We start from the raw sequence: 54997 nt of genomic DNA, 5'->3' as shown, positions 1-54997 counted from the left end.
ACATGCCGTGAGCGTGGCCATGCAGGATTCCGGCGGCCCGTACGACTATCACCTGTCGCGGCACCTGTTGCGACTGGCGGGTGAACACGAGTTGCCGGTGCGCCGCGACCTGTTCCGCTATTACTTCAGCGACGCCCATTCGGCCGTCACCGCCGGTCACGACATCCGCACCGCGCTGCTCGCCTTCGGCTGCGACGCGACCCACGGCTACGAACGTACGCACATCGACAGCCTCGCGGCACTCAGTCGCTTGCTCGGGGCCTACATTCTGAGCCCGCCGGTGTTCGCCAGCGATGCACAACCGGCCAATGCTTCACTGGACCGATTCAGTCATCAGATCGAACACGAAACGCAGATGGAGAGCGACACCCGTGTGCCGTCGGTAGACAGCCTGGTGGGGCAACGCTCGGAGAGTTGAGTCTGGCCCTCGGCGGTCATTCGCCGTAGCATCCCGACATTGATTTAGCCGAGGTGCCCATGCTGATTCCCTACGACGCGCTAGAAGTCGACACCCTCACCCGCCTGATCGAAGATTTCGTCACCCGTGACGGTACCGACAACGGTGACGACACGCCGCTGGAAACCCGCGTGCTGCGGGTTCGCCAGGCACTGACCAAAGGTCAGGCGCTGATTGTCTTCGATCCGGAAAGCGAGCAATGCCAATTGATGCTCAAGCACGACGTGCCCAAGCACCTGTTCGACTGAAAACGGTCAGCGGCCCTTGCCGCTGGCCTGTTTGCGCTGGATCCGTTCGTAGACCTCGGCGCGATGCACGCCGACCTGCTCCGGCGCTTCGACGCCGAACCGCACACTGGAGCCGTTGACCGCCAGAACGCGCAGAGTGATGTTGTCGCCGATGGAAATCAGTTCACCGACAACACGGCTGAGTACAAGCATGGGAGGTGTCCTTCAAGGTTTGCGAGCCTTGAAGATGCGCGGGTTTCGACCGCCCTACAATGCACGCCGGGCAATTCAGTCATTCCCTACGCGCCAAGGCGCGCAAGCCTTCAGACGTTTCCTTCAGGCCTGCGAGATTCAGCTCGCGGAAAACCTCGGCCCGAACAGAATCACACTCGCCCCGATGACACACAACGCCACTCCGATCCAGTCCGAACCCAGCGGGCGGATGCGTTCGACCACCGCCAGCCAGCCAATCGAAGCAATGATGTAGATGCCACCGTATGCGGCATAGGCGCGACCGGCGTAGGTCGCTTCGACGCGCGTCAACAGCAGCGCGAACAGGGTGAGGCTGATCAGCGCCGGGATCACCCACAGGGCGCTCTTGCCCTGGCGCAACCACATCCAGAACGCGAAACAACCGGCGATTTCGAACAGCGCGGCGAGGAAAAACCACAGGTAGTTGAGCATGCAAAACATCTCGTCGGGGTGACTGTTGCGGCCACCCTAACGATGCGGCGAACGCGGGGCAAGTTCAGCCGTTGTTCTGTCTGGCCTTGGCGCGCATCTTTTCAGCCATCGCGGTCATTTCGTTGTAAAGCAATTGCGGGTTCTTCTGCTTGAGCGCCCAGGCCATGCGTCCTTGTTCGTGGGGCAGGATCATGAACTCACCGGCCGCGACTTGTTTGTAGATGTAGTCGGCAATATCGCTGGCGGTAATCGGCGAACTTTCCAGCAACTTGCCGACCTGGGCTTTCATCGCCGGCGTCGGGCCACGGAAAGAATCCAGCAGGTTGGTCTGGAAGAACGACGGGCAGACCACATGAACCCCGACTTCCTGTTGAGCCAGTTCGATCAACAGACTTTCCGACAGCGCCACCACGCCAGCCTTGGCCACGTTGTAGTTGCTCATCGCCGGGCCCTGCATGAGCGCGGCCATCGAGGCAATGTTGATGATCTTGCCCTTGCTCTGCTCCAGCAACGGCAGGAACGCCTTGCAGCCCTTGACCACGCCCATCAGGTTGATCGCGATCTGCCAGTCCCAGTCCTCCAGCGACAGCTCGCTGAAGAAACCGCCCGAGGCCACCCCGGCGTTGTTGACGATGATGTCGATGCCGCCAAGTTTCACTTCGCAGGCCTGGGCGAATGCGGTGAGCTGGCTGTAATCACGCACGTCGCAGCGCTGGATGAAGCCATCGCCGCCAGCCTCGCGAACGAGTTTCAGGGTCTCTTGCAAACCGGGCTCGCTGACGTCGGACAAGGCCAGTTGCCAGCCTTCACGCGCCCAGCGCAGCGCGATTTCGCGACCCAGGCCTGAGCCCGCGCCAGTGATCATCATGCGATTTTGCATAGCAGACAGCCTTGTTGTTCCGGGGAAGATGCGCGGAGTGTAGCGAAGGATCATCAGCGACCCACGCTCCATCAGATTGCTGAATGGCGAGGGCAAACCGCGACAACAAACGAAATAAGCACGCGAGCCAAATACCTTAAAAAAACATTGAATTTTCTTTCATGCGCACCAGTCGGAATTTGTAAGCCGTCTGGAATTAGTTCAACTTCCAGCCGCCCTTGAACACCAAGACTTCACAGACGCTATCAACAAGGAAATAGACATGGGCACAATTCTAATCATCATCCTGATCCTGTTGCTGATCGGTGGTCTGCCGGTCTTCCCGCACTCCAGAAGTTGGGGTTATGGCCCTTCGGGCATTATCGGTGTGGTGCTGGTAGTACTGTTGGTGCTGTTGTTACTCGGTCGGATATGACTGTTTGACCGACAAAAAAAGAGGCCCTTCAAAAGGGCCTCTTTTTTATTGCGCCGAATGATCAGTCCGGCTTGCCGTTAATCACACCGGCGGTATTGTCGAGCAGGCTCTTGGTAGCCGTCTGCAGGAACGCTTCGAGCTTGAGCTTCAGCTCGGCGGTGCGCGGTGCGTCCGGAATGATTTCGGCAGAAGGATTGGCGCCCAGTTGGTACTGATAGATCTTCGGTGCCATTTCCTTCTCTTTCGGCAGCACCAGAATCTGGTCGGCGGTGACAATGGCGGTGGTCTGCTCGCTGCCCGACGGCTTGATCACACCGAAACCGGTGTCACCCTGCGGCAGGTTCAGCAGATCGCGGCCCCAGCACTGATGGCGCACTTCGCCGCCGAGGCGACCCATGATGGTCGGCACGATGTCGATCTGGGTGCCCACAGTGTGGTCGCGGGTACCGAATTTCTCCTGGATGCCCGGTGCGATCATCAGCATCGGCACGTTGAAGCGGCCCAGGTCCATTTCGGTGATCTGACGCTCGTTGCCAAAACCGTGGTCGCCGACGATGACGAACAGGGTTTCCTTGAAGTACGGCTCCTTGCGGGCCTTCTCGAAGAACTGGCCCAGCGCCCAGTCAGCGTAACGCATGGCGGTCAGGTGCTCGTTGAGCGGGCCACGATCGGTGACGCGCTCGACCGGCAACGGCGTAGGCAAGGCATACGGCGTGTGGTTGGACAGGGTCTGCAGCAGCGCGTAGAACGGCTTGCCGTTTTCCCGCGCCTTGAGCTCCACCAGACCACGGTCGAACATGTCCTGGTCGGACACGCCCCAGGTCGGATCGGAGAACACCGGGTTCACGAAGTCGTTGCGGCCGACGAAGTTGGTCATGCCCTGGTTGCTGAAGAATCCGGACTGGTTGTCCCAGGCAAAGTCACCGTTGTAGACGTAGACATCGTCATAGTTGCGCGCGCTGAGCAACTGCGGCAGGCCGGACAGTTTGTGGCTGCCCTCCGGTGTCTGCATCAGATACTCGAAACCCGGCAGGTTCGGGAAGCAGGCCATGGTGGCGAACATGCCCTGGTGGGTATGGGTGCCGTTGGAGAAGAAGCGGTCGAACAGCAGGCCTTCCTTCGACAGCTTGTCGAGGTACGGCGTGATGTTGCCCGGCGCGCCCAGAGCACCGACCGAGTGACCGGCCATGCTTTCCATCAGGATCACGACGACGTTCTTGATCGGCAGGGTCTTGTCGGCAGGCGGCGTGTATTCACGACGCACGGCGGCGATATCGGCATCTACCAGTTTGTCGTCCGGCATCACCAGCATCTCGCGCACGACTTTCTGCGCCTGATCCTGCGGCAGCGTAGCTTTCCAGATGTTGTCGCGATCCTCGCCCATCCGGTCCTTGGCCGCCGCGATCAGCGACAGCGTGCCGTTGAGGCCGAGCTGGTTGGCGAAGTTCGAATCGGTGGTGTACACGTCACCCCAACGCAGCGGCGGGCCTTGACGCAGAGTGCCGCGAGCGGCGACCACGCAGATCAGCAGGCACACCACGAACACCGCCAGACGCGCATACCAAGGCGCCACTTGACGGGTGCCGACGTTGCCACCGCTGAACGGGCCACGTGGGCGGGTCAGACGGTCGGCGCCCTTGAACGCCAGGGTCAGGATCAACGTGCCCACGACCCACGCCAACAGGTAGCGCACCACCGGGAAACCGTACCAGAGCATGCTCATCACGGTTTTCGGATCTTCCTTCACGTACTGGAACACCAGGCCGTTGAGGCGCTGGTGGAACTCGCGATAGAAGTCCATCTCCATCAGGCCGAGGAACAGCGCGATGCTCGAAGCGACAGTCAGCCACAGACGGAAGAACCCGCGCGCCGCCATGGCCCGGGCACTGAACAGCGCCAGCACCAGCGGAATACAGACATACACCACCAGGCGAATATCGAAGCGCAGGCCGTTGGCGAAGGCTTCGAGGAACGTCGAGGCCGGGGTGTCGAGGATCATCTCGCGGTTGTAGACCAGCAGCGCGAGGCGCAGCACGGAAAACATCACCATCATGACCAGCGCGCACAGGAGCGTGTAGGCCAGATGCGATTTGACGGTCGGTTGCAGCAGGCGACTGGAAGATCGCTGCTGACTCAGGGCGTCCGGGTTTGCCATGTCGTTTTAGGACCCATTGGAAGTTGAAGTTGCAAAAATTCAGCTGCGCCCTGCCCTCTGTTGGCCGTTCCAGGCCCCGGGGCTTGCGCGGAGCGCAAATGTTGCACGATCACCGGCGGCATTGCCATTGATTAGTGCCCGCTGCCGGACGCTTTCATTCAAGGCACAGCGCATCGGGACAGGTGCAAACAGCGCGGGCGAATTGTCTTGGAGACTTTGTGAAAATTTCGTTCAACGCATATCCGGAAACACAATAAGCCTTGAAAACAAAACGCCCCGAATTCTTCGGGGCGTTTACAGATGAACGCGATATTTATTTCTCGGCGCGTTCTTTCAAGGCTTTCAGGGTGTTGAACGGTGCATCGACCACAAACTTGTTGGCGATCATCGACGGCACGCTGCCACCTGGCTCGGTGTGAACCTGATAAGTCACTTCAACCTGATCGCCCTTTGGCACGAACTTCCAGAAACCTTTGACCTGCGCGACCCGCACAAAGCCCTTCTCTTCGGGCAGGTACTTCGGCAAGCCTTCCAGATTGCGGGTCAGGCTGCCATCGGCGCCTTCAACAGTGGTGATATGCAGGATGGAGTCGCGCGGAGTGACCGGCCATGGCGTGTTGAACTGAGTGTAGGTCCAGCTCTGGTCACCTTCGTGCTTGAGCAGTTTCTGGGTCTTGCACTCGTGAATCCAGGCGCACGCACCGGAAACGTCTTCCTGCAAGGCGCGCAGTTTAGCGATGGTGGTCTTCATCAAGGTCACGCCCTGATAAGACTTGTAGTCCGAACCCGGCACTTCGCTCAGGGAGACCTTGATGCCGTCCTCGTTCTTGGCGACTTTCCAGTCTTCAGCCTGGGCGGCCGAGGTGGCCAGCACGGCAGTCAAACCACACAACACAGCGATACGATGCAGCGAACCCATAGTCTTATTCCTTATTGTTGAAGTTCCGTTCGTTTGACACATCACGCCGCCGTCATCTGCTCCCACCAACCGAGCAGTCTGATCGCGTCTTCCTGGCTGCTGCCGCAGACGTCGGGATCGGCCTTGAAGCCTGAACAGACCGCCGGACGCTCCGGTCGGCCGAAAATGTTGCACAGGTTATCGACCGACAACTGAACGCAGCGTTCACCGGCAGGTTTGCCATCGGGCATGCCTGGAATCGGCGAACTGATGGAGGGGGCAATGCAGCAGGCGCCACAGCCTTCACGGCATTTCATGACGACGCGTTCCTCGCAGCGGGCAATGTGTTAAAGGGACGCGGAACAGGGTAACCGCTTAAACGGCTGTTTTAAATTCCCTGAACCGGGGTTTTTACGCAGAAACGAAAGTGACTGACCAGTCTCCGACAAAGCGTCTGGTCTGCGGGTCACCGATGGGGACGATTTATTGCTTGAACTCGAAATCCAGCGCCGCGCCTTCGACTTCCCGACGCTCCTCATTGCGCAGCTGCAACTGCATTTCGTTGCTGAGCAAACGGCCGTTGAGCTGGAACCCGCTGTTCTTGTCGCCGAACATTTGCGGCAGGATCGGTTCGCGCTTGGGCAGCGTCACGGAGCCAGGCGGTTTCAATTCCTGGACCATGTCTTTGGGCAGACTCAAATCGAGCTTCGTGGACGGCAACGGCGTCTTGGCCACTTCTTTCGCCGACTTGGACTTGGAAGCGACCGGAGCGCGCTTCTTGGCTGGAACAGCCTTTTTCTGCGGTTCTTTCTTCGCTGGAACGGCTTTCTTGACCGTGACCGTTTTTTTCGCGGTGGCTGCAGCCGGCGTCTTTTCCTGAGCCGCGGCCGCCGTCGCGCCAGGCACATGACCCATCATCAACAGGCAGAGCACAACCCAGGCGACAGAAAATTTCGCTTTCATGAACCCAACGAAGCTAACGGCAGAGGGCCATATGCTCGCCTGTTGGACGCCACATGACAAGCTCCGCCACTGTTTCAAAATCCGCCGGCCATCTCCTGGCAGAGCTGGGTCGCCAACATGCCAAGGGTCATCAGCGCCCGTTCCGCTTCACGATTCCACGGTATGCCGCAGTTCAACCGGATGCAGTGGTTAAACTGCTCGGTGTTGCTGAAAATCAGGCCCGGCGCAATGCTGATGCCCTGTTGCAGCGCCCGCACGTGCAATTCCTGGGTGTTGACCCGCCCCGGCAGACTGACCCACAGAATGAATCCGCCGGTCGGCCGGGTCATCTGTGTGCCTTCGGGAAAGTACTGCTGAACCGCCAGCTGGAACGCACTGAGATTTTTTCGGTATTCCTGGCGGATGTACCGTAAATGCCGGTCATAACCACCGTTTTCCAGGTAAGCCGCGATGGCCATTTGCGTGACACTGCACGCCGAATGGGTGCTGAAGGTCTGCAAGCGCTGAATTTCCTGCTGATACTTGCCGGCGATCATCCAGCCGATGCGCACACCGGGGGACAACGTCTTGGAAAAACTCGAGCAATAGATCACCCGATCGAGCCGGTCGTAGGCCTTGAGCGACTTGGTGCGGCCCTGCTCGAACATCAACTCGCCATAGATGTCGTCTTCGACAATCTGGATATCGAAGTCCGAGGCCAGTCTCAGCAGTTGTTTTTGACGCTCCTCTGGCATGGTGCCGCCGAGCGGATTACTCAGGCGCGTGGTCAGCACCAGCGCCTTGATCGACCATTGGTTGGCCGCCAGTTGCAGGGCTTCGAGGCTCATGCCGGTGGCGGGGTCGCTGGGGATCTCGATGACTTTCAGGCCCAGCAGATCCGCCAGTTGCAGCAGTCCGTAATAAGTCGGTGATTCGGCGGCGATCAGGTCGCCGGGGCGGGTCAGCACCCGCAACGACATCTGCAAGGCGTCGACGCAGCCGTGGGTGATCACCACTTCCGAGGGGTCAACGACCACGCCTGCATCGCGCATGCGAATTGCCACTTGCCGGCGCAACGGTTCGAAACCGGGGCTGAACATATAGCTGAACGCCCGAGGGCTGTGAAATCGGGTGACCTTGGCCAGTTGCTGATGCAGGGCACGCACTGGCAAGTAATCGACACTCGGCACCGCCGCTCCCAGCGGGAACACGCCTTCACGACGTGATTCGACCAATACTTGCTGAATGATGCTGCTGCGGGTGACCAGGCCTGGCCGTTCGACCCGGGCGATGTCCGGCGTGGGCGCCGTCAGTGCGGGAGTCTGGTGCACGTAGTAACCGGACTGCGGCCGCGCGCGGATCAGGCCCTGATCCTCGAGGTTGGCGTAAGCCTGCAGCACCGTGGCATGGCTGACGTTGAGCTGCGAACTCATCTTGCGCACCGAAGGCACGCGCTCGCCCGGTTGATAGACGCCACGGCGGATATCTTCGGCCAGCTGTTGAGCAATACGTTGGTAGAGCAAGAGATTGGTCATGACGCAGCACTCGATTTCACGGGCGTTTTATTCTTGTGTGAAACAATACCGGAACAGTTTGGAAGTGTACTGGGACAGTTGCCATATTAGTCAACCATACAGTGCTGTGTCGGTGAAATCTGTACTGCTTTGTGAGGTAATCGACAGACGTAAAAAAGCCCGGCGCTGCCTGACAGCCCGGGCTTTCCAGTAACGCCACCCTCAGCGGGCGGCGCCGAGCTGGCCTTTTTCGTCGGAGAACACGATTTCAACCCGACGATTCTGTGCACGCCCGCGCTCGGAAGCGTTGGCGTCCACCGGGTATTCGTCGCCGTAACCTTCGACCTGAATACGCTTTTCGTCGATGCCCAGATCCGTCAACACGTCTGCTACCGACTGCGCGCGATCGCGGGACAGTTTGAGGTTTTCCTGTTTGCCACCGGTGCTGTCGGTGTAACCCTCGATACGCACCACGCGTTTCGGGTTGAGTTGCAGGAACTGCACGATTTTCAGCACAATGCGGTTGGCCGAGTTTTTCAGTTCGGCTTCACCGGTGTCGAACAGCACGTCACCCAGGGTCATCACCAGACCACGGTCGGTCTGGGTAGTGGCCAGTGCAACGATCTGCTCTTCCAGCCATTTACCCTGCTGTTGCACGCTCAGCAGTTTGGACTCGCGCAGTGCCAGTTGCAGGCGTTGGCGCTCCAGTTCCAGCTTCGCTGCGCGCTCTTCGTTGAGGACCTGATTGGTGTGCTCACGGGCAATTTCGCTGTAGCGCTGACTCAGGTAGGCGTAATGCACCACGTCCGAGCCGCTGCCCCAGTACGTCGACAGTCGATCGGCACGGGCCAGGGACTCGCCGGCACGAATCACGTCTTTCGGCGCGATGCGCAGCACGTTGGAATCCTCCTTGACCTTCTGGAAATCGGTGCTGGCCTGCTGCAATGCGGATTCGCTGTGCTGACCGGCGCAGCCGCAAAGGCTGGCGCAACCGGCAAGGATCAGAGCGCCAATGGCTTTGGACTTCAGGCTCATTGGGCATCCCCCAGTTGCTTGCGCAGTCGGACGATGCGGGTATTGAGCACATTCACATGCTCTTCGCTCTTCTGGGTCAACACTTTGGCTTCCGCCAGACGTGCGTCGAGTTCGGCCTGTTCGAATCGCATTCGCGCATTTTTGTAAGACTCACCCGCCATACTGCCTTTGGCCCGGTTGAACTTGTCTTCTGCCAGTTTCATTTCCGGCACGTCTTCGGCGGTGGCGCCCACGGCTTTGGCTTGCTCAAGGGCCTGCTCGGTCAGGCGCATTTGTTCGTTGGGTGCCGGATCGCTCGCGCAACCGGCCAGGGCCAGAACGGCCATGGCCGCGAAAAGAAGTCGATTACTCACTAAAAATCCCTACTGTTTTGGGGCGCTGACAGGTGCTTGCGGTGGCTGTTGCTGCTGCGCCTTCCAGCGCTCGATGTTGCGTTGCAGCGCGGCTTCCGTCAGGCCGGACGCGGGCAATTCTGTCATCTTTTTGGCCAGCTGTCCGCGCAACCACGGATCGTTGCAGGCCGAGTTGTGCGAAACCGCCAGGAACAGACCAGGCCGATCGATAGGTTGTTCAAAGGCCAGCAGATCATTGGCCATACCCAGTGCCTGCGTGGCCGCCATGCCCGAATAGCGACCGGCCAGTACATATTCCACCTCGCCCAGCAGAAGTTTCTGAAACGCCTGGGTCAGGTTTGCCGTACGGGTCAGGGTCAATTGCTGCTCGGCGAAAGTGCCGAATGCCGGAGTCATTCGAGACTTTTCCGACAAGCCGCCGGTATGCCCGTGCAGATCAATGGCTTCGGTGTAAACCAGCGTCGAGCCTTTACGCGTCCATACCAGGTAATCGTTTTCCAGCAACGGCGGGTGAATGTAGTCGAAATTTTCCAGCTCATTGAAGGTCATCGGCGCGTCGGCCAGCATGTCCATGCGCCCGCTGCGCACTTCGTCGAGGGCCTGGGAACGCTTGCCGGCATACAGCAGTTCGACTTTGATGCCCAGATCCTTGGCCACCTGTTGCAACAGGTCGGCACTGGCACCGATCAGTTGTTTGGGATTCTGCGGATCCTGCCAGAGGTACGGCGGTGCATCCGGGCTGCCGGTCACGACGAGCCGCTCGCACTTGCCCGCCGCCACCGACAGGCCCGGCAACAATGCCAGCCCCAGTAACCACGAGCAGCCCAACCGACGATGCAGATCCATGGCGAAACGCTCCCACTCAAATCCGAGACAAAAAAAAGCCCGACCAAAAGGTCGGGCTCTTTATAAGTGAAGCAGCCGGATTAGACCAGCTTCTCCAGCTCAGGTACGGCTTCGAACAGATCCGCAACCAGGCCGTAATCGGCCACCTGGAAGATCGGTGCTTCTTCGTCCTTGTTGATCGCAACGATCACTTTGGAGTCTTTCATGCCGGCCAGGTGCTGGATCGCGCCGGAGATACCGACGGCGATGTACAGCTGTGGAGCAACGATCTTGCCGGTCTGCCCGACCTGCATGTCGTTCGGTACAAAACCTGCGTCGACCGCAGCGCGGGAAGCACCCACAGCGGCGCCCAGCTTGTCGGCCAGAGCGTACAGGTGCTTGAAGTTGTCGCCGTTCTGCATGCCACGGCCGCCGGAAACGACGATCTTGGCAGCGGTCAGCTCAGGACGATCGGACTTGGCCAGTTCCTCGCTGACAAAGCTGGAAGTGCCGGCGTTGTGAGCAGCAGCAACCGCTTCAACAGTAGCCGAACCGCCTTCAGCGGCAACCGGGTCGAAACCGGTGGCACGCACGGTGATCACTTTGATCGCAGCGGTCGATTGCACGGTAGCGATGGCGTTACCGGCGTAGATCGGACGCTTGAAGGTGTCAGCGCTTTCTACCGAGATGATCTCGGAGATCTGGTCAACGTCCAGCTGGGCGGCAACGCGCGGCAGGATGTTTTTGCCGTTGGAAGTGGCAGCAGCCAGGATGTGGCTGTAGCCAGCGCCCAGCTCTGCTACCAGCGGAGCGACGTTTTCCGGCAACTGATGCGCGTAGGCAGCATTGTCAGCGTTCAGGACTTTGCTCACGCCAGCGATTTTCGCAGCGGCTTCAGCCACGGCGCCAGCGCCCTGGCCCGCAACCAGAACGTGGATGTCGCCACCGATTTTGGCAGCGGCAGCAACGGTATTCAGAGTGGCCGGGGCCAGCACCTTGTTGTCGTGTTCGGCGATTACCAAGATAGTCATGATTAGATTACCTTCGCTTCGTTTTTCAGTTTCTCGACCAGTTCAGCCACCGACTTGACCTTGATGCCCGCGCTGCGTGCAGCCGGCGCTTCGACTTTCAGGGTCTTGTTGGTGGAGGCGGTGGAAACGCCCAAAGCATCCGGAGTCAGCGTCTCGAGAGGCTTCTTCTTGGCTTTCATGATGTTTGGCAGGGACGCATAACGCGGCTCGTTCAAACGCAGGTCGGTGGTGACGATCGCTGGCAGTTTCAGGGAAACGGTCTGCGCGCCGCCGTCGATTTCGCGGGTCACGGCGACGGTGTCACCGGAAACTTCGACTTTAGAGGCGAAAGTGCCCTGACCATAGCCGCTCAGTGCAGCGAGCATCTGGCCGGTCTGATTGTTGTCGCTGTCGATGGCCTGTTTGCCCAGGATCACCAGCTGAGGCTGTTCCTTGTCGACCACGGCCTTGAGCAGTTTGGCCACGGCCAGGGAAGTCAGGTCTTCAGCGGATTCGACGAGGATGGCGCGGTCGGCACCCAGAGCCAGTGCGGTACGCAGCTGTTCCTGAGCAGTGGACGGACCGATGGAGACGACGACGATTTCAGTCGCAACGCCTTTTTCTTTCAGGCGTACGGCTTCTTCCACTGCGATTTCGCAGAACGGGTTCATCGACATCTTGACGTTGGCGAGGTCTACGCCGGAATTGTCCGCCTTGACGCGAACCTTGACGTTGTAATCCACAACGCGTTTGACAGCTACAAGAACCTTCATGGATTCCTCGTTACTCTCCGGTGAAAAGAAAGTCGCCTAGGCGAACCTGGCGGTTGATGCTCATCGGGCACAAGGGCACCTCTAAAAACGCCGGCTGAGCGGGATGACCGTTCGTCAGTCGTGACCGACGAGTCATGCCGCGCCGCGGTGTGTAAACTGCGCGCCAAACCTGCGCTGCGCATCACCGGTTACCGCCTACGCCCTGTCTTTAGAGGTGCTCTTGAAACCACCATTCAGCCTACGGCGAGCGCAAAACCGCCCGTATCTTGACCGGAACGCCCATTCTGGTCAATACGCCAAAATGCCCTGTCATAAGCCGCGCTTCTTTGATTTCTCTGGCCTGGAGCCGATTCAAACAAACGTTTGTATTGGACGCTAAGAGTGGTGTAGATATAATGCGCCGCCTAGAGAGAAAGGTGGTTTGCCCATTATTAGCCTTGACGTTAACGTAAAGGCAATAACGGATACGACACCGAACCTCCAAATTAGAAAAAAACTGTTGAGCCTTGAGTAGGAGATAGCCTGTGGAACGCGAATACATGGAATTCGACGTGGTCATCGTCGGTGCCGGCCCCGCTGGCCTGTCCGCCGCCTGCCGTCTGAAGCAGAAGGCCGCCGAAGCCGGTAAGGAAATCAGCGTCTGCGTGGTCGAAAAAGGCTCGGAAGTCGGCGCGCACATCCTGTCCGGCGCCGTATTCGAACCACGGGCCCTGAACGAACTGTTCCCGGACTGGAAAGAACTCGGCGCTCCGCTGAACACGCCAGTCACCCGCGATGACATCTTCGTGCTGAAAAACGCCGAAAGCGCGCAGAAAATTCCTGACTTCTTTGTGCCCAAGACCATGCACAACGAAGGAAACTACATTATTTCCCTCGGCAACCTTTGCCGCTGGCTCGCTCAGCAGGCCGAAAACCTGGGCGTGGAAATCTACCCTGGCTTCGCCGCTCAGGAAGCGCTGATCGATGAAAACGGCATCGTGCGCGGGATCATCACCGGTGACCTCGGCGTCGACCGCGAAGGTCATCCGAAAGAAGGCCTGTACACCCCGGGCATGGAACTGCGTGGCAAATACACGCTGTTCGCCGAAGGCTGCCGTGGCCACATCGGCAAGCAACTGATCAAGCGCTACAACCTCGACAGCGACGCCGACGCCCAGCACTACGGCATCGGCCTGAAAGAAATCTGGGAAATCGACCCGGCCAAACATCAGCCAGGCCTGGTCGTACATACTGCCGGTTGGCCGATGGACATCATGGGCACCGAGAACACCGGCGGCTCCTTCCTCTATCACCTGGAAAACAACCAGGTGGTGGTCGGTCTGATCGTCGATCTTTCCTACAGCAACACCTACCTGTCGCCGTTCGACGAGTTCCAGCGCCTCAAGCATCACCCGGTACTGAAGCAATATCTGGAAGGCGGCAAGCGCATCAGCTATGGCGCACGTGCGATCTGCAAGGGCGGCCTGAACTCGCTGCCGAAAATGGTGTTCAAGGGCGGCGCATTGATCGGTTGCGACCTCGGCACCCTGAACTTCGCCAAGATCAAGGGCAGCCACACCGCGATGAAGTCCGGCATGCTCGCCGCTGAATCCGTGGCCGACGCGCTGTTCGCAGACAAGGACGGCACCGAAGAGCTGACCACTTATGTCGACGCGTTCAAGAAGAGCTGGCTCTACGAAGAACTGTTCGCCAGCCGCAACTTCGGCCCGGCGATCCACAAGTTCGGCGCCATCGTCGGCGGCGGTTTCAACTGGCTGGACCAGAACATCTTCGGCGGCAAACTGCCGTTCACCTTGCACGACACCAAGCCGGACTACGCCTGCCTCAAGCTCGCGGCCGACTGCAAGAAGATCGACTACCCGAAACCCGACGGCAAGATCAGCTTCGACAAGCTGAGCTCGGTGTTCATCTCCGGTACCAACCATGAAGAAGAACAACCGTGCCACCTGAAGCTCACCGACCCGAGCATCCCGCTGAGCAAGAATCTGCCGCTGTACGACGAACCGGCGCAGCGCTACTGCCCGGCCGGCGTTTATGAAGTGATCACCAAGGAAGACGGCGAGAAGCGCTTCCAGATCAACGCCCAGAACTGCGTGCACTGCAAGACCTGTGACATCAAGGACCCTTCGCAGAACATCACCTGGGTGACGCCGGAAGGCGCTGGCGGCCCGACCTACCCGAACATGTAAGTCGACCCGCTGGACACCAAGGCTCCCGAAACGGGGGCCTTTTTGTTGCCCGCGATTTGTACAGGATCACGCCGCGCGTTCATCCCCCGGACTGCGTTCGAAATAACGTTTGTACTCGCGACTGAACTGCGACGTGCTCTGATACCCCACCCGATGCGCCACCTGTGCAACCCCCAGCCCCTCGGCGATCAACAACGTCTGCGCCTTCAACAAACGTAAACGCTTCAAGTACTGCACCGGCGACAGCAGCGTGCTGCGTTTGAAGTGTTCGTGAAAGGTCGAAACGCTCATGTTCGCGCAACTGGCCAACGTCTCGACGTTCAAGGGCTCGGTGTAGTGCGAGTGCAAATGGCTGATCGAAGCCGCGATACGGGCAAACTGCCCCTGCTGCTCCACCAATGCCCGCAACACATCGGCCTGAGGTCCGCGCAACGCGACGAACAACAATTCACGCACCCGCGCCGGCCCCAGAATCTGGCACTCCAGCGTATCGTGCAGACAACGCAGCAGGCGCTCGACGCAACCGCGCATGTCATCGTCGAGCACCACCGAGGTCATCGATTCCGGTGTCTGCGCCGGAATATGCCGTCCCGGCGCCAGCCCCATGGCCAGCACCAGTTCACCGAGCAGCACCCGGTCGATCGCCACCGACACGCCAAGCAACGGTGCGTCCGGCAACGCATAGGTTTCGCACTCGAACGGCACCGGCAACGCCTGAATCAGATAATGCCCAGCGCCGTACTCCATGGTGCGCGGCCCCAGATACGCGAGCTTACTGCCCTGGGCGATGATCATCAGGCTCGGTTCATAAATATGCGGGCCACGGGCGACATCGCAACTGGCGCGCAACACCTGCACGCCCGGCAGCCCGGTCTGGCTGTAACCATCGCGCAGCGCCAGCGGTTCGATCAGCGAAACCAGGGTGGCGTTGGCGTCAAGGTGGCGGGTCAATTGCATCGGGTGGCTCTTCAGAAAAATCACGGAAAAAGGGATGAACGCATCATCGCAGATCCTTTTGCCAATGCGACCGATCAACCCCGCATGCCGGAGGATTAGGCATGACACCCGGAGGAATCGCCATGGCCGGACGACCGGGCGGCGCCCAGAATGCGCCGCCTCACCTGTCACTGCTTTTGCGAGGTTTCACATGTACACCGCCATTGGCTACGCCGCTCAAACGGCCACCACTCCCCTCGCCCCGATGAAGTTCGAACGCCGCAGCCCACGGGCCGACGACGTCGCCATCGAAATTCTGTACTGCGGCGTCTGCCACTCCGACATCCATCAGGCGCGCAACGAGTGGGGCATCGCCGTTTACCCGTTGATGCCCGGCCACGAGATCGTCGGAAAAGTCACCGCCGTCGGTGCGAATGTCACCAGGCACAAGGTAGGCGATCTGGTCGGCGTCGGCTGCATGGTCGACTCCTGCCGGACCTGCGAAGCCTGCCAGTCGAACCTGGAGCAATACTGCCTCGAAGGCCCGACCATGACTTATGCCACCCCGGATCGGGTCGATGGCAGCAACACCATGGGCGGTTATTCGGACAGCATCGTGGTCAGCGAGCACTTTGTGGTGCGCATCCCCGAGAAGCTGGATCTGGCAGCCGCCGCGCCGATTCTCTGCGCCGGCATCACCACCTATTCGCCGCTCAAGCACTATGGCGTGAAGGCCGGCGACAAGGTCGGGATCCTCGGCATGGGCGGCCTCGGCCATATGGGCATCAAGTTCGCCAAGGCTATGGGCGCTGAAGTGACGCTGTTCACCCGTTCGGCAAGCAAGGCTGAGGAAGGTCGTCGTCAGGGCGCCGATCACGTGATCGTCTCAACCGACGAGGAACAGATGAAAGCGGCGGCCGGTCGATTCGATTTCCTGCTGGACACCATTCCGGTGCAGCACGATCTGAACCCGTACCTCGATACCCTGCGCTTCGACGGCGTGCACATTCTGGTGGGCCTGATCGAACCGATCGATCCGCCGGTCCACGCCGCCAAACTGGTATTGGGCCGTCGCGTATTGGCCGGCTCGCTGATCGGTGGCGTCGCAGAAACCCAGGAAGTGCTGGATTTCTGCGCCGAGCACAACATCAGCTGCGACATCGAAATGCTCGATATCCGCCAGATCAACGAGGCTTACGCCCGCATGATCGCTGGCGATGTGAAGTACCGCTTCGTGATCGATATGGCGACTCTGAAGCTCTGATTCCTCAGACCTTCAAGCCAAGCTCCGCCGAGAGCCGGGCCGTGACCCCTTTGATCAGGGGAATCAGCTCGGCCATTTTCTCCAGCGGCATGTACGGCACGGTGCTGGCGATGCTGATGGCCGCGACGATGCGCTTGCTCGCGTCGCGGATCGGCGCCGCCACGCAACGGATCGACGGTTCGTTGTCTTCCAGGTCGAACGCGTAGCCGCCGGCCACGTATTCGGTCATCCGCTGCTCCATCTGCTCCCACGACTGCTGAGGGTGCTGCGGCCAGAACTGACTTTTCCCACCCGCCGGCAGGCTGATGTCGTACAGACGCTGCCAGTCCTGCGGTGCGTCATCCAGCATCAGCGCCTTGCCGATCCCGGTCCGCGCCAGCGGCATGCGATGGCCGACCCGCGAGCGCATTTCCGGGCCGTTGCGCCCCGGATTCTTCAGCAAATAAAGCACCTCGTCGCCTTCACGAATGCCCAGGTGAACGGTGTCGCCGGTCAGCGCCGACAACTCGTCCAGGTAAGGCCCGGCCAACGTCACCAGCGGTAACTCTTCGCGCGCCTGAAAACCCAGCTCAATCAGTTTCGGCCCCAGCAGATAACCGACTTGCGGCACGACGCGCAGGTAGCGCTCGTCCACCAGACAACTGGCCAGACGATGAGTGGTGCTGCGCGTGGTGCCGATCAGGCGGGCAATCTCTTTGAGATCGCGGGCGCCACTGGCGACGGCTTGCACTACACCCAACCCGCGCAGCAGGGTCTGGGTGCCGGTCGGCGCGGCGTCCTTGGCGGTTTTTGGGGCGTCTTCCTGCATATCCAGCCTTTAGCGTTGAGCGAGGGAACGGGCGGCATTATGGTCGCCCGACATAGCCGACTACAACTCGATGCGTTCGACCTTGCCCACCAGCAGCACGTAGGACAAAGCACCGATCAATGCCAGAACCGCGATGTAGGTGATTGCCGGGGCGAACGAATCACCACTGGCCAGGAAGCCGATGACAATCGGCGTGGCAATCGCCGACAGATTGCCGATGAAATTGAACACCCCACCGGTCAAGCCCAGCAAGCGCGCCGGTGCCAGTGTCGAGACCAGCGACCAGGTGATCGACGCCAGTCCGTTGCCGAAAAACGCCAACGCCAGGAAGGCAATCACCAGCGGCGTCGACTCAACGAAGTTGGCGCCGATGATCGAGGTGGAAATCAGCAGCCCGCCAATGATCGGCAACTTGCGCGCAAACCCGACGGTGCAACCACGACGAATCAGGAAGTCGGAAAAGAACCCGGAGCACAGCACGCCGATGAACGCGGCGAGAAACGGCAGCGACGCCAGCAGGCCGGACTTAATGAAGTCCATGCCGCGATATTTCACCAGATAGGTCGGGAACCACGTCAGGAAAAACCACAGCGTCGAGTTCAGGCAGAACTGGCCGAGGTAGATCCCCCACAACTTGCGTTTGCTGAGGACGATGCCGAGATCGGTCCAGCTGAATTTCGCCTTCACCTTGGCAGTTTCGGCTGCGATATCCACCAGGCCGCCGCCCTCGCGAATCAGGTCGATTTCGCTTTGGTTGGCACCTTTGAAATCACGCGGTTCGCGATACACCGCGTACCAGATCGCCGCCCACACGATGCCCACCGCACCGGTCACGATAAACACCATGTGCCAGCCAAATTCATGTTGCAGCCACGCCAGCACCGGGGTCAGAAACGCCAGCCCGACAAACTGCCCGGAGGTGTAGAAACCGATGGCCGTAGCCCGTTCACGCTCGGGGAACCAGGTCGTCACCACGCGGCTGTTGATCGGATACGCCGGCGCTTCCAGCGCACCGACCGCCATGCGCAGCACAAACAGCGCGATGAAACTGGCGGCGAAACCGAGCATCACGGTGGCCAGCGACCACAGCAGCAATGCGACGCTATAAAGGATGCGCGGCGGCACCCGGTCCACCAGCCAGCCGCCGGGGATCTGCATTGCGGCGTAGGTCCAGCCGAACGCAGAGAAGATCAGCCCGACGTGCACCGGGTCGATGCCCAGATCCGTCGTCAGTGCCGGGGCGGCAATCGACAGGTTGCTGCGGTCGAGGTAGTTGATGACCACGGTGATGAACAGCAACACCATGATGAAAAATCGCTTGCGGCTGGGCGTGACTGACGTCGCTTGCCCGGTGAGGGTTTGCGGTTGCATGGGGAGCGCCTCTTCTTATGTTTATTGAGGTCGAGGGTTGTTGGCGAGATCGTTCCCACGCTCTGCGTGGGAATGCAGCCCGGGACGCTCTGCGTCCCAAGAGCGGACGCAGAGCGTCCATTGAGGCATTCCCACGCGGAGCGTGGGAACGATCGCTTAGAAGGGAATCAGCGACTCACCACTCGGCAAAACTGCCATCGGCATGACGCCAGATCGGATTGCGCCAGCGGTGGCCGACCGCCGCGCGTTCGATGACGTATTCCTCGTTGATCTCGATCCCCAGTCCCGGGCCGTTGGGGATTTTCACAAAGCCTTTGTCGTAGTCGAACACCTGCGGATCCTTCACATAATCGAGCAGGTCATTGCTCTCGTTGTAATGGATGCCCAGGCTCTGCTCCTGGATAAACGCGTTGTAACAAGCGGCGTCCAGTTGCAGGCACGCCGCCAGCGCGATCGGCCCCAGCGGGCAATGCAGTGCCAGCGCCACGTCGTAGGCTTCGGCCATGTTGGCGATCTTGCGGGTCTCGGTGATGCCGCCGGCGTGGGACGCATCCGGCTGGATGATGTCGACGTAACCTTCGCTCAACACCCGTTTAAAGTCCCAGCGCGAAAACAGCCGCTCGCCGAGGGCAATCGGGGTGCTGGTCAGCGGTGCCAGTTCTTTCAGCGCTTCGTAGTTTTCGCTGAGCACCGGCTCTTCGATGAACATCAGCTTGTACGGGTCGAGCTCCTTCATCAGCACCTTGGCCATGGGTTTGTGCACCCGGCCATGGAAGTCGACGCCGATGCCGACGTTCGGCCCGACCGCATCGCGCACGGCGGCAACGTTGGCCAGCGCCAGATCGACTTTCTCGAAGGTATCGAGAAATTGCAGTTCTTCGGTGCCGTTCATTTTCACCGCCGTGAAACCACGGCCCACCGCCTCTTTCGCGGCCCGCGCGGTGTCCGCCGGACGGTCGCCGCCGATCCACGAATACACGCGGATCTTGTCCCGCACCTGACCGCCAAGCAGATCGCTGACCGACACACCGAGGGCCTTGCCCTTGATGTCCCAAAGCGCCTGGTCGATGCCGGCCAGTGCGCTCATATGGATTGCGCCGCCCCGGTAGAAGCCGCCGCGATACAGCACGGTCCAGATGTCTTCAATGTTGCGTGGGTCTTTGCCGATCAGGTAGTCGGACAATTCCTCAACCGCTGCGGCGACCGTGTGGGCGCGGCCCTCGACCACGGGCTCGCCCCAACCGGTCACACCCTCGTCGGTTTCGACCTTGAGGAAGCACCAGCGCGGCGGGACGATGAAGGTGGTGAGTCTGGTGATTTTCATCTCTTGTCTCTCTTGTTGGATGCAGCGCACGCAGCGCCGGAAAAGTCTTAGTGAAGGGCTTTCCAGGCCGCCACGTAGGCCTTGGCATTGGCCGCCACTTGCTCAGTCGTCATGCCCGGTTTGAACAGCCCGGAGCCGAGGCCGAAGCCTTTGACGCCAGCGTCGATGAACGCCTGCATGTTGTCCGGCGTGATGCCGCCGACCGGCGCCAGAATCGTCCCGACCGGCAACACCGCCAGCCAGGCTTTCACCACCGCAGGTCCCATCTGCTCGGCCGGGAACAGCTTGAGAATGTCCGCGCCCTCCTCCAGTGCCGCGAAGGCTTCAGTCGGTGTGGCAACACCCGGCGACAGGTAAAGCCCCGCCGCTTTTGCAGCCCGCAACACCTTGGCATCGCTGTGGGGCATGACAATGACCTGGCCGCCAGCCTCCTTCACCCGTTCGACCTGTTCCGGGGTCAGCACCGTGCCGGCACCGATCAGGCAATCGGCGGGCAGGGTCTTGCGCAGGGTGCGAATGCTTTCGTACGGCGCGGGGGAATTGAGCGGTACTTCGATGACGCGAAATCCGGCGGCATACAGGACTTCTCCGACAGCGGCGGCTTCCTGCGGATGCAGGCCGCGCAGGATCGCGATCAGACCGTTTTGCGCCAGTGCTTGCTTGAGCATGTCAGGCCTCCAGTCAGGGTTAACGGGGTGAGGAATCGATCAGTCCGGCGGCGAGCGCCAGTTGCCACAGACCACGCTCGGTGGCTTGCTCGGCCAGAGTCACCCGGGCGAAACCACAGGCGTCGAGGGCCCGGCTGTAACGGGCGCACAATTGCGCGTTGCCGATGAGGATGATCGAAGGAAGATGTGCGCTGTTGCGCCGGCGTCGTTGCACTGCGGCCAGCGCCGACAGTTCATGGCCGATCAACAGGCCGGACAGATAATCCGGTTGCGCGGTGGCGCTGAGTTCACCGGTCAGGCCCAGACTGCGGGCGCTGAACAGGGTCGACAGCACGCCTGTCTCGCCCTCTGCCGACAACGCCACTTGCACGCCGCGATCAAATGCCTCGGCGTCGAACGTCGCGCTGTGCTGTTGGGTACGACCGAGAATGCTGTGTTCGCTGAGCACGGCGAACACTTCGCCGGTCATGAAGGTATCGAAACGGGTGATGCAGCCGTCGGCCACTTCCACCCATTTTGAATGACTGCCCGGCAGGCCGATCAGCAGATCATGGGTCGCCTCGAGCGGCAGATTCTGCAGGACGCCGAGGACCTGGGTTTCTTCGCCGCGCATCACGTTCGGCAGTGCCGAGCGCTGAATCACACCCGGCACGATATGCACATTTACACCGCGAAGACTGCGAACGGTTTGCAGGGATTTTCCGAGATCGGCCACATTGGCCGGCGTATCGCGGTAGGACGCTTCGCGCCAGCCCTGAGCGCTGCCGACCATGCCGCAGGCAATCACCGGCAAGCCGGGCTGCGCATCGAGCCAGTCGCCGCATGCCTCGTCGAACGCCAGTTCAAAACCCTCGGCGCATTCACGACCGTTGATGACCCGCGGCGTCTTCGGCAACTGCATGATCCCGAACGACAGCGACCGCTGCGCCAGCACCTGCCCGCCCGCCCCAAGTTTGTAAGCACGTAGTGAGGTCGTCCCCCAATCGAGCGCGATCAATTGCGCCAGCATCGCTTCACCTGTTTTGTTATTGGCAGTGAGTGAGCTGGACTATAAACCCGGGCACAACAAAATCTCAATATATAAATATCATTCCCACATTATGGGATGAGGCAAAAAAAATATCGCAGGCAGAAACAGCGCCTACAGAGAAATTCAATTTCCCTGCAGGAATCGTCTCGGGCTGCGATATTCCTGGCGCGGCTCAGTTGCCCTCGGCAAACTCGCGCAATACCTTGCCATCCATGCGGTAACGCACCCACTCTTCCTGCGGCTGGGCGCCGAGGGATTTGTAGAATTCGATGGCCGGGGTGTTCCAGTCCAGCACGCTCCATTCGAAGCGGCCGCAGTCGTTGGCGCAGGCTATTTTCGCGAGATGGCGCAGCAGGGTTTTGCCGGCGCCGCCGCCCCGTTGTTCCGGGGTAATGTAGAGGTCTTCGAGGTACAGGCAGTTGCTGCCCAGCCAGGTCGAATAGCTGAAGAAGAACACCGCAAAACCGATTGGCAGACCATCGCGCAGGCAGATCAGGCCATGGGCGGTGGCGCCTTCGCTGAACAGACTGCGCTCGATGTCGGCGACGCTGGCGATAACTTCGTGACGGGCCTTTTCGAAGTCTGCCAATTCGGTGATGAACGCGAGGATTTGCGGAGCATCGCTGGGGGTCGCCGGGCGGATTTCGATCGTCATGGACGGGCCTTGTCGGAAAAAGGAAAACGCCATACTAAGGTGCCGCGCGGCGCTCGTCACATGGCAATCCAAACACTACCCTACTCAATCACAGAAACACGGCGATCCGTGTGGGAGCGAGCTTGCTCGCGAAGGCGTCCCGCCAGTCGATGGAGGTATTGCCTGTGCCGAGGTCTTCGTCGGATCGCCGCCCGGAGCAAGCTCGCTCCCGCAAGGATTGTTGTTTGCTTTATAGGACATGCATGAACACGATCGCTTTCGAACCCCTGGCCTCACTCGCCGCCGAACTGCTACCCCATGCGCTGGAACCGTCGGAGGACGGCGCTCATGATCTGTCGCACCTGCAACGGGTGTGGCACAACGTGCGCACTTTGCAGGCCGAGGAAGGTGGCGACCTTGAGGTGCTGCTGGCGGCGGTGTTGCTGCACGATTGCGTCGCGGTGGAAAAGAACTCGCCGCTACGTTCACAGGCTTCACGCCTGGCAGCGAAAAAAGCATCAACGGTATTGGCAAACCTGAACTGGCCCGAAGCCAAAATCAGCGCCATCATCCACGCCATCGAAGCCCACAGTTTTTCCGCCAACATCACCCCGCTCACCCTCGAAGCCCGACTGTTGCAGGACGCCGACCGTCTCGACTCCCTCGGCCTGCTCGGCGTTGCCCGCACCTTCTACACCGCCGGACGTATGGGCAGCGCGCTGTACGACCCGAACGATCCCGAGGCTCGGGAAAGGGACTACGACGACACGCGATTCTGCCTCGATCATTTCCAGACCAAACTGCTGCACCTCGCCGACGGTTTCCAGACCGCTGCCGGTCAGCGTCTGGCGCAAATCCGTCATCAGCGCCTGAAGGGTTTCATGGAGCAATTCAAGGAAGAGATCGGCCTCGAAAGCACTCAGCCCTTCTGAACCGTTCGTCGATCATCAGGCACCAATCTTTCACGAGGGCAGACCAACATGAGGTAAGGATTTCAATCACTGGAGACACCCTATGATCCCGTCAAGGTTGACTGCGCTCGTATTCGCAACCCTCCTCAGTCCTGCGGCATTCGCCGCCTCGACCACCGCCGCCGGCACCGGGCCGACCGATCCGGTCACCCAGCCCAGAGCACCCGCCATCAACAGTGCCCCCGGTATGAATACCGACGGTTCGGGTGTACCGCTGATCAACCAGCCACCCGCGACGGGAACCGATCCTCGCACCCAGGGCAGCGATCCCGGCCGCCAGGGCGGGATGAATACCCCCGACGCTCCGGCCGCCCCCGACAACGCCGGTCCCGGCGTCGGCTCGAAAACCACCACGGGTGGTTCGGGCTCTGAAGGCGCAGGACAGTGATCCGTACTTCATCCACGCAACGTGTCTTATCCACTTCCCTGAAGAGGTAACCATGAACGTCGATAAAAACCTGGAAAAAGAAGTCCTCACCCGCCTGTTGCATGCCCACCCAAGCGGCCTCGGTAAAGAGGTGCTGGACAATTATCGCGGCGAGAAAGTCGTGGCCGGTGCCCTCGCCGCCCTGCAGGAGCGTGGACTGATTCACCACGGCCACATCACTTGCAATGAAGCGGGAGAGCATTCGCTGAATCTGCCGATCAAGCTCAGCGCTGCAGGTGTGGAAGCGGCGCGTAAGCTCGATAACTGACGCTTCCGGTCACTGGCGCAAGCAGTGTTCGGATGCATTGCCTGCGCCGGTCATTCCGAGATTCATTCAGCCACCAGGAGACCTGCCATGCCTCGTGGAAGCAAAGCCAAATACACTGCCGAGCAAAAGCGCAAGGCCGCGCACATCGAAGACAGCTATGAACAGAAAGGCGTTCCGAAGGACGAAGCTGAAGCGCGAGCCTGGGCGACGGTAAACAAACAGTCCGGCGGCGGTGAGAAAGCCGGTGGCTCCGGACGCCGAAAACCCGCCAGCGCCAAGGCCGACGATCGCAAGGAATCGGCGCGACGCGCGACTGTAAGCCGTGAGGGACATTCGCGCGATAGCAAGGCTTCACGCGAAGTGCAAACGGTCGAGAGCCTGCGCAAGGAGGCCCGGGAGCGGAAAATCCCCGGGCGTTCATCGATGCGTAAAGATGAGTTGATTGCGGCGTTGCGCAGAGCCGGTTAGGTCCAGACTGGATGTAACGGCTGAAGGGCTTATCGCTGGCAAGCCAGCGATTGCGATCGTTCAGTCAGTGCATTTTTTGCTGATCAGCACATCAACCTCGGCAGTGCCAGGAGCGGTCGCCGGGCCCCATCGGGTGACGGCCAACGCAGCCGCAGCGTTGGCGCGCCTTGCGGCCTGGTGAGCGGTCAGTCCCTGCGCCAACCCGGCCATGAACACACCGGCATGCGCATCACCCGCGCCATTGCTGTCCACGGCTTGTACCTTGAAACCCGGTACGTGCTGGCGTTCGCCCCGCTGATGAATCCAGCAACCTTGCGGGCCGTCGCGCACGACCATCAGCACTTCCTGCGGCAGGTGCACGGTCAATCGGTCCAGCGCGGTTTCGATGTCGGCTGCGCCAGTGAAGCGCAACGCCTCGACGCGGTTGCTGGTCCACACATCAATGCGCGGCAACAACGCCTGCATCATCGATGAGTCCGGAGTTTCCACCAGCGGCCCCGGATCGAACACCACGTTGATCGCCTTCGGCAACGCCAGCGTCCAGTCCAGCAACGCCTTGGCCTTGCCGCTGTGCAGCAGGCTGTAGCCGCTGACGTAGACGTAGTCCCCCGGCTCGGCGGCGATGCTGTTCAGCTCCGCCGCCGTCACTTCACCTTCTGCGCCGATGTAGGAAATGAAACTGCGTTCCGCCGACGCATCGGTCAGCGCCACGCAGATCCCGGTGTCGCGTTCTGCAGGCTGTTGGATACCGATGCGGATGCCTTCGGCGTTCATCGCCTGGCGCGCCAGATCGCCGAACCGACCGTTGCCGTGGCGACCGAGATAGACCACCGGCATGCCATTACGCGCAGCGGCAGCCATTACATTGAAGCCGCCGCCAGCTTCGAAACTGGCGGACTGCGCCAGCACGTCACCACCGATTGGCGGCAGCGCATCCACGGCCATGACCAGGTCGATGATGACCTGGCCGGTGTGCAACATCTTAGGCATGAGCATTCTCGGATTGCGCAGCGCGGCGATCTCTCGCCCCGCCGAGTACGAAGTAAATGCCGCCGGCGACCACGAACGTCACAATCCAGCCGAGGCCGTTGTGGCCCAGCCACGAGTCGGACAGGAAGCCCTTGAACCAGACGTTTTCAGCCGTGGTGCCGATGGTGGTGAAACTGAAGCCCAGCACGATCGCAATCGCCCACGCGCCGAATGCGCGCCACTCGATGCCGCCGTTGTACCAATAGGCGCTGCTCGGGCTGACGTCGAGCAGGTCTTTGGGGCTGTAGTAGTGACGATGAATCAGATCGACCACGAAGATCCCGACCCATGCGGTGATCGGCACGGCCAGCAACGAAATGAAGGTGATGAACGGGCCGTAGAAACTGTCGGCGATCAGCATGAAGTAGATCGAACCGGCGAAAATCGCAACGATATCGACCACCACCGCGTACACGCGTTTGACTTTCAGGCCGAGGGTCAGCGTGGTCAAACCGGCGGAGTACACCGACAGGTTGTTCGACAGCAACAGACCGCCGAACGCGGTGATCAGGTACGGCACGGCCATCCAGGTCGGCAGCATGTCGCGGATCGCCACGATCGGGTCAGTCGCCGAAGCGAGGTCGTTGTTGCCGACCGACAACAGGCCGCCGAGGGTAATCAGCAGCACCAGTGGAATCCCCGCGCCGAACGCTGCCGACGCCACCAGGCGCACGGCTTTAACGCTGCGATGCTGATAACGCGACATGTCGGCGCCGGCATTGGCCCAGCCGATCCCGGTGCCGGCCGCCATGGTGCCGATACCGATGATCATCGCGCTCATCGGCGCCGGGGTGGCGTTGAACACCGCGCTCCAGTCGATGGTCGCGCAGAGGAAGCCACCGACCAGAATGTTCAGCGCGCCGAACACGTAAGTCGCCCACTTCTGGATCACCAGCAAAGTGGCGTGGCCAAGGCCGGACACCGACAAGGTCAGCAGCACGAAAATCGCGATGAAGATCAAAGTCAGCACCGGTGCGCTTTTGGCTTCCACCGGCGAGCCGAACAGGATCGAGCACAACGACAACAGCACAAACGCCGCCGTGGTTGTGTTGACGGTTTCCCAGCCCAGGCGCGACATCAGCGACACCAGCGTCGGGCCGATATTGCCGCGCACCCCGAAGATCGCCCGCGACAGGGTCAGGCTCGGCGCACGACCGCGACGGCCGGCAATCGAGATGATCCCCACTACCGCGAACGAACCGGCAGCGCCGAGGATCGCGACAATGATCGCCTGCCAGATCGCCAGGCCGCGAAACGCAACCAGCGTGGCGCCCAGCGGCAGGCCGAGGATGGAAATATTGGCAGCAAACCAGACCCAGAACAGTTGCAGCGGATGGCCGTTGCACTCGCCTTCCGGCACCGGTTCGATGCCCCGGGTTTCCAGTTGCCCGACACTTTGCCCGGCGTTCGATGAACTCATGAAAAATGCTCCTGTTTGCCTTTATTGTGGTTGTGGCAATGACGCAGAACGACTAGACATCCCGCCCTTCCTGGGCCTGTCTGCGCGATCCATTGCGGGTGAATATCAGCGCAAGGCCAACAGCCCTGTCACCAACGGCTCAAGCTCCAGATCGTTGACGGCCTTCACCGTTTCAATCATCGGTGCCGGCCAGCTCTGCAGGCCCAGGCAGGCCCCGAGCATGGCGCCGAGAATCGCGGCGATGGTGTCGGTGTCACCCCCCAGGCTCGCGGCCATGCACAGCGCATCGAACGGCGTCATTTCACCGACCGCGACTTGCTGCGCGAGGGCGAACGAGACCACCACCGATTCCTGCGAGGCCACCGAGGTGCCGATCACGTCGTACAGCAGATCCGCGAGCAACACCGGATCGCTCTCGACACTGATGCTGCGCGCCCAACTGATCCGCGACGCGATGCGCCCGCCGGCCACCCAGTGCCCGTGCGCTTCCGCTTGCTGGGCAATCTGTTGACCGAGGTTCAGCGCCTCGCCCAGATCCAGGCCGTTGATGCCGGCCGAGACCACCGCCGCCACCGCCGCCGCGCTGGAAATCCCCAGCGTGGTGTTGTGAGTGACCTGACACGCTTGCACCACCGCCGCGATAAAGCGCTCGGGATTGGCGACATCCGCCGCGATTCCCACCGGGGTGATGCGCATCGCTGCGCCGTTGGTGGTCCCATAGCGCCCGGCCTCTTCCGGCGAATGGCCGGCGAGGATCATTTCGATCGCACGTTTGGTCGACGGGCCGAGCAAGTCCTGCGAGCCCTTGGCCTGCATCTCGGCTTCCCATTCGATCAGCCGTTGCGCCAGCACCGCCGGCTCGATCCGGCCGCGACCTTCGACCAGCAATTCGCCGACCAGAATCGCCTGTTCGGTGTCATCGGTGATCGAGCCCTTGGGCATGTTCGCGGCAATCGGTTGCAACGGGCCGGCGTCTTGCAGATCGGTGATCTGGCCGAAGCGCTGCCTGATGGTTTCGCGGTTCAGGGATTGCGTCGGCATCCCCAGCGCATCGCCGAGGGCCAGGCCGTAAAACGCGCCCAAGGCACGGTCAAGGGCGGTCATTTCGATTCTCCGAATTGCAGGTGCAGACGAAAATGCACCGGGTCGAGCAGGCTTTCGACCTGTTCCATGAAACGGTTCTGCCGGTCGTAGGTGGTGCGCAATGCCTTGAGGAACACCGTGCCTTCCGGACGACCGAGCAGTTCGGCGTCCACCGCGTTGAGCGGTTCGGCGCCGATCCATTGATCGCCGCGCTCGCCGATATAGCCGTAAGCGGCCAGGGTGATGGTCAGGGAATTGTCGATCAGGCCGACCCGCGGCAAGCTTTCCAGGCCTCCGGAGGCGGGCATCAGAGAGCGTTCAAGGGACACCGCCGTGCCATCGTTGGAACGGCGGCGACGTTCGAGAAGAATGAATTGATCGGAGCCGAAACGCGCAAGCAGATCCGCGCGAGTCACGGCTTCCAGACGCAGCACGTCGGTATTGATCATCGCCCCGCTGTCGGCCAGGGCCTGGGCCCAGCCGCTGCGCTGATCGAGCACCATCCCGTCAAATGTGACGATCGAGCCGACCCCGCTTTGCGTGGCGATGTAATTGCGCCGCTTCAATTCGGCCAGCGCTTCGCGCAACGTGCCTCGGCTGACGTTGAATTCCTGAGCCAACTGATGCTCGCCAGGCAACAGAAAACCGTCCTCCATGAGGCCGCTTTCGATGCGTCGGACGAGCTCGTCGACCACCCGTTGTTTCTTGTCAAATCGTACCTGTCTAATCATGTACAAATTGATAACCGAAACAAGACAGGACGAGCAAGGAGTATTTATCCGGGAGTGACGGAAGGTTCGGTAGAAAAGGTTAACTGTGGGACCTGACTTGCTCGCGATAAGGCCTGCACATCCGACATCAACGTGCCGGATCTACCGCTATCGCGAGCAAGTTCGCTCCCATAGGGTATTGCGGATTACCGTTGCTTGAGTCGGTCGATAACCACAGCCAACAGCAGAATCGAACCCCGAATCACGTACTGATAAAACGTGTCGATATTCTTCAGGTTCATCGCATTCTCGATAATCGCCAGAATCAACACCCCGGCAATCACATGCCGGATCATCCCGATCCCGCCGCTCAACGAAACCCCGCCCAGCACGCAAGCCGAAATCACCGTCAGCTCGAAACCCTGCCCGATCATCGGCTGCCCGGACGTCATCCGCGACGCCAGAATCACTCCCGCCAGCGCACCGATCACACCATGCACCGCAAAGATGATGATCTTCGTGCGATCAACATTCACCCCCGCCAGCAGAGCCGCTTCCTGGTTGCCACCGATGGCCATGGTGTTGCGCCCGTAGGTCGTGTAGTTCAGCAACCAGCCGAAAAACAGGAAGCAGACAATGGTGATCAGGATCGGCACCGGCACGCCGAACAACTGGCCGTTACCGAACACGAAAAACGATTCCTGGGACACCCCCACCGCTTTGCCATTGGCAAAAATGTAAGCCAGGCCACGGACGATCTGCATGGTCGCCAGCGTCGTGATCAGCGCATTGACCCGCAACTTGGCGATCACGATACCGTTGATCAAGCCGACGATCAGGCCCATCACCAGCGCGGCGCTGACGCCGAGGAACACGCTGTTGGTATCGCGCATCACCACCGCCGCAACCACCCCGGCGCAGGCAATCACCGAACCTACCGACAAGTCGAAATGCCCCGACGCCAGGCAGTACAACATGGTGCATGCCGCGATGCCGGTGGTGGAAATCGCCAGGCCCAGGCCACGCATGTTCAGCGGCGAGAGGAAGTTGTCGATCAGCAAAGTGCAGGCGAGAAAAATCCCCACCGCTGCCAGCAACATGACCCAGTCATCGAGGAAGCGCCGCATATCCAGAGGTTTGCGCGCGGTCGGCAGGGTTTCGTTTTGGGTTGTCATCATAGTCACCTCTCAGTTCGCCACGCCGTCAGCGCGGTGGCGCGGCAAAGCCAGTTGCAGCAGGTTGGATTCGTTGGCCTGGTCGCGGCTGACTTCGCCACGCAGGGCGCCCTCGCACAGCACCAGAATGCGGTCGGAAATGCCCATCACTTCCATCAGATCGCTGGACACCACGATTACCGAAATACCATCGGCGGCCAGGTTATGGATGATCTGGTAGATCTCGGCCTTGGCGCCGATGTCGATGCCCCGGGTCGGCTCGTCGAGCAGCAGGACTTTCATCGGCATCGACAGCCAGCGGCCGAGAATCGCCTTCTGCTGATTGCCGCCGGACAGGAACTTGATCTGTTGCCCGGCGTGGGGCGTTTTCACTTTCAGGGCCTTGATCTGTTTGTCGGCGTTACCCTTTTCCCAGATCCCGCGCAGCAGGCAACCGAGCCCGGAGTTCGCGCCGCGCGCACTGATGTTGATGTTCTCGGCGACACTGGCCAGCGGGATGATGCCCTCTTTCTTGCGATCCTCCGGGCACAGCAGAATCCCGGCGGCAATCGCATCCCGAGGCGACCGCAGCTTCAGTTCATGGCCGCGCAATTCCAGGCGTCCGGCGGTGTTTCGCTCCAGACCGCTGAGCAGCCGGAACAACTCGGTGCGCCCGGCCCCGACCAACCCGAACAGCCCCAGAATCTCGCCTTTGTGCGCATCGAAACTGATCGGCTCGCGCAGGCCCGGGCCGAGCAAACCATCGACTCTCAGCGCCACGGCACCGCGCGGGCGGCCGCGATAATCGTAGATGTCCTGAATGTCGCGCCCGACCATGCAGGTCACCAGTTGATCGTGGGTCAGCTGGCTCATGTCGTCGAAAGTGCGCACGTAGCGACCGTCCTTGAACACCGTCACCGCGTCGCAGATACGGAACACTTCCTCCATGCGATGGGAGACGTAGAGCACCACTTTGCCCTCGTCGCGCAGTCGGCCGATGATCGCCATCAAGCGGTCGATTTCCCGCGCCGAGAGACTGCTGGTCGGTTCGTCAAAAGCAATCACATGGGCGCCACGGGACAGTGCCTTGGCGATTTCGACCAGTTGCCGCTGGCCGAGGGACAGGCGTCCGACCTTGGTCTGCGGGTCGATTTCATCGGCCAGCCCCTTGAGACAAGCCAAGGCCTGCTGACGCAGCGCGCCGCGATTGATCAAGCCGAAACTGGCCGGCAGATGACCGAGGAACAGGTTCTCGGCCACGGTCATTTCCGGCACCAGATGCAGCTCCTGGTGAATCACCGCCACGCCGCTGCCGATGCTGTCGGCAGTGCACTTGAAGGCCATCGTCCGCTCGCCGATCTGCAACTCGCCGCTGCTCGGGATGTAGGCGCCGCCGAGGATTTTCAGCAGGGTCGATTTGCCGGCGCCGTTCTCGCCCATCAGGGCGTGAACCTGCCCCGGGTGCGCGACGAAACTGATGCCGTCCAGCGCCTTCACGCCCGGAAAGGTCTTGCCGATCCCGTTGAAACGCAGGCTGCCACTGGCGCTGTGTTCTTGTGTCTGTACTTGCGCGTGCATTTAAGCCACCTCATCACACCGTTCAAGCGGCCCGGCTGCCCGGGCCGCCGCTGCCGTCAGTTCCACAGGCCGATCTTCTCCAGCTCCTGCTTGAAGTTGTCGCGGGTGATCAGAGTGACGTCGTCCATCGCGGTGTACTTCGGCGGTTCCTTGCCGGTGGTGACCCACTCAAACATCATCTCGGCAGTCTTGTAGCCTTCGATGTGCGGGCTCGGCAGCATCGAACCGTAGAAGCCGCTGTTGGGCTTTTTCAGCTCGCCGATGGCGTCGGTGCCGTTGATGCCGATACCGATCACGTTGGCGGCGGCAAACCCGGCGGCTTCGGTGGCGCGCACGCCGCCCAGCACGGTGTTGTCGTTCATACCGCCGATGATCAGGTTCTTCGCCGCGCTCGGCAGCTTGACCAGCGCCGAGTTGGTGGCGTCCATGCTGCCCGGTACGTCGAGGGTTTTCAGGGCGGCGGTCAGGATGTGCTCTTTCGGCAAGCCGGCGTCTTCGAGCGCTTTCATCGAACCGTCGGTGCGTTTCTTGCCGGTGTCGAGTTCGTTGTAGGTGTTGACCACCGCGTAGGTGTCCTTCCAGTCCCAGTTACGCTTTTTCGCCTCGGCGGCCATGGCAGCGCCCTGCTTCTGGCCGACTTCGAACGCGGCCATGCCGAGGTACGGCACGTCTTCCATGAACTTGCCATTGGCGTCGACAAAACGGTCGTCGACGGCAATGACTTTCAGATCATTGAGCTTGGCCTTCGCCATGATCGCAGGGCCGAGGGACACGTCCGGCGGGCAGATGACGAAGCCCTTGGCGCCGTTGGCCGCAAGGCTGTCGATGGCCGAGAGGGTTTTCTCGCCGTCCGGCACGGCGATCTTGATCAGCTCGAAGCCTTTGTCCTTGGCAGCTTTCTCGGCGAAGGCCCATTCAGTCTGGAACCATGGCTCTTCGGCCTGCTTGACCAGGAAACCGATTTTCACAGGGTCAGCGGCCAGCAGCGAACTGCTCAGGCTGAACGCAGTAACCGCCAGCGCGGTACTGCAAAGGGTACGAATCCCGAAACGACGTTTCATAAGCAGACTCCTTGTTATTTTTCTTGAGCGTTATTTGAAAAGCGTTACAGCGGTCGAAGCGTTTGCCGCAAATCATGACGACAATAGTCATATCGTATGATGATTGGATTTCAGGCAGACGTTCCGCCTGAAATCCGCTTTTTCAGTCGTGGTACATCACCGAGCGACCACCATCGATGGTGATGCACGAGGCGTTGATGAACGGCGCTTCGTCGCTGGCCAGGAACACGGCGGTCATCGCCACTTCAATCGGCTGACCGATGCGTTTCGGTGGATGCAGATCAAAGGCGCGCTGGCGTTCGGCGTGCGGATCGGCGAAACCGTTCCAGTAATCGACGTTGAGCTGGGTCTCGATGTAGCCAGGGGCAATGGCGTTGACGCGAATGCCCTTCGGCGCGTACTCGATGCCCAACGCGCGGGTCAGTCCGAGCAAGCCGTGCTTGGCCACCGGGTACGGGAAGCAGCCGGGAATGATGTTCGTGGAATGGGTCGAGGCAATATTTATGATGCTGCCGATGCCTTGCTCGATCATCTGCGGCAGCACGGCCTTGCAGCCATACCAGGCGCCGTCGAGGTCGATGGCGAAACAGCGTTTCCAGTCTTCTTCGGTCATCTCCAGCGGATCGCGGAACACGTTGACCCCGGCGCAGTTGACCAGCACGTCGATACGACCGTGCAGTTCGATGGCCAGTCTGGCCATGGCGTGCAGATCCTCCTGACGCGATACGTCGGCCTTGATCGCATGCACATCGGCGCCCTGCTCGCGCCAGTGTGCGGCGACTTTCTCGACCTTTTCAGCCTGGATATCGCTGATCACCAGTTTGGCCTGCTGGGAGGCGAAGGTTGCGACGATCGCTTCGCCGATGCCTTGGGCGGCGCCGGTCAGCAACACAACCTTGTTTTTCAGGCGCTCACCTTTCGGCGGCTCGGGCACCGGTGGCAGGGACAGAGGTTCAGCCATGAATCAGGACTCCTGTTCGAAAGCATAAAAAAACCGGGCATCTGACGATGTCCGGTCTGGAAGGCTTCTGGAACAAAACAGGCGAGCGCACGCCGCGGAACCGGAACGGCCCGAAGCGCTGACTCCGCTGTGGAGTGCGATGGAAATTCGCTGCATCACTTCACCTGTTTTGTTCTTTTTAAGTGTGAGTGCGTGTTACTGCTGGAGCCGACTATAAACCCGACCGCCAAATAATCTCAATATATAATTTTGCGTCCCATATTTTGGGATTTAACTGGAAAATCGCGTACACAGCTTTCCGGAGACATCCACCTGCAGCGACAGCACGGCACCGTCCAGCGGATGGTTCAGCGGACTTTTGGCGCTGGTGATGTAAAGGGTTTTCAGGTCTGCGCCGCCGAATACGCAACTGGTCGGGCGACTGATCGGCAGGTCGATCTTGCGGTCGATGTGCCCATCCGGCGTCAAACGCAGCAGGCAACTGCCGTCCCAGCGGGCGTTCCACACGTAGCCTTCGGCGTCCATCGCCGAACCGTCCGGGCCACCGTGCTGATCGGCGCTGTACCAAGGCTGAGCAGTGTCGAGGTTGCCGTCGGTGTGAATGAAATAGCGGTACAACGTGCTGTCGAGGCTGTCGCCGAACAGCAGCGTGGTGCCGTCGTCACTCCAGAGCAGCGTGTTGGGAATGCCCAGGTTGCGCAGCAATGGCGTGACCCTTTTATCCGGATCAATCCGGAACAGCCCGCCGGAACGTCGAGTGATCGGCAGATCCTCGCCCCGTTCGCCGATGTTGTTTTGCATGGTGCCGAGCCACAAGCGGCCCTGGCCATCGCAACGTGCTTCGTTGGCGCGGTTGCCCGGTTGCGGATCGGCGACGCAGAACAGCGTCAGTCGCGGCTCAAGTCCGGGGGAGTCCAGATCGAGCCGGTAGACGCCGCTGCTCAGGGTCACCAGTGCGTCGCCGCTGGCGCAGGGAATGAACGCCGAAACGTGCTCCGGCATCTGCCAGATCTGCACGTTTTGCCCGATCAGCCGCAGCGCCTGCTTGCCGGCGATGTCGACCCAGTACAGCGCCTGGGTCGGCGCGTCCCAGAACGGTCCCTCGCCCAGTTGCGCCCGATGCTCTGTTACCGCAGTCCACGTCATGCAACCTCCTGTCTTGTTGTTTTTGTCAGCTGGCTTTTTTGTCGGCCATTACCTGCGGGTAAAACCGCTTGATGGCCAGGTCGGCATTGTCGATCAGGGTCATGCAGGCCCATACACCGCGCGCGGCATCCCGGGCGGCGATGGCGTCGGCCATGTCTTTATGGATGGGCAGAGTGCGGCGCAATTCATCGGGGTCGGCCGCAGAAACTTCGAAGGACACCGCGAGCAACGCGCCGAGGGCCGGCACCATCTGCTCGATGAATTGATTGTGGCTGGCAGCGAGAATGCATTCGTGGAAGAACTGGTCGGCGCGGTTGTAGTCGATGCCGCTGTCCACCGCCCGCTCCAGCGCGTTGTAGGCCTGCCGCACGGCTTGCACCTGTTCGACGGTCGCCCGCTCACAGGCCCAGCGCACCGCCATCGGTTCGATGGTGCGGCGCAGGTCGAGCAAGTCATCGACAAAGTTTTCCGGCAGGCCGCTGCGTGACAGCCAGCCGACGACTTGCGGATCGAACAGGTTCCAGCGCTTGATCGGCAGCACTCGCGTGCCGACTTTCGGCCCGACTTCCAGCATCCCTTTTGCGACGAGGGTCTTGATGGCTTCGCGGATCACGGTGCGGCTGACCCCGAGCTGCTCGCCCAGATCGGCCTCGACCTTGATCGCCTGCCCCGGTTTGACCTGGCCGGCGGCAATCCAGGCGCCCAGCCAGTCAACCGTTGATGCGTGAAAACTGCTCGACATGGACACCCCGAAGCCGTTCGCTGTGGGTGCCTAAGCTAATCATCATACGATTGAGAGTCAACGACAAAAAACCGCAGCCTGCTTCCACAGACTGCGGTTTTTCAAGGTTCGAGGCCGATGCGAAAGAACTCGCCGCCACTCCAGACACCAAGCCAGCGCTGCCCATCGATTTCACGGCTGACTGCCAGCTCGACCAATTGGTAGAACACGTTGCGGTGGATCAGCGCCTCGAGATTGGTGCGCACATGCACGTAGGGCGCGGGTTCTTGCGTTGCGGGATCAATCTCGACGCGGATCGGATGTTCCGCGCCGGCTTCGGTGGTTTCATCGACATTGGTCGTGAAGCGAAGCCGTTGCGCCTCGCCCTCGCCTTCCACCTCGACGGCAATCGCCACAAACGGCGCGTCGTCGACCTTGATCCCGACTTTCTCTACTGGAGTGATCAGGAAATAGTCATCGCCATCGCGGCGGATGATCGTGGAGAACAGTTTGACCATCGGCTTGCGCCCGATCGGGGTACCCAGGTAGTACCAGGTGCCGTCGCGGGCGATGCGCATGTCGATGTCGCCGCAGAAATCCGGGTTCCACAAGTGCACCGGCGGCAAGCCTTTGGTTTTGGGGATTTGCCCCAGCAGGTCATTGGCTTTTTGCGGGCCACTCATGGCGTACTCCTTGAATTACTGGTCCCCGACGCCCAGCAGGCTGCGCGCGTACTGCGCAAGCGGTGGGCCGATCAGGTCTTCGGGTTTGTTGTCGTGGAACGTCAGTAAACCGCCACGACTCTTGATCCGTGCAGTATCAATCAAATACTGGGTGCTGGTCTCGATCAACATGATCTGAATCACGCCGCCATCGATGCCGAGACGATCAACGGCTTCCTGATCCAGCCACTCATCGGAGTTGCCGATGCGGTCGTCGGCCTTGGCGAAACGCGTGTACAGCAGGTAGTGGGCACCGGCGTCGCGGGCCTCGCCCATCGCCTGGTCAAGGCCTTCCGGCGCACGGGCGCGGCGGACCATCGGGAAGTATTCGACGAAGCCTTTGAAGGCCTCTTCGGCCACCACGTTGGGACGCGGGTAAGAACCGCCCGGCGGTGCGAACGAGCCTTGCGCGATGTAGATGAACGAATCCGGCTGAATGCGGAAATTGTTTACGCGACGGCTGTCGCTGTGGTCCAGCAAGCCCGCGTCGCTCATCTGGTAGCGAGTCCCTTCGGCCATGTCACTGACAGTCATACAGCCGCCCAGCGCCAAAACGGCCAGCAGCAAAACCAGGCTACGCATCCTAATCCTCCAGAAGCCGGTGACGGAAAACCGGCGAATGGCCGTAGGATGCAGCTTTTGCGCCAGTCCTTGGAAATGTGCAGGTATCCGCTTTGAAACAGGGCTTTTTGTGGCGAAGGACTCAGCCGCCGATGATCTTCATGACGGTGGCGCCGCCGGAGAATGCGACTTCCTGCTTGTCACCCAGCGCCTTGACCAGCAGTCGCTGCAGCGCCGGTAGCGCCTCGTGACGTGGTTTGTCGAGCAGGTCACCGACGTAGTGGCGGTTGCTCGACGACAGACAACCATGCAGCCATCCGGTGGACGAGAGGCGCAGGCGCGAGCAGGTTCGGCAGAACGGCACGCTTTCGTTGGCAATCACGCCGAAGTTACCCCGACCGGGAATCGCATAACGAACCGCCGTGGCGTCCACCGGCGCGTCGGTTTGCGCGTACTCGTAATGCTCGCCGATCAGGCTCAGCAGTTGTTGCAGGCTGACGAACTGTTGCAGAAAGGCGTTGGAGTCAGTGGCCAGGTGGCCCATGCGCATCAGCTCGATGAAGCGCAGCTCGAAACCACGCTCGAGGCAGTAATCGAGCAGCGGCATCACCTGGTCGAGATTCTGTCCGCGCAACGGCACCATGTTGACCTTGATCTTCATCCCCGCCGCGGCCGCCTGATCCATGCCGTCCAGTACGGTGGCCAGATCACCGCCACGGGCAATGCTGCGGAACGCGCCGGCGTCCAGGGTATCGAGGGAAACGTTGATGCGTCGCAGGCCGGCATCGACCAGCAACGGGAGTTTTTTTGCCAGGAGCTGGCCGTTGGTGGTCAGGCTGATGTCTTCCAGGCCCATCTTGCCAACGGCGCTCATGAAAGATTCGAGTTTGGGGCTGACCAGCGGCTCGCCGCCGGTGATGCGCAGCCGCTCGATGCCGGCGGCTTCGATCAGATAAGCCACGCCGCGCGCCATGGCCTCGGCCGACAGTTCATCCTGCGCAGCCACCAGCCGCTTGCCGTTTGGCACGCAGTAGGTACAAGCGTAATTGCAGGCTGAAGTCAGACTGATCCGCAAATTGCGAAAACGCCTGCCTTGACGGTCAACGATCATGAAGCACTCCGGCGATGGAAAATCGAGCGACTAAAACTTGACTCACAATTCAAGTTTTAGCAAGCCCTATGCCTGAGTATATTCCTGCGGTACTGCGCCATGTAATGAAAAACACGGCGCATAAGGCGACTGAATGATTCAGCTGCTTGGAGTTTCCGGGTCGCGCTTGCGCTTGTTGCCCATGCGCACGCCGATATCCATCAGGAACTGGAAGAAACCTTCCTGATCTTCCAGCACATTGCTCCAGAACGGCGAGTGATACAGCGCCACCGCGCCGTGCACCAGCGCCCAGGATGCGCAGTAGTGGAAGTACGGCGGCACGTCTTCGAGCTTGCCTTCGCTGATGCGGCCCTTGATGAGCAGCGTCAGGCGTTCGAAGTTCGAGGCACGGATCTTGTGCAGTTCCTCGACCATCTCCGGCACCTGATTGCCCTTGACCACTTTTTCTTCCAGGCGATCGAACAGGCGATAGCGCTGCGGATCGCGCATGCGGAATTCAAAGTAGGCACGGGACAGCGCTTCCTTGTCCTTGTCGACATCGGCCGAATGCAACAGCTCGTTCAAGTCGCGCTCGTAATCGAGCATCAGGCGCAGATAGATCTCGGCCTTGGACTTGAAGTGCTTGTAGATCGTGCCTTTGCCGATACCCACGGCATCAGCAATCATCTCGACGGTGACACTGTCTTCACCTTGTTCGAGGAACAGCTTGAGCGCGGTATCGAGAATTTCTTGCTCACGGCGACGAAACTCACGGACCTTACGAGGTTCTTTGTGCATAAGAAAAGGTCTGTAGGGGTCAAAATTCGAAGCCGCGTATTATGCCTAACTTGCGCAAAAATGCACGGATCATCCGACCATATCTATGTTTCTTGTTCATTTCACGAACGTTTCGGGGGGAATGAGAACATAACCGAAGCGAACGTATTCCAAATTTGTTTAAAAACCCCGACCGGCCAACTGGACTGAACGCCAGACTGATCAATACTTGAACTGTCGGGCGACATCTCCCCCAAGTGTCGCGCCGGTAAAGGTACCAAGGGACCGCGTGCCTTTGTTTTACTCCTAATGGTCTTAACCCGGATTCACCCCCCAGAACCCGGGTTTTTTTTGCCTGCGATTCAGGCTTTTACATTCGCCAGCGGAAACAGTCGCTTGAAGTTCTCGGTGGTCTGCTCGGCAAAACGCTCATAGTTCTCGCCGCGCAGCATCGCCAGAAACTCTGCCACTTCCCGCACGTATTGCGGCAGGTTCGGTTTGCCGCGATACGGGATCGGCGCCAGGTACGGCGAATCGGTTTCCACCAAGAGGCGATCGGCCGGAACCTTGCTCGCCACATCGCGCAACGCATCGGCGTTGCGGAAGGTGACGATGCCTGACAGGGAAATGTAGTAACCCATGTCCAGTGCGGCCTTGGCCATGTCCCAATCTTCGGTGAAGCAATGCAGCACGCCGGCCTGGGGCAACGCGGCTTCGCGCAGCAGCTCGAGCGTATCGACGCGGGCGCCACGGGTGTGGATGATCACCGGTTTGCCGGTCTGCTGGGCGGCTTGCAGGTGCAGACGGAACGACTCCTGCTGCAATTCAGCGGCTTCCGGCTCGTAGTGGTAATCCAGACCGGTTTCGCCGATCGCCACCACTTTCGGGTGATTGAGCTCGTGCAGCAGCCAGTCCAGCGCCGGCGCCGCGCCCGGCTGAACATCCAAAGGATGCACGCCGACCGAACAATCGACGTCCTCGTAACGCTCGGCCAGGGCTTTGACGTCGGCCGCGTTATCGGCACTGACGCCGATGCACAGGAAATGCCCGACTCCGCGCAGACGGGCCGCATCCAGCGCGGCATCCAGGGAACCGTCGTGAGCGGCGAGGTCGAGGCGATCAAGGTGACAATGGGAATCTACGAGCATAAAAAGGACTGCAACTTACATCGTATGAGTGGGACGGTCGGACTTCAGGGCTCCGGCCAGATGAGTTTCAATGCGACTGCGCGCCGTGTTGTCGCCATCGTTGAATTGCACGCCGACGCCGGCCGCGCGGTTGCCCTGGGCGCCTTTGGGGGTGATCCAGGCCACTTTGCCGGCCACCGGAATCTTCTCCGCCTCGTCCATCAGGTTCAGCAGCATGAACACCTCGTCGCCCAACTTGTAGCTCTTGTTGGTCGGGATGAACAGGCCGCCGTTCCTGATGAACGGCATGTACGCGGCGTAAAGGACCGACTTGTCCTTGATGGTCAGGGACAAGATGCCGTTGCGCGGCCCCGGGCTGACAGGTTCGTTCATGTTGACCTCCACTGCTGATGTTCAGAGTCTAGGTACACATTCTTATCTTTGGCCAGGCAAGCTCGCCCATTGCACCAGCAACGCTTCCAGCAACAACGCCGCATTGAGGTTGGCCTTGCTCAGGACATTCTGGCGCTGAGCGAGGATCCAGTCCTGAATATCGAGCACTTTAGCCTGGGCACTTTTCTGCGCCAGATACTGCACGACTTTGCGCATGTCGGTCAGGCCGAGGCCCGCTTCATCCTGGGTCAATTGATAGCGCAGGATCAGGCTCGACCAGTCACAGAACCAGTCGAACAGCCGCAGCATCGGAATGTTTTTCCACTCCTCGGCCAGTTGCGTCGGCGATTGCTGCTGTTTGAGCAACTTCTTCACGCCTTCGACAACCTGCGCGCGCTGGTCACGCACGCCCTGCCCGTGCAACGTGACAGCGGCCAACGGCGAACCGGCGGCCAGGGTCAACAGTTCGACACGTTCGTCTTCGGAACATTCCGGCAATGCCTGAGCCAGCCATTGCAGGCTCATGGACTCGCTCGGCAGCGGACAGGCCTGCTGCACGCAGCGGCTCTTGATGGTCGGCAACAATCGGCTCGGCTGGTGGCTGACCAGCAACAGCACGGTATCGCCGGACGGTTCTTCAAGGCTTTTGAGCAAGGCGTTGGCGGCGTTGATGTTCATCGACTCCACCGGCTCGATCAGCACCACCTTGCGCCCGCCCAGCTGCGCGGTCTGCACCACGAAACTGACCAGATCGCGCACCTGGTCGACCTTGATCGCCTTGTCCGCCTCTTCCGGTTCAAGGATGTAATTGTCCGGGTGGCTGCCGGCATTGAGCAGCAGGCAGGATTTGCACTCGCCGCAGGCTTCAGGTGTCGGCCGCAGGCACAGCAGGCTGGCCATCAGCCGCTCGGCCAGCGCGCGTTTGCCGATCCCGGCCGGCCCGTGCAGCAGATAGGCGTGGGCGTGCTGAGCGCGACCGGCCAGTTGCTGCCAGAGGCTGTCCTGCCACGGATAGGCCTCAGCCACGGCTCAGCTCCAGCAGGTTCGGAATCAAGGTATCCAGCGATTGTTGAACCTTGGCCAACGGCTGACCGGCGTCAATCCGCACATACCGCGCAGGATCTGCCTCGGCGCGCTTGAGGAACGCATTGCGCACCGCCTCGAAAAACTCACGGCCTTCCAGCTCGAAACGGTCCAGACGACCACGGGCACTGGCGCGGGCCAGGCCGATTTCCACCGGCAGATCGAAAATCAGCGTCAGGTCGGGACGCAGGTCGCCCTGCACGAAAGTCTCCAGCGCCGCGATGCGCTCCAGCGACAAGCCGCGACCGCCGCCCTGATAGGCGTAAGTCGAATCGGTGAACCGATCACACAGCACCACCGCGCCACGGGCCAGCGCCGGGCGAATGACTTCAGCCAGATGCTGGGCACGGGCGGCGAACACCAGCAGCAGCTCGGTGTCCGGGTTCATCACTTCGTCGACCGGAGCCAGCAACACCTCGCGAATGCGCTCGGCCAGCGGCGTACCGCCGGGTTCGCGGGTCAGCACCACTTCGATACCGGCGGCGCGCAGGCGCTCGGCGAGGTATTCGCGGTTGGTGCTTTTGCCGGCGCCTTCCGGGCCTTCCAGGGTAATAAACAAGCCAGTCACAGGCAGTCCTTAATCAAAGTCATTGCGTGTTTTGGGGAGCGGAGGCTTCCGGTTCAGGCGCCGGTGCAGGTTCTTGAGCAGGCGGTTGCGGCAACGATTCCGGTGCGGTATCGGGGGAGGTGGCAGGAATCGTCTCCTCGCCTGCCGGAGAGGCCTCGGGCGCGGTCGCCGGCGCCGGGCTGGAGCGGTAATCCGCGCGCCGCTTGAGCTGGTACTCGCGCACCGCGTTGTTGTGCGCGTCCAGATCATCGGAGAACACGTGACTGCCATCGCCACGAGCAACGAAATAGAGGCTGGTGCCATCCACCGGGTTGAGTGCGGCGTGAATCGCTTCGCGTCCGACCATGGCGATCGGCGTCGGCGGCAGGCCGGGAATCATGTACGTGTTGTACGGCGTGGCTTCTTTGAGATGGGCACGGGTCAGCTTGCCGTTGTAGCGATCACCCAGGCCATAGATCACCGTCGGATCGGTCTGCAGCTGCATGCCCAGCGCCATGCGACGCACGAAAACGCCGGCAATCTGCCCACGTTCCTGAGGCACGCCGGTTTCCTTCTCCACCAGTGACGCCATGATCAGCGCCTGATAGGGCTCGGTGTAAGGCACATCGGCGGATCGCTTTTCCCACTCCTTCGCCAGCACCTCGTCGAGGCGATCGAAGGCCTTTTTCAGCAGTTCGGCATCGGTCACACCGCGCACGAAGCGGTAGGTATCGGGGAAAAAGCGCCCTTCAGGGAACAGACCCTTGTGACCGATTTTGGCCATCACATCACTGTCGCTCAGGCCATTGAGGGTCTGTTCGATCTTTTCGTCTTTGGCCAGCGCGGCGCGCACTTGATGAAAGTTCCAGCCTTCGACCAGCGTCAGGCTGTACTGAACTACATCGCCGCGCTTCCACAGGTCGATCAGACCGTTGACGGTCATGCCCGGCTGCATGCGGTATTCACCGCTGTGAATCGGCGTGCCGGCGAGATTGAAACGCCAATAGACCCGCAGCCAGAACGCGTCCTTGATGACGCCATCGGCTTCGAGTCCAAGAAAAGTACGGGTCGGGGTGGATCCCTTGGGCACATCCAGCAGTTCTTCCTGCGTGATGTTCAGGGGCTGTTCCAGTGCCGAATGAATCTTCCAGGCGCTGGCGCCCAACAGCAGCCCTGCCAGAACCAGTCCGGTTTCCAGCAGCAGCAAAAGTTTACGTCTCACGAATCAGGCATCCAGTAGCGCGCGGGCAATGGTTTGCAGTTTACGGGTGAGCGGGCCAACCGGCCAGCTCAGAGCAGCACAGGCGCGTACCGGCCAGACGCCATACACGCTGTTGCAGACGAAGACCTCATCGGCCCATTGCAGCTGTTCGAAGGGGATGTCGGTGATCTGCACAGGAATGCCCAGGGACTCGGCCTGAAACAATATTTCTGCGCGCATTACACCGGCCACGCCACAGCGTTTCAGGTCCGCCGTGATCAACACACCGTCACGCACCATGAACAGATTGCTGAACACGCCTTCAATCACCCGACCGGCCTGATCGAGCATCAAACCTTCGGCATGTTCACTGTCCTGCCATTCGGCGCGGGCAATGACCTGTTCCAGTCGATTGAGGTGTTTGAGCCCGGCGAGCAACGGCTGCCTGGAAAGGCGCGTGCTGCACGGAAACAGGCGCACGCCCTGCTCGGCGTGGGTCGCTGGATAAACGGCGGGAGGATTGCCTTGCAAAATGCGTCGGCCCTGCGCCGTAGGGTCCGGCGCATAACCGCGCAATCCGTCACCACGAGTAAGGATGAGCTTGAGCACGCCCTCGCCCATCGCGGCGGCATAGGATTGCAGCTCATGGCGAACCCGCTCGATGTCGGCAGCAATGGCCAGACGCGCACAGCCTTCGGCCAGACGCGTCAGATGCCGATCCAGCAGCAACGGCTGACCATTTTGCACGGCGATGGTCTCGAACAGACCGTCGCCGTAAGCCAGGCCGCGATCTTTCAGCGACAGAGCGTCAGCCGGCAGACCGTCGACCCAGCAGTCCATCAGCCGGCGAACCGACGGAACGCCAACGTGCCGTTGGTGCCGCCAAACCCGAACGAGTTGGACAGCACGACATCGATATCCATGTTGCGCGCGGTGTGCGGCACGAAATCGAGGTCGCAGCCTTCGTCCGGCTCATCGAGGTTGATGGTTGGCGGCGCCACCTGGCTGTTGATCGCCAGCACGCTGAAGATCGCCTCGACCGCGCCCGCCGCACCCAGCAGGTGACCGGTCATGGACTTGGTGGAGCTGACCGCCAGCTTGTAGGCGTGATCACCGAACACCGACTTGATCGCGTTGGCTTCAGCGAGGTCGCCGGCCGGCGTCGAAGTGCCGTGGGCGTTGATGTATTGCACTTGATCAACGTTGATCTTCGCATCGCGCAACGCGTTGGTGATGCAGCGTGCAGCACCGGCGCCATCGGCGGGTGGCGAGGTCATGTGGAACGCGTCACCACTGGTGCCAAAACCGATCAGCTCGGCGTAGATGGTCGCGCCACGAGCCTTGGCGTGTTCGAGTTCTTCGAGCACCAGGGCACCGGCGCCGTCGGACAGCACGAAGCCGTCACGGCCCTTGTCCCACGGACGGCTGGCACGGGTCGGCTCGTCATTGCGAGTCGACAGTGCACGGGAAGCACCGAAGCCGCCCATGCCCAGACCGCACGCGGCCATCTCGGCACCGCCGGCAATCATCACGTCGGCTTCGTCGTACATGATGTTGCGCGCAGCCATGCCGATGCAGTGCGTACCGGTGGTACACGCTGTGGCGATGGCGTAGTTGGGCCCCTGTGCACCCAGGTGGATGGACAGGAAACCGGAAATCATATTGATGATCGAGCCAGGCACAAAGAACGGAGAAATCCGGCGCGGGCCAGTCTCGTGCAGGGTGCGGCTGGTTTCTTCGATGTTGGTCAGACCGCCGATACCCGAACCCATGGCCACGCCAATGCGTTCACGGTTGGCATCGGTGACTTCCAGACCGGCATTGCGTACGGCTTGAAAGCCGGCCGCCAGACCGTACTGAATGAACAGGTCGAGCTTGCGCGCTTCCTTGACCGACAGGTATTCCTCGACATTGAAGCCCTTTACCGAGCCGCCAAAGCGGGTGGAATAGGCAGAAAGGTCGGTGTGTTCGATCAGACCAATGCCACTGCGGCCAGCCAGAATGCCCTGCCAACTGCTCGGCACATCCGTGCCCAGTGGCGACAACATACCCATACCGGTGACTACGACGCGTCTACGCGACACAGCACTCTCCTTTTTCAAATGACGACTTTGCATCAGGCCTAAAGAAAAAACCGCACGCCATGATGGCAGTGCGGTTTTTCCATGACAGCAAGCAACGATTACAAACTATTACGCCTGGTGGCTAGTAACGTAGTCGACTGCAGCTTGTACAGTAGTGATCTTCTCAGCTTCTTCGTCAGGGATTTCGGTCTCGAATTCCTCTTCCAGAGCCATCACCAGCTCAACGGTGTCAAGGGAGTCGGCACCCAGGTCGTCAACGAAAGAAGATTCGTTCTTCACTTCTTCTTCTTTAACACCCAGTTGCTCGGCAACGATTTTCTTGACGCGCTCTTCGATGGTGCTCATACCTTGTTTTCACTCCTAATGGACAAATTCAGGCAGCTGGCCAGTGGGTAAGTGTATAGAAAGACTTTTCAGCTTTTCAACTGAAAGCTTCACTCCTCAAACCCTGGAGCCCTCTGCCTATAAATAGATTGCAGCTTTATAACGGATTTTAGACAGCTCGTATGACATTTTTTTGAAGCAATCCGTCACATTTGAATTACATGTACATCCCGCCGTTAACCGGGATTGTAGCCCCGGTCACGTATGCCGCACCGTCGGATGCAAGAAAAGCGACCACGGACGCGATCTCTTGAGCCTGTCCCAGACGGCCCAGCGGAATCTGCGTCTGCAAGGCTTCACGCTGTGCTTCAGGCAGTTCGCGGGTCATATCGGTGTCGATGAACCCTGGGGTTACCGAGTTGACCGTAATTGATCGCGAACCGACTTCACGCGCCATGGCACGGCTGAAACCTTCCAGACCGGCCTTGGCGGCTGCATAGTTTACTTGGCCAGCGTTGCCCATGGCACCCACCACCGAGCCAATACTGATAATTCGGCCCCAACGCGCCTTGGTCATGCCGCGCAGAACGCCTTTGGACAGGCGATACAGACTGTTCAGGTTGGTATCGATCACGTCGTACCACTCGTCGTCTTTCATACGCATCATCAGGTTATCGCGGGTGATGCCGGCATTGTTGACCAGAATCGCCACCGGCGCCCCGAACTGCTCCTGAATGTTCGCCAGCACTGCGCTGACCGATTCGTCACTGGTGACGTTCAGTTCGAAACCTGCGCCCTGAATGCCGTTTTCCTTCAGGGTCGCAGCAATGCGCTCGGCGCCCGAAGCGGAAGTCGCGGTGCCAACAACGATGGCACCCTGACGGCCCAGTTCCAGTGCGATAGCCTGGCCGATGCCACGGCTTGCGCCGGTGACCAGTGCAACTTTACCTTGCAGACTCATGCAAGCTTCTCCTGATTCAGACAGCCGCTGCACGAGCGGCAGCGAAAGCGTCTGGGGTATTGAGGTTGGAAGTCGAAACGCCCTCGGCGCAACGTTTGTTCAGACCGGCCAGCACCTTGCCAGGGCCGCACTCGACCAGATTGGTCGCGCCTTTGGCGGCCAAGGTCTGTACGGACTCGACCCAGCGAACCGGCTTGTAGAGCTGTTCGAGCAGATCACGCTTCAGGGTTTCCAGATCCGCCGGCACCTGAGCGCTGACGTTCTGTACCACAGGGATCTGCGGTGCCTGCCAGTCGATGGCAGCAATGGATTCCGCGAAGCGCTCGGCAGCCGGACGCATCAGTTCACAGTGCGACGGCACGCTGACCGGCAGCGGCATGGCACGCTTGGCGCCACGGGCCTTGCAACCTTCGATGGCGCGGTCTACTGCCGCCTTGGCACCGGCGATCACCACCTGGCCCGGGGAGTTGAAGTTCACCGCGCTGACCACTTCGCCTTGCGCCGCTTCAGCGCAGGCAGCGAGAACGTCGGCATCTTCCAGACCAAGGATGGCAGCCATGCCGCCCTGCCCCGCTGGAACAGCTTCCTGCATCAACTGGCCACGGCGCTCGACGAGCTTCACCGCGTCCGCCAGGCTCAGGCTGCCGGCGGCGACCAGCGCGCTGTATTCACCCAGGCTGTGACCGGCAACAAAGGCCGGACGCGCACCACCTTCCGCCAGCCACAGACGCCACAGGGCGATCGAGGCGGTCAGAATGGCCGGTTGGGTTTTGTCGGTTTGATTAAGCAGCTCTTCCGGGCCCTGCTGGGTCAGCGCCCACAGGTCGTAGCCCAGAGCATCGGATGCTTCTTTGAAAGTTTCGAGGATCAGTGGATATTGCGCGCCCAGCTCGGCCAGCATGCCGAGGGACTGCGAACCCTGTCCTGGAAAGACGAATGCGAGGGAAGCAGACATGTAACAAGCCCCTAATGATCTTGTCGTCGGAAAAATGGCATCCCGCTAGTGGGACGCAAGAAACTGACAGTTGGATGGCCCTTTGAACCGGGCGGTCACATTTAAGCATTGTCCGACGAAAACGCCTAAGACAACAAATCCTCCAGACGGCCGTGCAGGCGCTCGGGAAGATTCTCCTGAATCTCGATAAGCGCTCGTTGAATCGCACTCTGAAATCCCTGAACCCCGGCCGAACCGTGACTTTTAACGACAATACCCTGCAAACCGAGGAAGCTTGCGCCGTTATGTCGCGCCGGCGCCAGATCAGCCTGCAGACGTTTCATCAATGGCAGCGCCAGTGCACCGACGACGCGCGATGCCAGGTTTTTCTTGAACAACGCCTCGATGCGCGCAGCAATCATGGTCGCCAGGCCTTCGCTGGACTTGAGCAGGATATTGCCGACAAAACCGTCGCAAACCACCACATCCGCCTCGCCGCGATACAAACCGTCGCCCTCGATGAAACCGATGTAATTGACGCCCCGGGCAGCCTGCAGCAACGTCGCGGCCAGCTTGACTTGCTGATTGCCCTTGATGTCTTCGGTGCCGATATTCAGCAATGCGACGCGAGGGCGGGCAATGCCCAGCGTTTGCGCCGCCACGGACCCCATCACGGCGAACTGCAAAAGATGCTCGGCGCTGCAATCGACGTTGGCGCCCAGATCGAGCAGCTGACAGTAGCCCTTCTGAGTAGGGATCGCCGCGACCATGGCTGGACGGTCGATTCCGGGCAGGGTCTTGAGCACAAATCGCGACAGAGCCATCAACGCACCGGTATTGCCGGCGCTGACACAAGCCTGGACCTTGCCATCACGCAGCAACTCGAGGGCGACACGCATCGACGAGTCCGGCTTGCCACGCAGGGCCTGGGCAGGTTTTTCGTCCATGGTGATGACTTCGGACGCCGGAACAATCGTCAGGCGCGCGCGATCGGCAGCCGATTGGCCGGTGATCAATTCTTCAAGAAGGGAGGGTTGACCGACGAGGGTCAGGTGCAGCGAGGGCGTAGCAGAAAGGCAAGCAAGGCTGGCCTGAACAATGCTGCGGGGACCGAAGTCCCCGCCCATTGCGTCAATCGCGATGACTTGAGCGGACAAGTGATTACTCGTCAGCGCCCTTGTCGATCACTTTACGGCCACGGTATACGCCTTCTGGCGATACGTGGTGACGCAGGTGAACTTCACCAGTGGTTTTTTCTACAGACAGAGTGCTAGCCTCGAGAGCGTCGTGCGAACGGCGCATGTCACGGGCAGAGCGGGATTTTTTGTTCTGCTGAACAGCCATAATTGATTAACTCCTAAACGTTTGGGTCACGCTTTAACTGCGCCAATACACTGAACGGGTTGGACCGCGTTACCTCGTCCTCGCTCGGTTCGGGCTCATCTGCTCCCGCCGGCTGCTGGCATTCTTCCGGATGATGAGCAGGCACAATGGGCAAGGCGAGCAGAAGCTCCTCCTCGATCAGTGACTGCAGATCCAATGGATCTTCGCCCAGTTCCAGCACGTCATAACCTTTCGGTAACGACTGGGTATTCGCACCCTCCTTCACTACAGCGTAACTGCATTCGCTGTGGATCGGCAGGGTGACCAGCTCAAGACAACGCTGGCAAACCATCTTGACTTCGGTGTCGATAAAGCTGTGGATCACCACAGATTTACGTTCATCTCGTTCAAAAACGAATTTTGCCTGCACCGTACCGACATCGTCGGAAAGCGGGTCGCAGAGTCTCTTCAAATCGGCCAGCAGCAGTTCACCTTGAAGGGTGGTGCCACGGTCAGCCAATTTGCGCGGGTCAACGTGAGGTGGAATCGGGTCATTCAACATAGGCGCAGCATTATAGGGATGCACCCACCCATGTCAAAGGAAATTGTGCCCTGTCCGTCACTTGCGCGGCTCCGCTAGAATCTGTCGCCTGCCTCAGGAGATGCGAATGCTGCCTTTATTACTCGCTTCAAGCTCGACCTATCGTCGGGAATTGCTCAGCCGTCTGCACCTGCCGTTCGTCTGCAGCTCGCCGGATATCGATGAAAGCCGTCGCCCGGACGAGTCAGCCCTCGAACTGGTCAAGCGCCTCGCCGAACAAAAAGCCCGAGCCCTGGCCGCCAGCCACCCCACTCACCTGATCATCGGCTCCGACCAGGTTGCCGTACTCGGCGAGCGCATCATCGGCAAGCCCCACACCTTCGAAAAAGCCCGCGAACAACTGATGGCCGCCAGCGGCGCCAGCGTGACCTTTCTCACCGGCCTTGCCCTGCTCAACAGCCAGACCGGCCACTGCCAGGTCGACTGCGTGCCTTTTACCGTGCATATGCGCGTACTGGATCAGACCCGCGTCGAGCGCTATCTGCACGCCGAGCAACCCTACGACTGCGCCGGCAGCTTCAAAGCCGAAGGACTGGGCGTGAGCCTGTTTCAATCCACCGAAGGACCGGACGCAACCAGCCTGATCGGCCTGCCACTGATTCGCCTGATCGACATGCTGCTGGCCGAAGGCGTACAGATTCCCTGACCCACAAAAAAACCGGCTCTCAGGCCGGCTTTTCTTGCAGCATTCGATCAGCGTAACGACGGGCCGCTGAAACCCATCCACATTGCCAGTTTCTCGGCAACGCTGGCACCCAGCTTCTTCGAGAAGCGGTCGAACGGCGATTCCTGAACGGTGAAGTCCACCAGTTCCTTTTCGCCAATCACGTCGCGCGCCACCGAACTGGCATTACCCAGCCCATCGATCAACCCCAGCGGCATCGCCTGCTCGCCAGACCAGACCAGCCCGGAGAACAACTCCGGATGATCCTTGTCTTTCAAACGATCGCCACGCCCTTGCTTGACGCTGTTGATGAACTGCTTGTGCGTGGTATCCAGCACGCTCTGCCAGAACGCCGTTTCTTCCGGCTTCTGCGGCTGGAACGGATCGAGGAACGCCTTGTGCTCGCCGGAGGTATAGGTGCGACGCTCGACGCCAAGCTTCTCCATGGTGCCGACAAACCCATAACCGGCCGCCGTCACGCCAATGGAACCCACCAGACTGGCCTTGTCGGCATAGATCTGATCCGCCGCGCTGGCGATGTAATAGGCACCAGAAGCGCCCAGGTCGGAAATCACCGCGTACAGCTTGGTATCCGGATGCAGACCGCGCAGGCGCTTGATCTCGTCATACACATAACCCGACTGCACCGGACTGCCGCCCGGACTGTTGATGCGCAGGATCACGCCCTTCACCTTCTTGTCCTCGAACGCCGCACGCAGACTACCGACAATATTGTCGGCGCTGGCAGGCTCTTTATCGGCAATCATGCCGGTGACGTCGATCAGTGCGGTGTAGTTCGGACCGCGAGTGGCGCTTTTTTCCATGTCCATCAACGGCGTGAACAGAATCAACGCAACAAACAGATAAACAAAGGTCAGCAACTTGAAGAAGATGCCCCAGCGCCGCGACCGACGCTGCTCCTGCACGCCAGCCAGCAGTGTCTTCTCCAGCAGCTTCCAGCTTTTCGCATCACCGTCGTCGGCAGTTGCCTTGGCCGGTGCTTTCCATTCGTCGGTCATGCCATCCACCCCAGCAAAAATGTATTAGGCCTGCTTCTCCAGCCAGGCGTGCAATTCGGAAAAATGGTCGATCGACAGTCGCGGCGCAAACTGCTGCAGCGATTCGATCGATTGCGCGCCATAACTGACCGCCACCGAATCCATCCCCGCATTGCGCGCCATCAACAGATCGAAGGACGAATCGCCGACCATCAGCGCCTGCCCGGCACGCACACCGCAATGCGCAAGGATCTGCTCCAGCATCAGAGGGTGCGGCTTGCTCGCAGTTTCATCGGCAGCGCGGGTGATATCGAAATAATCTTCCCAACCATTGGCCTTGAGTACCCGATCCAGCCCGCGACGGTTCTTGCCAGTCGCGACAGCCAGGTGATAGCCCTGCTCGCGAAACGACGCCATCGACTCGACTACACCTTCGAACAACGGCGAAGGCACGGCTTCTGCAGCGATGTAGTGATCGGCGTAATACTCGCGGAACAAGGTCATTTCCGCATCGCTGATTTCCGGATACAAGGTACGAATCGCCTCGGGCAAACCCAGACCGATGATGCCTTTGACGGCAAGGTCATCACGCAACTCGAAACCTGAACGCCCGGACGCCGAGTGCATTGCCTCGACAATCCGATGAATGGAATCGGCCAGCGTGCCGTCCCAATCGAAAATCAGCAGTTTGTAATCAGATGGGCGCACTCAATCGCTCCACAGTCTTGGCCCACATTTCATCGACCGGGGCCTGCAACTTGAGTTCACCACCATCGGGCAGCGGCACGGTCAGCATGTAAGCGTGCAGGAACAGGCGCTTGCCGCCCAGATCACGGATTTCCTTACTGAAACTGTCATCGCCGTATTTGGTGTCACCGGCAATGCAGTGCCCGGCGTGCAACGTGTGGACGCGGATCTGGTGCGTGCGGCCGGTGATCGGCTTGGCTTCGATCAAAGTGGCAAAATCGCCAAAGCGACGCAGGACCTTGAACACGGTCACAGACTCCTTGCCCTCCTCCTCATCGACCTCGACCATGCGCTCCCCGGAGCGCAGATTGCTCTTGCCGAGCGCGGCCCGGACTTGCTTGATCGAAGTCGCCCAGTTGCCGCGAACCAGTGCCATGTAGCGCTTGTCGACACCGTCACCGCGCAACGCGGCATGCAAGTGGCGCAACATGCTGCGCTTTTTGGCGATCATCAGCAGGCCGGAGGTGTCGCGATCGAGACGGTGAACCAGCTCGAGCTCCTTGGCATCGGGGCGCAACTGACGAAAGGCTTCGATAACGCCGTAATTCAGGCCGCTGCCACCGTGAACCGCAATGCCGGCGGGCTTGTTGATCACGATCAGGGCCTTGTCTTCGTAGACAATCGAGGCTTCCAGGCGCTGCAGCAGGCCTTGAGCCAAAGGCACCGGTTCGTCACGCTCAGGCACGCGAACCGGCGGCACGCGCACGATATCGCCGGCCTGCAGCTTGTATTCGGGCTTGATCCGACCTTTGTTCACGCGCACTTCGCCTTTGCGCAAAATGCGATAAATCAAGGTCTTGGGCACGCCTTTGAGCCGGGCGAGGAGAAAATTGTCGATTCGTTGGCCGGCATATTCCGGCGAGACCTCAAGCAGTTGAACGCCTGGAGTCGTAGGGGCAGTAGTCGTCATGGCGCGGATAATAACAATTTTTTATGGAATTGAAGCACTTAATCATTGCTGCTATAGTCGCGAACGCCGCCAAAAGCGGCCTGGACAGCGGAACCACGGTCAAAAACCGGCCCTGACCAACGCAATTCACCAGGACGCGAGGCCGTCCTACGGGGCTTTTGCTACGTAACGGTGGAGTTTGCAGCTGTAACAAGCGCAGGTGACATGAGGCCTGAATCACGCCGCAAAGCAGAGTTTTCACTCGCCACGCGAGCCATATTCACGGCCAGTTCACAAAGTGCAGTCAGCCGCGGATGACCCCGAGCGAAGGCTCCGGAAACACCGCCTGAATTAGCCATGATGCGTGACCTCCCCTTTCGGAGCTCACGGTAAATGCCAACCCGCTGCGGATTCTGCGCGCGGCAGCACCCGAATTATCAGGGATACGTGTAGGGTGGAGATGCACAACCGCTGGACTGTGTAGCAACAGGCTTTATCAAGACGCTTCATCTCGTCCACAGCCACCGGTTGATTCCTCCTCCTGACTGAGTGCTTAAGTAGCCACAGCAAGCAGGACGCGTACGTCGCGATAACGGCCCAATTGGCCGGACATCGCTGGACACGGGAATGGCCAACCACTCCCGACGCACCTGACACCGACCGTGAGAAGTCGTGTGTGCCGAACGCCGTTTCCGGCAGCCCGGAAACCGACGGTACTACATGAAAAGAATGCTGATTAACGCAACTCAACCCGAAGAGTTGCGTGTTGCACTGGTAGATGGCCAGCGCCTCTACGACCTGGACATCGAATCCGGTGCACGCGAGCAGAAAAAGGCCAACATCTATAAGGGCCGCATCACTCGCATCGAACCAAGCCTTGAGGCTGCCTTTGTCGATTTCGGCTCCGAGCGCCACGGCTTCCTGCCCCTCAAAGAAATCTCCCGCGAATACTTCAAGAAAGCCCCTGAAGGCCGCGTCAACATCAAGGACGTCCTGAGCGAAGGCCAGGAAGTCATCGTCCAGGTCGAAAAAGAAGAACGTGGCAACAAGGGCGCAGCCCTGACCACCTTCATCAGCCTGGCCGGTCGTTACCTCGTTCTGATGCCGAACAACCCGCGTGCCGGCGGCATCTCCCGTCGCATCGAGGGCGAAGAGCGCAACGAACTGCGTGAAGCCCTGAACGGTCTGGTCGCTCCAGCCGACATGGGCCTGATCGTGCGCACTGCTGGCCTTGGCCGCAGCAGCGAAGAAATGCAGTGGGACCTCGATTACCTGCTGCAACTCTGGACCGCCATCAAGGAAGCCTCGCTGGATCGTTCCGCGCCGTTCCTGATCTACCAGGAAAGCAACGTCATCATCCGCGCCATCCGCGACTACCTGCGCCAGGACATCGGCGAAGTGCTGATCGACAGCGTTGAAGCCCAGGACGAAGCCCTGACCTTCATCCGCCAGGTGATGCCGCAGTACGCCAGCAAGATCAAGCTGTACGAAGACAGCGTTCCGCTGTTCAACCGCTTCCAGATCGAAAGCCAGATCGAGACCGCTTTCCAGCGCGTCGTCGAACTGCCGTCCGGCGGCTCCATCGTCATCGATCCGACCGAAGCCCTGGTGTCCATCGACATCAACTCGGCACGCGCCACCAAAGGCAGCGACATCGAAGAAACCGCCCTGCAGACCAACCTGGAAGCGGCCGAAGAAATCGCCCGTCAGTTGCGCCTGCGCGACATCGGCGGCCTGATCGTCATCGACTTCATCGACATGACCCCTGCCAAGAACCAGCGCGCCGTGGAAGAGAAAGTCCGCGAATGCCTGGAAGCCGACCGCGCCCGTGTGCAGATCGGCCGCATCTCGCGCTTCGGCCTGCTGGAAATGTCCCGTCAGCGCCTGCGTCCTTCGCTCGGCGAAAGCAGCGGCATCGTCTGCCCGCGCTGCAGCGGCACCGGCATCATCCGTGACGTCGAATCGCTCTCTCTGGCGATCCTGCGCCTGATCGAAGAAGAAGCCCTGAAAGACCGCACCGCCGAAGTTCGCGCTCAAGTGCCGATCCCGGTGGCCGCGTTCCTGCTCAACGAAAAACGCAACTCGATCACCAAGATCGAATTGCGCACCCGCGCCCGCATCGTCATCCTGCCGAACGATCACCTCGAAACCCCGCATTTCGAAGTTCAGCGCCTGCGTGACGACAGCCCGGAAGCCGCGACCAACCAGTCCAGCTACGAAATCGCTGCCGCTGCCGCCGATGTCGAAGACGTCCAGCCAGCCGCCGCGACCCGCACCCTGGTTCGCCAGGAAGCCGCGGTCAAGACCGCTCCGGCCCGCGCCAACGCTCCGGTTCCGACCGAAGTCGCCGCGCCGGCCCCGGCACCTGCTCCGGTTGCCGCGCCAGAACCAAGCCTGTTCAAAGGTTTGGTGAAGTCGCTGGTCAGCCTGTTCGCCACCAAGGAAGAGCCTGTTGCTCCGGTTGTGGTTGAAAAACCTGCCACCGAGCGTCCGGCCCGCAACGAAGAGCGTCGCAACGGTCGTCAGCAGAGCCGCAACCGTAACGGTCGCCGCGATGAAGAACGCAAGCCGCGCGAAGAACG

Annotated in this window: 61 protein-coding genes (2 of these 61 cut by a window edge); 11 read left to right on the top strand and 50 right to left on the bottom strand. The window is 60.4% G+C overall.

Going from position 1 to position 54997, the window contains the following annotated elements; genetic code table 11:
* Both AC1MDC_RS05025 and AC1MDC_RS05020 read left to right on the top strand, forming a co-directional pair.
* Nucleotides 1–418: the final stretch of an osmoprotectant NAGGN system M42 family peptidase gene (locus tag AC1MDC_RS05025; RefSeq protein ID WP_085696955.1), read on the top strand. It extends 773 nt beyond the left edge of the window; the window shows 418 of its 1191 coding nt (coding positions 774–1191); its start codon lies beyond the left edge, outside the window; it ends in the stop codon at nucleotides 416–418.
* 59 nt (nucleotides 419–477) lie between these two features.
* The gene (locus tag AC1MDC_RS05020) at nucleotides 478–705 is read left to right on the top strand and encodes a YheU family protein (RefSeq protein WP_003192759.1); all 228 of its coding nucleotides are present in this window, start codon (nucleotides 478–480) and stop codon (nucleotides 703–705) included.
* A 6-nt stretch (nucleotides 706–711) separates the two neighbouring features.
* Here AC1MDC_RS05020 and csrA read toward each other — a convergent pair whose 3' ends face one another.
* From csrA to AC1MDC_RS05005, 3 genes are all read right to left on the bottom strand, one after another.
* Nucleotides 712–897: a carbon storage regulator CsrA gene (gene csrA, locus AC1MDC_RS05015; protein ID WP_007950875.1), complete on the bottom strand. Its 186-nt coding sequence runs from the start codon at nucleotides 895–897 to the stop codon at nucleotides 712–714.
* Nucleotides 898–1035: 138 nt separating this feature from the next.
* Nucleotides 1036–1368 carry a YnfA family protein gene (locus tag AC1MDC_RS05010; RefSeq protein WP_007950874.1) on the bottom strand — a complete coding sequence of 111 codons (333 nt, stop codon included), beginning with the start codon at nucleotides 1366–1368 and terminating at the stop codon, nucleotides 1036–1038.
* A gap of 64 nt (nucleotides 1369–1432) precedes the next feature.
* A complete protein-coding gene (locus AC1MDC_RS05005; protein ID WP_085696956.1) occupies nucleotides 1433–2248 on the bottom strand; it encodes an SDR family oxidoreductase in 816 nt (271 codons plus the stop codon).
* 256 nt (nucleotides 2249–2504) lie between these two features.
* On the opposite strand from AC1MDC_RS05005, the gene AC1MDC_RS05000 reads away from it, so the two are divergent.
* Entirely contained in the window at nucleotides 2505–2663 is a 159-nt protein-coding gene (locus tag AC1MDC_RS05000; RefSeq protein ID WP_169432680.1) for a DUF3309 family protein, read from the top strand.
* Nucleotides 2664–2724: 61 nt separating this feature from the next.
* On the opposite strand, the gene AC1MDC_RS04995 is transcribed toward AC1MDC_RS05000, so the two are convergent.
* The 10 genes from AC1MDC_RS04995 to AC1MDC_RS04950 form a co-directional block, all read right to left on the bottom strand.
* Entirely contained in the window at nucleotides 2725–4818 is a 2094-nt protein-coding gene (locus AC1MDC_RS04995; RefSeq protein ID WP_085696957.1) for an LTA synthase family protein, read from the bottom strand.
* Between the two features lie 313 nt (nucleotides 4819–5131).
* Nucleotides 5132–5737 carry an START domain-containing protein gene (locus AC1MDC_RS04990; protein ID WP_480392593.1) on the bottom strand — a complete coding sequence of 202 codons (606 nt, stop codon included), beginning with the start codon at nucleotides 5735–5737 and terminating at the stop codon, nucleotides 5132–5134.
* A gap of 41 nt (nucleotides 5738–5778) precedes the next feature.
* The gene (locus AC1MDC_RS04985; RefSeq protein ID WP_085683506.1) at nucleotides 5779–6033 is read right to left on the bottom strand and encodes a YkgJ family cysteine cluster protein; all 255 of its coding nucleotides are present in this window, start codon (nucleotides 6031–6033) and stop codon (nucleotides 5779–5781) included.
* Nucleotides 6034–6199: 166 nt separating this feature from the next.
* The gene (locus AC1MDC_RS04980; protein WP_085696959.1) at nucleotides 6200–6679 is read right to left on the bottom strand and encodes a translation initiation factor 2; all 480 of its coding nucleotides are present in this window, start codon (nucleotides 6677–6679) and stop codon (nucleotides 6200–6202) included.
* A 74-nt stretch (nucleotides 6680–6753) separates the two neighbouring features.
* Nucleotides 6754–8193, bottom strand: coding sequence for an aminotransferase-like domain-containing protein (locus AC1MDC_RS04975; RefSeq protein ID WP_007950868.1), 1440 nt, complete (start codon nucleotides 8191–8193; stop codon nucleotides 6754–6756).
* Nucleotides 8194–8394: 201 nt separating this feature from the next.
* Complete coding sequence (locus AC1MDC_RS04970) at nucleotides 8395–9207, bottom strand: OmpA family protein (protein ID WP_480392592.1); 813 nt, start codon at nucleotides 9205–9207, stop codon at nucleotides 8395–8397.
* Nucleotides 9204–9560, bottom strand: a complete 357-nt coding sequence (locus AC1MDC_RS04965; protein ID WP_170929698.1) for a DUF4398 domain-containing protein — start codon at nucleotides 9558–9560, stop codon at nucleotides 9204–9206. The genes AC1MDC_RS04970 and AC1MDC_RS04965 overlap by 4 nt, the downstream gene beginning before the upstream one ends.
* 9 nt (nucleotides 9561–9569) lie before the next feature.
* Nucleotides 9570–10406 (bottom strand): substrate-binding periplasmic protein, encoded by an 837-nt coding sequence (locus tag AC1MDC_RS04960; RefSeq protein ID WP_480392591.1) that lies wholly within the window; start codon nucleotides 10404–10406, stop codon nucleotides 9570–9572.
* An 80-nt stretch (nucleotides 10407–10486) separates the two neighbouring features.
* Complete coding sequence (locus AC1MDC_RS04955) at nucleotides 10487–11416, bottom strand: electron transfer flavoprotein subunit alpha/FixB family protein (protein ID WP_480392590.1); 930 nt, start codon at nucleotides 11414–11416, stop codon at nucleotides 10487–10489.
* A gap of 2 nt (nucleotides 11417–11418) precedes the next feature.
* The gene (locus AC1MDC_RS04950) at nucleotides 11419–12168 is read right to left on the bottom strand and encodes an electron transfer flavoprotein subunit beta/FixA family protein (protein WP_085704694.1); all 750 of its coding nucleotides are present in this window, start codon (nucleotides 12166–12168) and stop codon (nucleotides 11419–11421) included.
* A 524-nt stretch (nucleotides 12169–12692) separates the two neighbouring features.
* Between AC1MDC_RS04950 and AC1MDC_RS04945 the strand changes: the two genes are divergently transcribed.
* Nucleotides 12693–14357: an electron transfer flavoprotein-ubiquinone oxidoreductase gene (locus AC1MDC_RS04945; protein ID WP_480392589.1), complete on the top strand. Its 1665-nt coding sequence runs from the start codon at nucleotides 12693–12695 to the stop codon at nucleotides 14355–14357.
* Nucleotides 14358–14423: 66 nt separating this feature from the next.
* Here AC1MDC_RS04945 and AC1MDC_RS04940 read toward each other — a convergent pair whose 3' ends face one another.
* Complete coding sequence (locus tag AC1MDC_RS04940) at nucleotides 14424–15314, bottom strand: AraC family transcriptional regulator (protein WP_266201506.1); 891 nt, start codon at nucleotides 15312–15314, stop codon at nucleotides 14424–14426.
* 190 nt (nucleotides 15315–15504) lie between these two features.
* On the opposite strand from AC1MDC_RS04940, the gene AC1MDC_RS04935 reads away from it, so the two are divergent.
* Nucleotides 15505–16557 (top strand): NAD(P)-dependent alcohol dehydrogenase, encoded by a 1053-nt coding sequence (locus AC1MDC_RS04935; protein WP_085704698.1) that lies wholly within the window; start codon nucleotides 15505–15507, stop codon nucleotides 16555–16557.
* Nucleotides 16558–16561: 4 nt separating this feature from the next.
* Here AC1MDC_RS04935 and AC1MDC_RS04930 read toward each other — a convergent pair whose 3' ends face one another.
* The 6 genes from AC1MDC_RS04930 to AC1MDC_RS04905 form a co-directional block, all read right to left on the bottom strand.
* Nucleotides 16562–17365 (bottom strand): IclR family transcriptional regulator, encoded by an 804-nt coding sequence (locus AC1MDC_RS04930; RefSeq protein ID WP_039770626.1) that lies wholly within the window; start codon nucleotides 17363–17365, stop codon nucleotides 16562–16564.
* A gap of 60 nt (nucleotides 17366–17425) precedes the next feature.
* Nucleotides 17426–18736, bottom strand: a complete 1311-nt coding sequence (locus tag AC1MDC_RS04925; protein ID WP_480392588.1) for an MFS transporter — start codon at nucleotides 18734–18736, stop codon at nucleotides 17426–17428.
* A 175-nt stretch (nucleotides 18737–18911) separates the two neighbouring features.
* Nucleotides 18912–20060, bottom strand: coding sequence for a galactonate dehydratase (gene dgoD, locus AC1MDC_RS04920; protein WP_085696969.1), 1149 nt, complete (start codon nucleotides 20058–20060; stop codon nucleotides 18912–18914).
* Nucleotides 20061–20107: 47 nt separating this feature from the next.
* On the bottom strand, nucleotides 20108–20728 hold the full coding sequence (locus AC1MDC_RS04915; RefSeq protein WP_085704706.1) for a 2-dehydro-3-deoxy-6-phosphogalactonate aldolase: 621 nt from the start codon (nucleotides 20726–20728) through the stop codon (nucleotides 20108–20110).
* A 19-nt stretch (nucleotides 20729–20747) separates the two neighbouring features.
* Nucleotides 20748–21737 carry a 2-dehydro-3-deoxygalactonokinase gene (locus AC1MDC_RS04910; RefSeq protein ID WP_227233205.1) on the bottom strand — a complete coding sequence of 330 codons (990 nt, stop codon included), beginning with the start codon at nucleotides 21735–21737 and terminating at the stop codon, nucleotides 20748–20750.
* Nucleotides 21738–21930: 193 nt separating this feature from the next.
* Nucleotides 21931–22413: a GNAT family N-acetyltransferase gene (locus AC1MDC_RS04905; RefSeq protein ID WP_039770630.1), complete on the bottom strand. Its 483-nt coding sequence runs from the start codon at nucleotides 22411–22413 to the stop codon at nucleotides 21931–21933.
* Nucleotides 22414–22655: 242 nt separating this feature from the next.
* Between AC1MDC_RS04905 and AC1MDC_RS04900 the strand changes: the two genes are divergently transcribed.
* The 4 genes from AC1MDC_RS04900 (at nucleotide 22656) to AC1MDC_RS04885 (ending at nucleotide 24526) form a co-directional block, all read left to right on the top strand.
* Nucleotides 22656–23324: an HD domain-containing protein gene (locus AC1MDC_RS04900; RefSeq protein ID WP_480392587.1), complete on the top strand. Its 669-nt coding sequence runs from the start codon at nucleotides 22656–22658 to the stop codon at nucleotides 23322–23324.
* Nucleotides 23325–23406: 82 nt separating this feature from the next.
* Complete coding sequence (locus AC1MDC_RS04895) at nucleotides 23407–23751, top strand: hypothetical protein (RefSeq protein WP_085696973.1); 345 nt, start codon at nucleotides 23407–23409, stop codon at nucleotides 23749–23751.
* A 52-nt stretch (nucleotides 23752–23803) separates the two neighbouring features.
* Nucleotides 23804–24058 (top strand): hypothetical protein, encoded by a 255-nt coding sequence (locus AC1MDC_RS04890; RefSeq protein WP_227233210.1) that lies wholly within the window; start codon nucleotides 23804–23806, stop codon nucleotides 24056–24058.
* An 87-nt stretch (nucleotides 24059–24145) separates the two neighbouring features.
* Entirely contained in the window at nucleotides 24146–24526 is a 381-nt protein-coding gene (locus AC1MDC_RS04885; RefSeq protein ID WP_227233212.1) for a Rho termination factor N-terminal domain-containing protein, read from the top strand.
* A gap of 60 nt (nucleotides 24527–24586) precedes the next feature.
* Here the strand turns inward: AC1MDC_RS04885 and AC1MDC_RS04880 are convergent, their stop codons facing one another.
* From AC1MDC_RS04880 to AC1MDC_RS04750, 27 genes are all read right to left on the bottom strand, one after another.
* On the bottom strand, nucleotides 24587–25516 hold the full coding sequence (locus AC1MDC_RS04880) for a PfkB family carbohydrate kinase (RefSeq protein WP_480392586.1): 930 nt from the start codon (nucleotides 25514–25516) through the stop codon (nucleotides 24587–24589).
* Nucleotides 25509–26975 carry a purine-cytosine permease family protein gene (locus AC1MDC_RS04875; protein ID WP_227233215.1) on the bottom strand — a complete coding sequence of 489 codons (1467 nt, stop codon included), beginning with the start codon at nucleotides 26973–26975 and terminating at the stop codon, nucleotides 25509–25511. The genes AC1MDC_RS04880 and AC1MDC_RS04875 overlap by 8 nt, the downstream gene beginning before the upstream one ends.
* 105 nt (nucleotides 26976–27080) lie before the next feature.
* A complete protein-coding gene (locus tag AC1MDC_RS04870; RefSeq protein ID WP_085696978.1) occupies nucleotides 27081–28079 on the bottom strand; it encodes an ADP-ribosylglycohydrolase family protein in 999 nt (332 codons plus the stop codon).
* Nucleotides 28076–28789 (bottom strand): GntR family transcriptional regulator, encoded by a 714-nt coding sequence (locus tag AC1MDC_RS04865; protein ID WP_085704720.1) that lies wholly within the window; start codon nucleotides 28787–28789, stop codon nucleotides 28076–28078. Before AC1MDC_RS04865 ends, AC1MDC_RS04870 begins: the two co-directional genes overlap by 4 nt.
* 185 nt (nucleotides 28790–28974) lie before the next feature.
* On the bottom strand, nucleotides 28975–29943 hold the full coding sequence (araH, locus tag AC1MDC_RS04860; RefSeq protein ID WP_085697229.1) for an L-arabinose ABC transporter permease AraH: 969 nt from the start codon (nucleotides 29941–29943) through the stop codon (nucleotides 28975–28977).
* A gap of 12 nt (nucleotides 29944–29955) precedes the next feature.
* On the bottom strand, nucleotides 29956–31500 hold the full coding sequence (gene araG, locus AC1MDC_RS04855) for an L-arabinose ABC transporter ATP-binding protein AraG (protein ID WP_227233216.1): 1545 nt from the start codon (nucleotides 31498–31500) through the stop codon (nucleotides 29956–29958).
* Between the two features lie 56 nt (nucleotides 31501–31556).
* Nucleotides 31557–32561 carry a substrate-binding domain-containing protein gene (locus AC1MDC_RS04850; RefSeq protein ID WP_085696981.1) on the bottom strand — a complete coding sequence of 335 codons (1005 nt, stop codon included), beginning with the start codon at nucleotides 32559–32561 and terminating at the stop codon, nucleotides 31557–31559.
* 142 nt (nucleotides 32562–32703) lie between these two features.
* Entirely contained in the window at nucleotides 32704–33522 is an 819-nt protein-coding gene (locus AC1MDC_RS04845) for an SDR family oxidoreductase (RefSeq protein ID WP_266201522.1), read from the bottom strand.
* Nucleotides 33523–33792: 270 nt separating this feature from the next.
* A complete protein-coding gene (locus tag AC1MDC_RS04840; protein ID WP_480392585.1) occupies nucleotides 33793–34668 on the bottom strand; it encodes an SMP-30/gluconolactonase/LRE family protein in 876 nt (291 codons plus the stop codon).
* 25 nt (nucleotides 34669–34693) lie between these two features.
* Nucleotides 34694–35410, bottom strand: a complete 717-nt coding sequence (locus AC1MDC_RS04835) for a FadR/GntR family transcriptional regulator (protein WP_064383471.1) — start codon at nucleotides 35408–35410, stop codon at nucleotides 34694–34696.
* A 101-nt stretch (nucleotides 35411–35511) separates the two neighbouring features.
* Complete coding sequence (locus tag AC1MDC_RS04830; RefSeq protein ID WP_085696984.1) at nucleotides 35512–36072, bottom strand: DUF1285 domain-containing protein; 561 nt, start codon at nucleotides 36070–36072, stop codon at nucleotides 35512–35514.
* Nucleotides 36073–36087: 15 nt separating this feature from the next.
* Nucleotides 36088–36693, bottom strand: coding sequence for a DUF4823 domain-containing protein (locus AC1MDC_RS04825; RefSeq protein ID WP_007950810.1), 606 nt, complete (start codon nucleotides 36691–36693; stop codon nucleotides 36088–36090).
* Nucleotides 36694–36814: 121 nt separating this feature from the next.
* Complete coding sequence (locus AC1MDC_RS04820; protein ID WP_007950807.1) at nucleotides 36815–37783, bottom strand: GTP 3',8-cyclase MoaA; 969 nt, start codon at nucleotides 37781–37783, stop codon at nucleotides 36815–36817.
* Between the two features lie 138 nt (nucleotides 37784–37921).
* The gene (locus AC1MDC_RS04815; protein ID WP_007950805.1) at nucleotides 37922–38560 is read right to left on the bottom strand and encodes a TetR/AcrR family transcriptional regulator; all 639 of its coding nucleotides are present in this window, start codon (nucleotides 38558–38560) and stop codon (nucleotides 37922–37924) included.
* Between the two features lie 341 nt (nucleotides 38561–38901).
* Nucleotides 38902–39687, bottom strand: a complete 786-nt coding sequence (locus AC1MDC_RS04810; RefSeq protein WP_480392584.1) for a TatD family hydrolase — start codon at nucleotides 39685–39687, stop codon at nucleotides 38902–38904.
* A gap of 15 nt (nucleotides 39688–39702) precedes the next feature.
* Entirely contained in the window at nucleotides 39703–40059 is a 357-nt protein-coding gene (locus AC1MDC_RS04805) for a PilZ domain-containing protein (protein WP_085704734.1), read from the bottom strand.
* Nucleotides 40060–40101: 42 nt separating this feature from the next.
* Complete coding sequence (locus AC1MDC_RS04800) at nucleotides 40102–41085, bottom strand: DNA polymerase III subunit delta' (protein ID WP_480392583.1); 984 nt, start codon at nucleotides 41083–41085, stop codon at nucleotides 40102–40104.
* Complete coding sequence (gene tmk / locus AC1MDC_RS04795; RefSeq protein WP_085696988.1) at nucleotides 41078–41710, bottom strand: dTMP kinase; 633 nt, start codon at nucleotides 41708–41710, stop codon at nucleotides 41078–41080. The genes AC1MDC_RS04800 and tmk overlap by 8 nt, the downstream gene beginning before the upstream one ends.
* A gap of 19 nt (nucleotides 41711–41729) precedes the next feature.
* Entirely contained in the window at nucleotides 41730–42911 is a 1182-nt protein-coding gene (gene mltG, locus AC1MDC_RS04790) for an endolytic transglycosylase MltG (protein ID WP_480392582.1), read from the bottom strand.
* Nucleotides 42912–42914: 3 nt separating this feature from the next.
* Nucleotides 42915–43730 carry an aminodeoxychorismate lyase gene (pabC, locus tag AC1MDC_RS04785; RefSeq protein WP_480392581.1) on the bottom strand — a complete coding sequence of 272 codons (816 nt, stop codon included), beginning with the start codon at nucleotides 43728–43730 and terminating at the stop codon, nucleotides 42915–42917.
* Nucleotides 43730–44974 (bottom strand): beta-ketoacyl-ACP synthase II, encoded by a 1245-nt coding sequence (gene fabF, locus AC1MDC_RS04780; protein WP_007908259.1) that lies wholly within the window; start codon nucleotides 44972–44974, stop codon nucleotides 43730–43732. Before fabF ends, pabC begins: the two co-directional genes overlap by 1 nt.
* A 108-nt stretch (nucleotides 44975–45082) precedes the next feature.
* The gene (gene acpP / locus AC1MDC_RS04775) at nucleotides 45083–45319 is read right to left on the bottom strand and encodes an acyl carrier protein (RefSeq protein ID WP_085696991.1); all 237 of its coding nucleotides are present in this window, start codon (nucleotides 45317–45319) and stop codon (nucleotides 45083–45085) included.
* Nucleotides 45320–45515: 196 nt separating this feature from the next.
* Nucleotides 45516–46259, bottom strand: a complete 744-nt coding sequence (fabG, locus tag AC1MDC_RS04770; protein ID WP_085696992.1) for a 3-oxoacyl-ACP reductase FabG — start codon at nucleotides 46257–46259, stop codon at nucleotides 45516–45518.
* Nucleotides 46260–46275: 16 nt separating this feature from the next.
* Nucleotides 46276–47214: an ACP S-malonyltransferase gene (gene fabD / locus AC1MDC_RS04765; protein ID WP_085704740.1), complete on the bottom strand. Its 939-nt coding sequence runs from the start codon at nucleotides 47212–47214 to the stop codon at nucleotides 46276–46278.
* A 125-nt stretch (nucleotides 47215–47339) separates the two neighbouring features.
* On the bottom strand, nucleotides 47340–48350 hold the full coding sequence (plsX, locus tag AC1MDC_RS04760; protein ID WP_085704742.1) for a phosphate acyltransferase PlsX: 1011 nt from the start codon (nucleotides 48348–48350) through the stop codon (nucleotides 47340–47342).
* Nucleotides 48351–48354: 4 nt separating this feature from the next.
* Nucleotides 48355–48537 (bottom strand): 50S ribosomal protein L32, encoded by a 183-nt coding sequence (gene rpmF / locus AC1MDC_RS04755; protein WP_003179396.1) that lies wholly within the window; start codon nucleotides 48535–48537, stop codon nucleotides 48355–48357.
* A gap of 13 nt (nucleotides 48538–48550) precedes the next feature.
* A complete protein-coding gene (locus tag AC1MDC_RS04750) occupies nucleotides 48551–49078 on the bottom strand; it encodes a YceD family protein (protein WP_003204262.1) in 528 nt (175 codons plus the stop codon).
* 106 nt (nucleotides 49079–49184) lie between these two features.
* On the opposite strand from AC1MDC_RS04750, the gene AC1MDC_RS04745 reads away from it, so the two are divergent.
* A complete protein-coding gene (locus AC1MDC_RS04745; RefSeq protein ID WP_085696995.1) occupies nucleotides 49185–49763 on the top strand; it encodes a Maf family protein in 579 nt (192 codons plus the stop codon).
* A 47-nt stretch (nucleotides 49764–49810) separates the two neighbouring features.
* Here the strand turns inward: AC1MDC_RS04745 and sppA are convergent, their stop codons facing one another.
* From sppA to rluC, 3 genes are read right to left on the bottom strand one after another with little or no spacing between them, the layout of a single operon-like run.
* The gene (sppA, locus tag AC1MDC_RS04740) at nucleotides 49811–50800 is read right to left on the bottom strand and encodes a signal peptide peptidase SppA (protein ID WP_480392580.1); all 990 of its coding nucleotides are present in this window, start codon (nucleotides 50798–50800) and stop codon (nucleotides 49811–49813) included.
* A gap of 24 nt (nucleotides 50801–50824) precedes the next feature.
* On the bottom strand, nucleotides 50825–51487 hold the full coding sequence (locus tag AC1MDC_RS04735) for an HAD-IA family hydrolase (protein WP_085696996.1): 663 nt from the start codon (nucleotides 51485–51487) through the stop codon (nucleotides 50825–50827).
* On the bottom strand, nucleotides 51474–52436 hold the full coding sequence (rluC, locus tag AC1MDC_RS04730) for a 23S rRNA pseudouridine(955/2504/2580) synthase RluC (RefSeq protein ID WP_085696997.1): 963 nt from the start codon (nucleotides 52434–52436) through the stop codon (nucleotides 51474–51476). Before rluC ends, AC1MDC_RS04735 begins: the two co-directional genes overlap by 14 nt.
* Before the next feature lie 699 nt (nucleotides 52437–53135).
* Here rluC and rne point away from each other — a divergent pair.
* Nucleotides 53136–54997, top strand: partial view of a ribonuclease E gene (rne, locus tag AC1MDC_RS04725; protein WP_480392579.1) — the 5' portion only. 1369 nt of this gene lie beyond the right edge of the window; 1862 of the gene's 3231 nt are visible here — the first part of the coding sequence; its start codon is at nucleotides 53136–53138; the stop codon falls past the right edge of the window.

Source organism: Pseudomonas sp. 1 (genome assembly GCF_056626735.1).
This window is presented reverse-complemented; position numbering and strand designations above follow the sequence as displayed.

What these genes read in the sequence shown, in the direction of transcription:
- AC1MDC_RS04950 (WP_085704694.1), bottom strand. Translation starts at nt 12,168, where the DNA reads ATGAAGGTTCTTGTAGCTGTCAAACGCGTTGTGGATTACAACGTCAAG.
- AC1MDC_RS04810 (WP_480392584.1), bottom strand. Translation starts at nt 39,687, where the DNA reads ATGCTCGTAGATTCCCATTGTCACCTTGATCGCCTCGACCTCGCCGCT.
- AC1MDC_RS04805 (WP_085704734.1), bottom strand. Translation starts at nt 40,059, where the DNA reads ATGAACGAACCTGTCAGCCCGGGGCCGCGCAACGGCATCTTGTCCCTG.
- AC1MDC_RS04910 (WP_227233205.1), bottom strand. Translation starts at nt 21,737, where the DNA reads ATGCTGGCGCAATTGATCGCGCTCGATTGGGGGACGACCTCACTACGT.
- araH (WP_085697229.1), bottom strand. Translation starts at nt 29,943, where the DNA reads ATGACAACCCAAAACGAAACCCTGCCGACCGCGCGCAAACCTCTGGAT.
- AC1MDC_RS04840 (WP_480392585.1), bottom strand. Translation starts at nt 34,668, where the DNA reads ATGACGTGGACTGCGGTAACAGAGCATCGGGCGCAACTGGGCGAGGGA.
- AC1MDC_RS04985 (WP_085683506.1), bottom strand. Translation starts at nt 6,033, where the DNA reads ATGAAATGCCGTGAAGGCTGTGGCGCCTGCTGCATTGCCCCCTCCATC.
- AC1MDC_RS04835 (WP_064383471.1), bottom strand. Translation starts at nt 35,410, where the DNA reads ATGTCGAGCAGTTTTCACGCATCAACGGTTGACTGGCTGGGCGCCTGG.
- AC1MDC_RS04830 (WP_085696984.1), bottom strand. Translation starts at nt 36,072, where the DNA reads ATGAGTGGCCCGCAAAAAGCCAATGACCTGCTGGGGCAAATCCCCAAA.
- AC1MDC_RS05005 (WP_085696956.1), bottom strand. Translation starts at nt 2,248, where the DNA reads ATGCAAAATCGCATGATGATCACTGGCGCGGGCTCAGGCCTGGGTCGC.
- AC1MDC_RS04890 (WP_227233210.1), top strand. Translation starts at nt 23,804, where the DNA reads ATGAACGTCGATAAAAACCTGGAAAAAGAAGTCCTCACCCGCCTGTTG.
- AC1MDC_RS04935 (WP_085704698.1), top strand. Translation starts at nt 15,505, where the DNA reads ATGTACACCGCCATTGGCTACGCCGCTCAAACGGCCACCACTCCCCTC.
- fabG (WP_085696992.1), bottom strand. Translation starts at nt 46,259, where the DNA reads ATGAGTCTGCAAGGTAAAGTTGCACTGGTCACCGGCGCAAGCCGTGGC.
- AC1MDC_RS04815 (WP_007950805.1), bottom strand. Translation starts at nt 38,560, where the DNA reads ATGCACAAAGAACCTCGTAAGGTCCGTGAGTTTCGTCGCCGTGAGCAA.
- AC1MDC_RS04930 (WP_039770626.1), bottom strand. Translation starts at nt 17,365, where the DNA reads ATGCAGGAAGACGCCCCAAAAACCGCCAAGGACGCCGCGCCGACCGGC.
- AC1MDC_RS04925 (WP_480392588.1), bottom strand. Translation starts at nt 18,736, where the DNA reads ATGCAACCGCAAACCCTCACCGGGCAAGCGACGTCAGTCACGCCCAGC.
- AC1MDC_RS04885 (WP_227233212.1), top strand. Translation starts at nt 24,146, where the DNA reads ATGCCTCGTGGAAGCAAAGCCAAATACACTGCCGAGCAAAAGCGCAAG.
- AC1MDC_RS04880 (WP_480392586.1), bottom strand. Translation starts at nt 25,516, where the DNA reads ATGCCTAAGATGTTGCACACCGGCCAGGTCATCATCGACCTGGTCATG.
- sppA (WP_480392580.1), bottom strand. Translation starts at nt 50,800, where the DNA reads ATGACCGACGAATGGAAAGCACCGGCCAAGGCAACTGCCGACGACGGT.
- AC1MDC_RS04745 (WP_085696995.1), top strand. Translation starts at nt 49,185, where the DNA reads ATGCTGCCTTTATTACTCGCTTCAAGCTCGACCTATCGTCGGGAATTG.
- AC1MDC_RS04900 (WP_480392587.1), top strand. Translation starts at nt 22,656, where the DNA reads ATGAACACGATCGCTTTCGAACCCCTGGCCTCACTCGCCGCCGAACTG.
- AC1MDC_RS04960 (WP_480392591.1), bottom strand. Translation starts at nt 10,406, where the DNA reads ATGGATCTGCATCGTCGGTTGGGCTGCTCGTGGTTACTGGGGCTGGCA.
- AC1MDC_RS04825 (WP_007950810.1), bottom strand. Translation starts at nt 36,693, where the DNA reads ATGCGTAGCCTGGTTTTGCTGCTGGCCGTTTTGGCGCTGGGCGGCTGT.
- AC1MDC_RS05020 (WP_003192759.1), top strand. Translation starts at nt 478, where the DNA reads ATGCTGATTCCCTACGACGCGCTAGAAGTCGACACCCTCACCCGCCTG.
- dgoD (WP_085696969.1), bottom strand. Translation starts at nt 20,060, where the DNA reads ATGAAAATCACCAGACTCACCACCTTCATCGTCCCGCCGCGCTGGTGC.
- AC1MDC_RS05010 (WP_007950874.1), bottom strand. Translation starts at nt 1,368, where the DNA reads ATGCTCAACTACCTGTGGTTTTTCCTCGCCGCGCTGTTCGAAATCGCC.
- AC1MDC_RS04865 (WP_085704720.1), bottom strand. Translation starts at nt 28,789, where the DNA reads ATGATTAGACAGGTACGATTTGACAAGAAACAACGGGTGGTCGACGAG.
- AC1MDC_RS04955 (WP_480392590.1), bottom strand. Translation starts at nt 11,416, where the DNA reads ATGACTATCTTGGTAATCGCCGAACACGACAACAAGGTGCTGGCCCCG.
- AC1MDC_RS04870 (WP_085696978.1), bottom strand. Translation starts at nt 28,079, where the DNA reads ATGACCGCCCTTGACCGTGCCTTGGGCGCGTTTTACGGCCTGGCCCTC.
- AC1MDC_RS04875 (WP_227233215.1), bottom strand. Translation starts at nt 26,975, where the DNA reads ATGAGTTCATCGAACGCCGGGCAAAGTGTCGGGCAACTGGAAACCCGG.
- pabC (WP_480392581.1), bottom strand. Translation starts at nt 43,730, where the DNA reads ATGGACTGCTGGGTCGACGGTCTGCCGGCTGACGCTCTGTCGCTGAAA.
- AC1MDC_RS04915 (WP_085704706.1), bottom strand. Translation starts at nt 20,728, where the DNA reads ATGCTCAAGCAAGCACTGGCGCAAAACGGTCTGATCGCGATCCTGCGC.
- AC1MDC_RS04845 (WP_266201522.1), bottom strand. Translation starts at nt 33,522, where the DNA reads ATGGCTGAACCTCTGTCCCTGCCACCGGTGCCCGAGCCGCCGAAAGGT.
- AC1MDC_RS04895 (WP_085696973.1), top strand. Translation starts at nt 23,407, where the DNA reads ATGATCCCGTCAAGGTTGACTGCGCTCGTATTCGCAACCCTCCTCAGT.
- araG (WP_227233216.1), bottom strand. Translation starts at nt 31,500, where the DNA reads ATGCACGCGCAAGTACAGACACAAGAACACAGCGCCAGTGGCAGCCTG.
- AC1MDC_RS04990 (WP_480392593.1), bottom strand. Translation starts at nt 5,737, where the DNA reads ATGGGTTCGCTGCATCGTATCGCTGTGTTGTGTGGTTTGACTGCCGTG.
- AC1MDC_RS04905 (WP_039770630.1), bottom strand. Translation starts at nt 22,413, where the DNA reads ATGACGATCGAAATCCGCCCGGCGACCCCCAGCGATGCTCCGCAAATC.
- acpP (WP_085696991.1), bottom strand. Translation starts at nt 45,319, where the DNA reads ATGAGCACCATCGAAGAGCGCGTCAAGAAAATCGTTGCCGAGCAACTG.
- csrA (WP_007950875.1), bottom strand. Translation starts at nt 897, where the DNA reads ATGCTTGTACTCAGCCGTGTTGTCGGTGAACTGATTTCCATCGGCGAC.
- AC1MDC_RS04975 (WP_007950868.1), bottom strand. Translation starts at nt 8,193, where the DNA reads ATGACCAATCTCTTGCTCTACCAACGTATTGCTCAACAGCTGGCCGAA.
- AC1MDC_RS04940 (WP_266201506.1), bottom strand. Translation starts at nt 15,314, where the DNA reads ATGCAATTGACCCGCCACCTTGACGCCAACGCCACCCTGGTTTCGCTG.
- AC1MDC_RS04980 (WP_085696959.1), bottom strand. Translation starts at nt 6,679, where the DNA reads ATGAAAGCGAAATTTTCTGTCGCCTGGGTTGTGCTCTGCCTGTTGATG.
- rluC (WP_085696997.1), bottom strand. Translation starts at nt 52,436, where the DNA reads ATGACGACTACTGCCCCTACGACTCCAGGCGTTCAACTGCTTGAGGTC.
- fabD (WP_085704740.1), bottom strand. Translation starts at nt 47,214, where the DNA reads ATGTCTGCTTCCCTCGCATTCGTCTTTCCAGGACAGGGTTCGCAGTCC.
- AC1MDC_RS04995 (WP_085696957.1), bottom strand. Translation starts at nt 4,818, where the DNA reads ATGGCAAACCCGGACGCCCTGAGTCAGCAGCGATCTTCCAGTCGCCTG.
- rpmF (WP_003179396.1), bottom strand. Translation starts at nt 48,537, where the DNA reads ATGGCTGTTCAGCAGAACAAAAAATCCCGCTCTGCCCGTGACATGCGC.
- AC1MDC_RS04820 (WP_007950807.1), bottom strand. Translation starts at nt 37,783, where the DNA reads ATGATCGTTGACCGTCAAGGCAGGCGTTTTCGCAATTTGCGGATCAGT.
- AC1MDC_RS04970 (WP_480392592.1), bottom strand. Translation starts at nt 9,207, where the DNA reads ATGAGCCTGAAGTCCAAAGCCATTGGCGCTCTGATCCTTGCCGGTTGC.
- AC1MDC_RS04850 (WP_085696981.1), bottom strand. Translation starts at nt 32,561, where the DNA reads ATGAAACGTCGTTTCGGGATTCGTACCCTTTGCAGTACCGCGCTGGCG.
- AC1MDC_RS04750 (WP_003204262.1), bottom strand. Translation starts at nt 49,078, where the DNA reads ATGTTGAATGACCCGATTCCACCTCACGTTGACCCGCGCAAATTGGCT.